Annotated in this window: 74 protein-coding genes, 2 tRNA genes and 2 other annotated features (1 of these 78 running past the window's edge); of the genes, 2 read left to right on the top strand and 74 right to left on the bottom strand. The window is 44.0% G+C overall.

What is annotated here, in order from left to right:
• The 72 genes from HGJ98_RS19845 to HGJ98_RS20200 all read right to left on the bottom strand — a co-directional run.
• Positions 1-341: the start of an acetylornithine transaminase gene (locus HGJ98_RS19845; RefSeq protein ID WP_291353443.1), read on the bottom strand. The gene continues 868 nt to the left of window position 1, outside the view; 341 of the gene's 1,209 nt are visible here — the first part of the coding sequence; the start codon lies at positions 339-341; the stop codon falls past the left edge of the window.
• A 109-nt stretch (positions 342-450) separates the two neighbouring features.
• A complete protein-coding gene (gene argB, locus HGJ98_RS19850; protein WP_291353444.1) occupies positions 451-1,353 on the bottom strand; it encodes an acetylglutamate kinase in 903 nt (300 codons plus the stop codon).
• Positions 1,354-1,466: 113 nt separating this feature from the next.
• Positions 1,467-2,726, bottom strand: coding sequence for a bifunctional glutamate N-acetyltransferase/amino-acid acetyltransferase ArgJ (gene argJ, locus HGJ98_RS19855; RefSeq protein WP_291353445.1), 1,260 nt, complete (start codon positions 2,724-2,726; stop codon positions 1,467-1,469).
• 100 nt (positions 2,727-2,826) lie between these two features.
• A complete protein-coding gene (gene argC / locus HGJ98_RS19860) occupies positions 2,827-3,852 on the bottom strand; it encodes an N-acetyl-gamma-glutamyl-phosphate reductase (protein ID WP_291353446.1) in 1,026 nt (341 codons plus the stop codon).
• Positions 3,853-4,069: 217 nt separating this feature from the next.
• Complete coding sequence (locus HGJ98_RS19865) at positions 4,070-5,239, bottom strand: M20 family metallopeptidase (protein ID WP_291353447.1); 1,170 nt, start codon at positions 5,237-5,239, stop codon at positions 4,070-4,072.
• Positions 5,240-5,385: 146 nt separating this feature from the next.
• Positions 5,386-6,288, bottom strand: coding sequence for an arginase (rocF, locus tag HGJ98_RS19870; protein ID WP_291353448.1), 903 nt, complete (start codon positions 6,286-6,288; stop codon positions 5,386-5,388).
• A gap of 161 nt (positions 6,289-6,449) precedes the next feature.
• Positions 6,450-6,602, bottom strand: coding sequence for a hypothetical protein (locus HGJ98_RS19875; RefSeq protein ID WP_291353449.1), 153 nt, complete (start codon positions 6,600-6,602; stop codon positions 6,450-6,452).
• A 352-nt stretch (positions 6,603-6,954) separates the two neighbouring features.
• The gene (locus HGJ98_RS19880) at positions 6,955-7,395 is read right to left on the bottom strand and encodes an ABC transporter substrate-binding protein (protein WP_291353450.1); all 441 of its coding nucleotides are present in this window, start codon (positions 7,393-7,395) and stop codon (positions 6,955-6,957) included.
• Entirely contained in the window at positions 7,392-7,841 is a 450-nt protein-coding gene (locus tag HGJ98_RS19885) for a DNA-binding response regulator (protein WP_291353451.1), read from the bottom strand. The genes HGJ98_RS19880 and HGJ98_RS19885 overlap by 4 nt, the downstream gene beginning before the upstream one ends.
• Positions 7,842-7,957: 116 nt before the next feature.
• On the bottom strand, positions 7,958-8,677 hold the full coding sequence (locus HGJ98_RS19890; RefSeq protein WP_291353452.1) for an N-acetylmuramoyl-L-alanine amidase: 720 nt from the start codon (positions 8,675-8,677) through the stop codon (positions 7,958-7,960).
• A gap of 142 nt (positions 8,678-8,819) precedes the next feature.
• Positions 8,820-9,215, bottom strand: coding sequence for a 30S ribosomal protein S9 (gene rpsI / locus HGJ98_RS19895; RefSeq protein WP_291353453.1), 396 nt, complete (start codon positions 9,213-9,215; stop codon positions 8,820-8,822).
• Between the two features lie 17 nt (positions 9,216-9,232).
• The gene (gene rplM, locus HGJ98_RS19900; protein WP_291353454.1) at positions 9,233-9,664 is read right to left on the bottom strand and encodes a 50S ribosomal protein L13; all 432 of its coding nucleotides are present in this window, start codon (positions 9,662-9,664) and stop codon (positions 9,233-9,235) included.
• Between the two features lie 195 nt (positions 9,665-9,859).
• Positions 9,860-10,642, bottom strand: coding sequence for a tRNA pseudouridine(38-40) synthase TruA (gene truA, locus HGJ98_RS19905; RefSeq protein WP_291353455.1), 783 nt, complete (start codon positions 10,640-10,642; stop codon positions 9,860-9,862).
• An 86-nt stretch (positions 10,643-10,728) separates the two neighbouring features.
• A complete protein-coding gene (gene rplQ / locus HGJ98_RS19910; RefSeq protein ID WP_291353456.1) occupies positions 10,729-11,067 on the bottom strand; it encodes a 50S ribosomal protein L17 in 339 nt (112 codons plus the stop codon).
• Between the two features lie 26 nt (positions 11,068-11,093).
• The gene (locus HGJ98_RS19915; protein ID WP_291353457.1) at positions 11,094-12,041 is read right to left on the bottom strand and encodes a DNA-directed RNA polymerase subunit alpha; all 948 of its coding nucleotides are present in this window, start codon (positions 12,039-12,041) and stop codon (positions 11,094-11,096) included.
• A 69-nt stretch (positions 12,042-12,110) separates the two neighbouring features.
• Positions 12,111-12,740: a 30S ribosomal protein S4 gene (gene rpsD, locus HGJ98_RS19920; RefSeq protein ID WP_291353458.1), complete on the bottom strand. Its 630-nt coding sequence runs from the start codon at positions 12,738-12,740 to the stop codon at positions 12,111-12,113.
• Between the two features lie 14 nt (positions 12,741-12,754).
• Positions 12,755-13,144, bottom strand: a complete 390-nt coding sequence (gene rpsK, locus HGJ98_RS19925) for a 30S ribosomal protein S11 (protein WP_007778485.1) — start codon at positions 13,142-13,144, stop codon at positions 12,755-12,757.
• Positions 13,145-13,162: 18 nt separating this feature from the next.
• Positions 13,163-13,534: a 30S ribosomal protein S13 gene (rpsM, locus tag HGJ98_RS19930; RefSeq protein ID WP_291353459.1), complete on the bottom strand. Its 372-nt coding sequence runs from the start codon at positions 13,532-13,534 to the stop codon at positions 13,163-13,165.
• Positions 13,535-13,630: 96 nt separating this feature from the next.
• Complete coding sequence (gene rpmJ, locus HGJ98_RS19935) at positions 13,631-13,744, bottom strand: 50S ribosomal protein L36 (RefSeq protein ID WP_007778480.1); 114 nt, start codon at positions 13,742-13,744, stop codon at positions 13,631-13,633.
• A 21-nt stretch (positions 13,745-13,765) separates the two neighbouring features.
• Positions 13,766-13,984, bottom strand: coding sequence for a translation initiation factor IF-1 (gene infA / locus HGJ98_RS19940; protein ID WP_007778476.1), 219 nt, complete (start codon positions 13,982-13,984; stop codon positions 13,766-13,768).
• A 39-nt stretch (positions 13,985-14,023) separates the two neighbouring features.
• Positions 14,024-14,770 (bottom strand): type I methionyl aminopeptidase, encoded by a 747-nt coding sequence (map, locus tag HGJ98_RS19945; protein WP_291353460.1) that lies wholly within the window; start codon positions 14,768-14,770, stop codon positions 14,024-14,026.
• 5 nt (positions 14,771-14,775) lie between these two features.
• Positions 14,776-15,417, bottom strand: coding sequence for an adenylate kinase (locus HGJ98_RS19950; RefSeq protein WP_291353461.1), 642 nt, complete (start codon positions 15,415-15,417; stop codon positions 14,776-14,778).
• A 16-nt stretch (positions 15,418-15,433) separates the two neighbouring features.
• A complete protein-coding gene (secY, locus tag HGJ98_RS19955; protein ID WP_291353462.1) occupies positions 15,434-16,720 on the bottom strand; it encodes a preprotein translocase subunit SecY in 1,287 nt (428 codons plus the stop codon).
• 1 nt (position 16,721) lies between these two features.
• Entirely contained in the window at positions 16,722-17,162 is a 441-nt protein-coding gene (gene rplO, locus HGJ98_RS19960) for a 50S ribosomal protein L15 (RefSeq protein WP_291353463.1), read from the bottom strand.
• A 17-nt stretch (positions 17,163-17,179) separates the two neighbouring features.
• Positions 17,180-17,362, bottom strand: a complete 183-nt coding sequence (gene rpmD, locus HGJ98_RS19965; RefSeq protein ID WP_291353464.1) for a 50S ribosomal protein L30 — start codon at positions 17,360-17,362, stop codon at positions 17,180-17,182.
• Positions 17,363-17,374: 12 nt separating this feature from the next.
• A complete protein-coding gene (rpsE, locus tag HGJ98_RS19970) occupies positions 17,375-17,875 on the bottom strand; it encodes a 30S ribosomal protein S5 (RefSeq protein ID WP_291353465.1) in 501 nt (166 codons plus the stop codon).
• A gap of 26 nt (positions 17,876-17,901) precedes the next feature.
• Positions 17,902-18,270 (bottom strand): 50S ribosomal protein L18, encoded by a 369-nt coding sequence (gene rplR / locus HGJ98_RS19975; protein ID WP_291353466.1) that lies wholly within the window; start codon positions 18,268-18,270, stop codon positions 17,902-17,904.
• Between the two features lie 55 nt (positions 18,271-18,325).
• On the bottom strand, positions 18,326-18,880 hold the full coding sequence (gene rplF / locus HGJ98_RS19980) for a 50S ribosomal protein L6 (RefSeq protein WP_291353467.1): 555 nt from the start codon (positions 18,878-18,880) through the stop codon (positions 18,326-18,328).
• Positions 18,881-18,904: 24 nt separating this feature from the next.
• Positions 18,905-19,303, bottom strand: a complete 399-nt coding sequence (gene rpsH, locus HGJ98_RS19985; RefSeq protein ID WP_291353468.1) for a 30S ribosomal protein S8 — start codon at positions 19,301-19,303, stop codon at positions 18,905-18,907.
• Positions 19,304-19,331: 28 nt separating this feature from the next.
• Positions 19,332-19,517 carry a type Z 30S ribosomal protein S14 gene (locus HGJ98_RS19990; protein ID WP_045574846.1) on the bottom strand — a complete coding sequence of 62 codons (186 nt, stop codon included), beginning with the start codon at positions 19,515-19,517 and terminating at the stop codon, positions 19,332-19,334.
• A 20-nt stretch (positions 19,518-19,537) separates the two neighbouring features.
• On the bottom strand, positions 19,538-20,077 hold the full coding sequence (rplE, locus tag HGJ98_RS19995; RefSeq protein WP_291353469.1) for a 50S ribosomal protein L5: 540 nt from the start codon (positions 20,075-20,077) through the stop codon (positions 19,538-19,540).
• A gap of 27 nt (positions 20,078-20,104) precedes the next feature.
• Positions 20,105-20,452 carry a 50S ribosomal protein L24 gene (gene rplX, locus HGJ98_RS20000; protein WP_291353470.1) on the bottom strand — a complete coding sequence of 116 codons (348 nt, stop codon included), beginning with the start codon at positions 20,450-20,452 and terminating at the stop codon, positions 20,105-20,107.
• A 27-nt stretch (positions 20,453-20,479) separates the two neighbouring features.
• Complete coding sequence (gene rplN / locus HGJ98_RS20005) at positions 20,480-20,845, bottom strand: 50S ribosomal protein L14 (RefSeq protein ID WP_291353471.1); 366 nt, start codon at positions 20,843-20,845, stop codon at positions 20,480-20,482.
• 34 nt (positions 20,846-20,879) lie between these two features.
• Positions 20,880-21,140: a 30S ribosomal protein S17 gene (gene rpsQ / locus HGJ98_RS20010; RefSeq protein WP_291353472.1), complete on the bottom strand. Its 261-nt coding sequence runs from the start codon at positions 21,138-21,140 to the stop codon at positions 20,880-20,882.
• A 23-nt stretch (positions 21,141-21,163) separates the two neighbouring features.
• A complete protein-coding gene (rpmC, locus tag HGJ98_RS20015; RefSeq protein ID WP_007778436.1) occupies positions 21,164-21,367 on the bottom strand; it encodes a 50S ribosomal protein L29 in 204 nt (67 codons plus the stop codon).
• Positions 21,357-21,794, bottom strand: a complete 438-nt coding sequence (gene rplP, locus HGJ98_RS20020; protein WP_291353473.1) for a 50S ribosomal protein L16 — start codon at positions 21,792-21,794, stop codon at positions 21,357-21,359. Before rplP ends, rpmC begins: the two co-directional genes overlap by 11 nt.
• The gene (rpsC, locus tag HGJ98_RS20025; protein ID WP_291353474.1) at positions 21,795-22,457 is read right to left on the bottom strand and encodes a 30S ribosomal protein S3; all 663 of its coding nucleotides are present in this window, start codon (positions 22,455-22,457) and stop codon (positions 21,795-21,797) included.
• Positions 22,458-22,460: 3 nt separating this feature from the next.
• Positions 22,461-22,802 (bottom strand): 50S ribosomal protein L22, encoded by a 342-nt coding sequence (rplV, locus tag HGJ98_RS20030; protein WP_007778428.1) that lies wholly within the window; start codon positions 22,800-22,802, stop codon positions 22,461-22,463.
• A 21-nt stretch (positions 22,803-22,823) separates the two neighbouring features.
• Positions 22,824-23,105: a 30S ribosomal protein S19 gene (gene rpsS, locus HGJ98_RS20035; protein ID WP_291353475.1), complete on the bottom strand. Its 282-nt coding sequence runs from the start codon at positions 23,103-23,105 to the stop codon at positions 22,824-22,826.
• Positions 23,106-23,123: 18 nt separating this feature from the next.
• Positions 23,124-23,951 carry a 50S ribosomal protein L2 gene (rplB, locus tag HGJ98_RS20040; RefSeq protein WP_291353476.1) on the bottom strand — a complete coding sequence of 276 codons (828 nt, stop codon included), beginning with the start codon at positions 23,949-23,951 and terminating at the stop codon, positions 23,124-23,126.
• A gap of 33 nt (positions 23,952-23,984) precedes the next feature.
• Entirely contained in the window at positions 23,985-24,272 is a 288-nt protein-coding gene (locus HGJ98_RS20045) for a 50S ribosomal protein L23 (RefSeq protein WP_291353477.1), read from the bottom strand.
• Entirely contained in the window at positions 24,272-24,895 is a 624-nt protein-coding gene (rplD, locus tag HGJ98_RS20050) for a 50S ribosomal protein L4 (RefSeq protein WP_291353478.1), read from the bottom strand. Before rplD ends, HGJ98_RS20045 begins: the two co-directional genes overlap by 1 nt.
• A 23-nt stretch (positions 24,896-24,918) precedes the next feature.
• Positions 24,919-25,548, bottom strand: coding sequence for a 50S ribosomal protein L3 (gene rplC, locus HGJ98_RS20055; protein WP_291353479.1), 630 nt, complete (start codon positions 25,546-25,548; stop codon positions 24,919-24,921).
• Between the two features lie 180 nt (positions 25,549-25,728).
• Positions 25,729-26,034 (bottom strand): 30S ribosomal protein S10, encoded by a 306-nt coding sequence (gene rpsJ / locus HGJ98_RS20060; protein WP_007778414.1) that lies wholly within the window; start codon positions 26,032-26,034, stop codon positions 25,729-25,731.
• Positions 26,035-26,238: 204 nt separating this feature from the next.
• Complete coding sequence (gene tuf, locus HGJ98_RS20065) at positions 26,239-27,441, bottom strand: elongation factor Tu (protein ID WP_291353480.1); 1,203 nt, start codon at positions 27,439-27,441, stop codon at positions 26,239-26,241.
• A 102-nt stretch (positions 27,442-27,543) separates the two neighbouring features.
• Positions 27,544-29,622 (bottom strand): elongation factor G, encoded by a 2,079-nt coding sequence (gene fusA, locus HGJ98_RS20070; RefSeq protein WP_291353481.1) that lies wholly within the window; start codon positions 29,620-29,622, stop codon positions 27,544-27,546.
• Between the two features lie 39 nt (positions 29,623-29,661).
• Positions 29,662-30,132, bottom strand: a complete 471-nt coding sequence (rpsG, locus tag HGJ98_RS20075; RefSeq protein ID WP_291353482.1) for a 30S ribosomal protein S7 — start codon at positions 30,130-30,132, stop codon at positions 29,662-29,664.
• Positions 30,133-30,177: 45 nt separating this feature from the next.
• Entirely contained in the window at positions 30,178-30,597 is a 420-nt protein-coding gene (rpsL, locus tag HGJ98_RS20080; RefSeq protein WP_291353483.1) for a 30S ribosomal protein S12, read from the bottom strand.
• Between the two features lie 106 nt (positions 30,598-30,703).
• Positions 30,704-30,955 (bottom strand): ribosomal L7Ae/L30e/S12e/Gadd45 family protein, encoded by a 252-nt coding sequence (locus HGJ98_RS20085; protein WP_291353549.1) that lies wholly within the window; start codon positions 30,953-30,955, stop codon positions 30,704-30,706.
• A 50-nt stretch (positions 30,956-31,005) separates the two neighbouring features.
• Entirely contained in the window at positions 31,006-34,455 is a 3,450-nt protein-coding gene (gene rpoC, locus HGJ98_RS20090) for a DNA-directed RNA polymerase subunit beta' (protein WP_291353484.1), read from the bottom strand.
• Positions 34,456-34,480: 25 nt separating this feature from the next.
• A complete protein-coding gene (rpoB, locus tag HGJ98_RS20095; RefSeq protein WP_291353485.1) occupies positions 34,481-37,855 on the bottom strand; it encodes a DNA-directed RNA polymerase subunit beta in 3,375 nt (1,124 codons plus the stop codon).
• 409 nt (positions 37,856-38,264) lie between these two features.
• Positions 38,265-38,642: a 50S ribosomal protein L7/L12 gene (gene rplL, locus HGJ98_RS20100; RefSeq protein ID WP_291353486.1), complete on the bottom strand. Its 378-nt coding sequence runs from the start codon at positions 38,640-38,642 to the stop codon at positions 38,265-38,267.
• A gap of 55 nt (positions 38,643-38,697) precedes the next feature.
• Entirely contained in the window at positions 38,698-39,225 is a 528-nt protein-coding gene (rplJ, locus tag HGJ98_RS20105) for a 50S ribosomal protein L10 (protein WP_291353487.1), read from the bottom strand.
• A gap of 25 nt (positions 39,226-39,250) precedes the next feature.
• Positions 39,251-39,384, bottom strand: a sequence feature (ribosomal protein L10 leader region).
• 44 nt (positions 39,385-39,428) lie between these two features.
• A complete protein-coding gene (gene rplA / locus HGJ98_RS20110; protein ID WP_291353488.1) occupies positions 39,429-40,121 on the bottom strand; it encodes a 50S ribosomal protein L1 in 693 nt (230 codons plus the stop codon).
• Between the two features lie 54 nt (positions 40,122-40,175).
• The gene (gene rplK, locus HGJ98_RS20115) at positions 40,176-40,604 is read right to left on the bottom strand and encodes a 50S ribosomal protein L11 (protein ID WP_291353489.1); all 429 of its coding nucleotides are present in this window, start codon (positions 40,602-40,604) and stop codon (positions 40,176-40,178) included.
• A 34-nt stretch (positions 40,605-40,638) separates the two neighbouring features.
• Positions 40,639-41,166, bottom strand: coding sequence for a transcription termination/antitermination protein NusG (gene nusG / locus HGJ98_RS20120; protein WP_291353490.1), 528 nt, complete (start codon positions 41,164-41,166; stop codon positions 40,639-40,641).
• 44 nt (positions 41,167-41,210) lie between these two features.
• Entirely contained in the window at positions 41,211-41,432 is a 222-nt protein-coding gene (gene secE, locus HGJ98_RS20125; RefSeq protein WP_291353491.1) for a preprotein translocase subunit SecE, read from the bottom strand.
• A gap of 82 nt (positions 41,433-41,514) precedes the next feature.
• Complete coding sequence (rpmG, locus tag HGJ98_RS20130) at positions 41,515-41,664, bottom strand: 50S ribosomal protein L33 (RefSeq protein WP_291353492.1); 150 nt, start codon at positions 41,662-41,664, stop codon at positions 41,515-41,517.
• A gap of 270 nt (positions 41,665-41,934) precedes the next feature.
• A tRNA-Met gene (locus HGJ98_RS20135) sits at positions 41,935-42,009 on the bottom strand.
• 16 nt (positions 42,010-42,025) lie between these two features.
• Positions 42,026-42,101: transfer RNA gene (locus HGJ98_RS20140), tRNA-Thr, on the bottom strand.
• Positions 42,102-42,199: 98 nt separating this feature from the next.
• Entirely contained in the window at positions 42,200-42,850 is a 651-nt protein-coding gene (sigH, locus tag HGJ98_RS20145; RefSeq protein ID WP_291353493.1) for an RNA polymerase sporulation sigma factor SigH, read from the bottom strand.
• A gap of 127 nt (positions 42,851-42,977) precedes the next feature.
• Positions 42,978-43,109 (bottom strand): hypothetical protein, encoded by a 132-nt coding sequence (locus HGJ98_RS20150; protein ID WP_291353494.1) that lies wholly within the window; start codon positions 43,107-43,109, stop codon positions 42,978-42,980.
• 30 nt (positions 43,110-43,139) lie between these two features.
• A complete protein-coding gene (gene rlmB, locus HGJ98_RS20155) occupies positions 43,140-43,901 on the bottom strand; it encodes a 23S rRNA (guanosine(2251)-2'-O)-methyltransferase RlmB (RefSeq protein WP_291353495.1) in 762 nt (253 codons plus the stop codon).
• Between the two features lie 5 nt (positions 43,902-43,906).
• The gene (gene thyX / locus HGJ98_RS20160) at positions 43,907-44,584 is read right to left on the bottom strand and encodes an FAD-dependent thymidylate synthase (RefSeq protein ID WP_291353496.1); all 678 of its coding nucleotides are present in this window, start codon (positions 44,582-44,584) and stop codon (positions 43,907-43,909) included.
• 89 nt (positions 44,585-44,673) lie between these two features.
• A complete protein-coding gene (locus HGJ98_RS20165) occupies positions 44,674-45,069 on the bottom strand; it encodes a ribonuclease III domain-containing protein (protein WP_291353497.1) in 396 nt (131 codons plus the stop codon).
• A 16-nt stretch (positions 45,070-45,085) separates the two neighbouring features.
• The gene (gene cysS, locus HGJ98_RS20170; protein ID WP_291353498.1) at positions 45,086-46,519 is read right to left on the bottom strand and encodes a cysteine--tRNA ligase; all 1,434 of its coding nucleotides are present in this window, start codon (positions 46,517-46,519) and stop codon (positions 45,086-45,088) included.
• A complete protein-coding gene (gene cysE / locus HGJ98_RS20175; RefSeq protein WP_291353499.1) occupies positions 46,416-47,162 on the bottom strand; it encodes a serine O-acetyltransferase in 747 nt (248 codons plus the stop codon). The genes cysS and cysE overlap by 104 nt, the downstream gene beginning before the upstream one ends.
• An 89-nt stretch (positions 47,163-47,251) precedes the next feature.
• Positions 47,252-47,464: a binding site (T-box leader), on the bottom strand.
• Between the two features lie 112 nt (positions 47,465-47,576).
• A complete protein-coding gene (gltX, locus tag HGJ98_RS20180) occupies positions 47,577-49,040 on the bottom strand; it encodes a glutamate--tRNA ligase (RefSeq protein WP_291353500.1) in 1,464 nt (487 codons plus the stop codon).
• Between the two features lie 2 nt (positions 49,041-49,042).
• Positions 49,043-49,591: a 2-C-methyl-D-erythritol 2,4-cyclodiphosphate synthase gene (gene ispF / locus HGJ98_RS20185; protein ID WP_291353501.1), complete on the bottom strand. Its 549-nt coding sequence runs from the start codon at positions 49,589-49,591 to the stop codon at positions 49,043-49,045.
• An 87-nt stretch (positions 49,592-49,678) separates the two neighbouring features.
• Positions 49,679-50,371 carry a 2-C-methyl-D-erythritol 4-phosphate cytidylyltransferase gene (gene ispD / locus HGJ98_RS20190; protein WP_291353502.1) on the bottom strand — a complete coding sequence of 231 codons (693 nt, stop codon included), beginning with the start codon at positions 50,369-50,371 and terminating at the stop codon, positions 49,679-49,681.
• Complete coding sequence (locus tag HGJ98_RS20195; protein ID WP_291353503.1) at positions 50,364-51,542, bottom strand: PIN/TRAM domain-containing protein; 1,179 nt, start codon at positions 51,540-51,542, stop codon at positions 50,364-50,366. The genes ispD and HGJ98_RS20195 overlap by 8 nt, the downstream gene beginning before the upstream one ends.
• 355 nt (positions 51,543-51,897) lie before the next feature.
• Positions 51,898-52,380, bottom strand: a complete 483-nt coding sequence (locus HGJ98_RS20200) for a CarD family transcriptional regulator (protein WP_291353504.1) — start codon at positions 52,378-52,380, stop codon at positions 51,898-51,900.
• Positions 52,381-52,564: 184 nt separating this feature from the next.
• On the opposite strand from HGJ98_RS20200, the gene HGJ98_RS20205 reads away from it, so the two are divergent.
• Together HGJ98_RS20205 and HGJ98_RS20210 are read left to right on the top strand one after the other, a co-directional pair.
• Positions 52,565-52,957: a DUF1573 domain-containing protein gene (locus HGJ98_RS20205; protein ID WP_291353505.1), complete on the top strand. Its 393-nt coding sequence runs from the start codon at positions 52,565-52,567 to the stop codon at positions 52,955-52,957.
• Positions 52,958-53,227: 270 nt separating this feature from the next.
• Positions 53,228-53,437, top strand: coding sequence for a hypothetical protein (locus HGJ98_RS20210; protein WP_291353506.1), 210 nt, complete (start codon positions 53,228-53,230; stop codon positions 53,435-53,437).
• 112 nt (positions 53,438-53,549) lie between these two features.
• On the opposite strand, the gene HGJ98_RS20215 is transcribed toward HGJ98_RS20210, so the two are convergent.
• Both HGJ98_RS20215 and HGJ98_RS20220 read right to left on the bottom strand, forming a co-directional pair.
• Entirely contained in the window at positions 53,550-55,616 is a 2,067-nt protein-coding gene (locus HGJ98_RS20215) for a HAMP domain-containing sensor histidine kinase (RefSeq protein ID WP_291353507.1), read from the bottom strand.
• The gene (locus tag HGJ98_RS20220; protein WP_291353550.1) at positions 55,591-56,277 is read right to left on the bottom strand and encodes a response regulator transcription factor; all 687 of its coding nucleotides are present in this window, start codon (positions 56,275-56,277) and stop codon (positions 55,591-55,593) included. The genes HGJ98_RS20215 and HGJ98_RS20220 overlap by 26 nt, the downstream gene beginning before the upstream one ends.
• Between the last annotated feature and the right edge of the window lie 24 nt (positions 56,278-56,301).

Raw genomic sequence — 56,301 nt, forward strand, 5'->3', positions numbered from 1 at the left:
TCATTAGCCTCTGCTCCGCTATTGCAAAAGAATACTTTATCCGCAAATGAATGCTTCACCAAGCGCTCAGCCAAAGCCACTTGATTTGGTATCCAGTAGATATTTGAAGTGTGCAAAATTTCTTTAGCCTGTTCCTGAATGGCGTTGACAACCGCAGGATGGCTATGTCCCAAAGAATTAACTGCGAGCCCCGTCACGAAATCTAAATATTGTTTTCCGTCCGAATCCCAAACATATGCCCCGTCCCCTTTGACCATTGTCATGGGTAAGCGACCATAAGTATTCATTACCACATCTTTTCCACGTTCAATAATCGCTTCGGTTGTTAAGCCTTCTAACATTCTAATTCATCCTCCTTACTGGATAATTCAGCCTTCGTGGTTCGTTGTTCGATAAACGCCCTCCAACAATTCTATCAATGGCAACTGGATAAGACTTTTAGCAGAATGATCAGTCATCGCTTTTGAACATCGTGCCAATTCCACCATCCGTAAATAGCTCTAATAAAATTGCATGACTGAGTCGACCATCAAGGATATGCACGCTGCCAACTCCCTTGTCTAACGCTGAAACTGCACACTCTACTTTAGGGAGCATTCCACCGCTTAAAACTCCTTGTTCCTTTAGCATCGCCACTTCCCCTCTGGAAATCGTAGAAATGAGAGATTCTGGATCCGTAACATTTTTCAGTATTCCACGTACATCCGTCAAGAGCAACAACTTATCTGCCTTCAACGCCTCAGCAATTTTTCCCGCAGCCGTATCCGCATTGACATTGAATGTCTCTCCTTCGTCTCCGCTGGCCACCGGTGAGATTACCGGAATATATCCCTGCCCCAACAAGGTGTTTAAGATGTCGGGGGTAACACTCTGGATTTCGCCTACCAGCCCTAAATCAACGTCTTCCATCTTTCCTAAACTATTGGGCATCTGCATAGGCTTCTTAACCGCTCTGAGTAGTTTGGCATCCTTTCCTGATAGTCCAACACTCTTACCTCCAAAGCGATTGAGCAGGGAAACCATTTCAGTGTTCAGCTTCCCCAACAAAACCATTTGTGCTATCTCCATGGTTTGAGCATCCGTAACTCTTAACCCTTGCACAAATTGACTTTCTATTCCGACCTTCTTCAGCATAGCATTAATCTCCGGTCCTCCACCGTGAACGAGGACCGGACGAATCCCTACAGAATGTAAAAGAAGGATATCTAACATCACCGATTCTTTGAGAACTGGATCAACCATGGCGTGACCGCCGTACTTAATTACCACAGTTTTTCCGGCAAATTTCTGGATATATGGAAGGGCTTCTACTAAAACCCGCGCTTTACCTAATCCCTGCTCCATGGGGGTCATCTAAACACCTCCAACTTAATTTTATACCTACGTACTTTTAAGAAAAGCCACGTCTACTCCTCGTTCCTTAAATTCAAAAACTTGTCATTCTGTTTCCTTTAGTCGCTTTCATTTTAAGTTCTATAACTCCCATTGATCGTTACGTATTCATGAGTTAGGTCACAGCCCCATGCCGTTGCTTGTTCTTCCCCGTTATGGAGGTTTAAGCGAATGTGAACCTCTTTGTGACCAAGAATTTCTTTGGCCCTGTCTTCCGAAAAGGCGACTCCTTTTCCCGCTTGGGCGACGATTAAATCCCCTAGAAGGACATCAACACTTTCCGGATTGAACTCCGCTCCAGAATATCCTGCCGCTGTCAAAATTCGGCCCCAGTTCGCATCCTCACCGAAAAGCGCAGCTTTCACTAAACTAGAGCCACAAATGCTCCGGGCAATTTTACGAGCATCTTCGATTGTTTTAGCTCCTAAGACTGACACTTCCATTAGCTTACTGGCTCCCTCTCCATCCCGCGCAATATCTTTAGCCAGCTCAATACACATGGACTTAACCATTTTTTCAAAGTTTACTCGGTCTTCCCCGACTGGGGCGATTCCCGAGGATCCATTTGCCAATAGGAGAACCATATCGTTGGTACTAGTGTCTCCATCAATCGTTACCATATTAAAGCTTTCTTCGACTGCCTCACGCAGGATACGTTGCAGATCCTCCGAAGACAGGAAAGCATCTGTGGTAATGAAGCCCAACATGGTACCCATATTAGGGTGAATCATCCCAGATCCTTTAGCAATCGCTCCCAGATGGATCACACCACCTTGAGAACAGGGAAGCTCATATGCATACTCCTTCACCATGGTATCTGTGGTCATAATTGCTAATGCTGCCCGATGTGCTCCTTCATCAGCCATTTCCTTATGTCCACGGATCCCTTTGACCACATCGTTAAGAAGAAGGGAACTCGCTGTACGAATCCCGTTTAAGACTCGATCAAGCGGCATTTCAACCCCAATTACACCTGTTGAAGCCACTAAAACATCCTCAGGCTCTAAACCCAAATACATCCCTACAACTTCCGCCATGGCAAAGGCTGCCTGATCACCGAATTCGCCAACACAAGCGTTGGCATTTCCGCTATTTACGACAATAGCTCGGGCCATACCATTCTTCAAGTGGCGCTGTGTTAAATAAAGCGGGTGGGCTTTGACCAAGTTCCGAGTGTATACTCCCGCAGCTTGCGCTTGCACATCTGAAAAAATTATTGCCACATCGTACTTGTCCTTATATTTAATGCCTGCCTGGACACCAGTTGCATAGAAACCCTTGGGAGCAGCTATACCTCCATCAGTTGGCTTCCAAGCCTTTTCTGTACTATCCACTAATTTACACGCTCCTTCACTTTATCCATTTAAGTCTTCATGAGAACAAATTGCTGATTTGCTAGTCGATCGCGCTATCTTACCCATTGTCTGAGTAGGTTTATGGCCAAAGAGCTGTTCCCTTAAGACCTTGGCTTTCAGGCCATCCCATAGCAAGATTCATATTCTGAACGGCCTGCCCTGCCGCACCTTTCAACAGATTATCAATGGTAGCAACAATAACTGCATTACCTGTTCTTTTATCCAAAGTCAATTGCAAAAAGGCATGGTTGCTTCCACTGGAAAACTTTGTTTGGGGCCAAGTCCCTGGTGGCAAACGATGAATGAATTCTTCGTTTTGATATTGATCTGACCAACAGTTGCGTAGGTCTTCCTCTTCAACCCCATCCGAAACTTTAGCATAAATTGTCACCAGCATCCCTCGTGTCATAGGCACTAAATGTGGTGTAAAGTTTATGGTTAATGGCTGCCCTGCCGCCCGAGATAGTTCTTGTTCTATTTCCGGAGTATGACGATGATTTGCCACACCATAGGCTTTGAAGTTTTCGTTTACCTCTCCGAAGTGCGTATTTAGCGAGACTCCTCGTCCTGCTCCCGACACACCCGATTTGGCATCAATTATTAAATAGCTTGTTTGAAGTAATTGTCTACGAAGCAAGGGGACCAGGGCTAGGAGAGTTGCCGTTGGATAACACCCAGGGTTTGCTATTAAGCACTTTCCTCGTATTTGTTCACGATAAAGCTCAGGTAACCCATATACTGCGTCTTTAAGCAGCTCGGCTGCTGGATGTTTTATCTTGTACCATTCCTCGTATATTTCAGCTGCATTCAACCGAAAATCGGCTCCCAGGTCAACAACCTTCATCTTACGCGCTAAGAAAGCACTTGTTCTTTCCGCCGTTAGGCCATGTGGAAGCGCACAAAAGAGGACATCTACATCCGGTATGTTTTCATCTTGCAAAATCCCCACATTTTGATCCAGCCAATGTGGATAAACCGTATCATAATTTTCCCCGGCTACGCTTGACGATGAGAGATATAACTCCTTCACCTCTTCATGGCGCTGTAATAGCCGTACTAATTCCTGTCCTGCGTATCCTGTAGCTCCAAGAATACCGACCTTCATATCTTAAACCCTTCTCTCTGATATCAATTTCACTTTTAATAATTATACATATACCTGCATAAACATTCAACCGTTAATTAAATACTTTTATACTTTCTGACAGTACAAAAAAAAGAAAGGGTTTCCCCCTTCTACCAATACGCTGCATGGTGCAGTATTTGATTATGACTTATATTTCCACCTAATACAACTAATTATTCTTTAATATAGATTAGATTCATCCTCTGAATTGACGAAACTCTCGCTTGATCTGTTGCAAGAGCCTTTTATCACTTAAAACATCCCACCCTGTTAAAGCGAGGGTTTGCATCGCTAGCAAAACTAAGTTTTCGGCATTAGCTGATAGTGAAACTTGAGCAAATTCTCGTGTATGCGGGATCTCTGTACCCGTTCCTAATGTTAGATAGGGATGAATTGCGGGAACAACTCGACTGACATTTCCCATGTCTACGGACCCCATAGCCGTTTGAGGAGGGGCTATTTGATCGATGCCCATTTCAGCCAGGTTTCTAGTAAAGCATTCTGCTAATGATAAATTTGTATGCATCTCATCATATGAAAATTCAAATTTACGCCAAGTCACCTTTGCAGAAACCATGGAAGCTGCGCCTTCAGCACAGCGTATCACTTGCTCTCTCAATTCATCTAAGTCTGAACGTTTTCGGGCGCGTAGATAAAACCGTGCTACAGCACGTTCCGGGATAACATTCGGTGCAGTCCCTCCTTCCGTTATAATTCCGTTAATCTTCATATCTCGATTAACCTGCTTTTTCAGTGCATTGATCCCAACAAAAAGGTTAATCACCGCATCTAGGGCATTAATCCCAAAATTGGAGGCTGCCACAGCATGGGCAGAACGTCCATGAAACGTAAATTCTATGGCATCTAAGGCTAGGCTTGAAATGACAGAGACATTTTGACTGCCAGGATGAAACATCATCGCTGCATCTACGTTCTTGAAGATCCCTTTCTCAACTAACGTTACTTTTCCTCCACTCGTTTCTTCTGCTGGAGTGCCAATCACTAAAATTTCACCTGCAAGATTCAGACTTTTGCTCAAAATGACTGCTGCGCCAGCACTTGCCGCCCCAATTAAATTGTGTCCGCAGCCATGCCCCATAACAGGCAAAGCATCATATTCTGCTAAGAAGGCGATTGTTGGCCCGGGATGATTACCTTTAAATCTTGCCAAAAAGGCAGTTTTCATTCCCGCTATCCCAAGATCCACACTAAATCCGTGCTTCTTTAAAAAATTGCTTAAACAATTAGAGGCAAAGTATTCCTTATATCCTAACTCAGGGCGCTCCCCAATCTGACGAGCAACTTCCCATACTTCTTTGCGAAGATGCCGTCCCTGATCCCTGAAAAATGCCTTAATCGCATCCATGGGTACCCCATCTCTCTTCTCATGATATTATCTGTAGTTTCTATTAAAGGTTCCCTCTTATTTTACCATAATCCTTTTTGATCGCAATTAATAATCCGAAAATATATTATATTTGAATAGTTTACTTAGATTTGAGAACACCCCTTTTAATAAATTCGTTCTCCAAAAGCTGATGAAATCAAACCTACCGCAAGTTTTGCTGTTTTATTATTGGTATCCAAGATGGGATTAACTTCTACGACATCCATACTTGAAAGTCGTCCAGAATCTGCCAATAGTTCCATTGCTAAATGCGCTTCTCGATATGTAACCCCTCCCGGAACTGGAGTCCCAACACCAGGTGCTTCTTCAGGATCAATCACGTCCAAATCAAAGCTAACATGAATCCCATCAGTCCCCTCGGAAGCAACTTTTATTCCTTGTCTAACTACTTCCATCATTCCCATTTGATCGATATCTCTCATCGTAAATACTGTGATTTTTGATTTGCGCAGCATTTCCTTCTCTTGAGGATCCATTTCACGAGCACCAATAATAACTGTATTTTCTTCTCGAATTTTTTTTATTCCTCCGCCGATCGACGTTAACTCTTGAGCACCAATCCCATTAGCTATGGCTAACGGCATACCATGAATGTTCCCGCTTTCCGTAGTATCAAGGGAATTATAATCTCCATGTGTGTCAAACCAGATTAATCCAAATGATTGTTTACTTAAAGCCAACCCCGCCAAGGTTCCAATACCTAAACTATGGTCTCCTCCAAGAATTAAAGGAATCACTCCATCCTTTATTGCCTCCGCTACTATGAGATGAAGTTGTTCATTGATCATGACAATTTCCTCTAAATACTTTAGCCGTTTGTTCTTGATCTCTCGGGTCTCAGGAACCGGAACTTCTAAATTTCCATAGTCTTCAACCTTCCAACCAATTTGCTTTAATCGCTTATTTAATCCTGCATAACGAATGGCACTTGGTCCCATATCCACTCCACGGCGATCAGCACCCAAATCAATGGGGACCCCAATAATCCTGATAACTTTTTTTTGCATAAGTTATACCTCCTAATTTACTACTCAAAGTAATTTGATACAAATTTTCTTTAAATCAAGAGTGCTCTTAATATTGTCCGATTTCTCCGTACATATTAATGTACCCCTAAAATCAAAAAAGCTTGCAATAATTTGCAAGCGTATATCAAAAAACACATCTACTATCCACAGTCATACGACGCTGCCCATACAATGGGCCGTCTCCCACTCTTCCGTTCCCAAGACCCTAGCCAGGGACGCAGTGTGACGAGCACGGGGTCTTTACGTAAGCAAACTTCCGTTAAACGACCGACCCCAGACACGGTGCAGCGCACACGATCCCCTCCCGCCATCCTGCATGAAGGCTAATCCGTGCGAAGACAGTGTCTGCAAGAAAAGTAATCCGTGCGAAAACAGTGTTTTCGTGGGCTACAGGGACACTTGGCCATCCATGGCCTGCGGACGACGGCACAGGACGTGCCTAGTGCAGGGTGCGCCATGGAGGGCATAGCACACTGCTGGCGCTTTTGGCACGATAGTCTCCAGTGGAGAGTATCGCCGAAGGCGCAGACCCACAGACGGATACTATCGCGCCGAAGGATGTACCCCACTCCCCATAGCCAGGAGCTTAAACGGTTAGTTTGCTCTGCGTCGTAAGCACCGAGGGCTTTGTCACACAAGCCCCCCCTACTTCAACAACCGATGAATCAATTCTTCCTCGGTAAGTCCAAACGATAAACTAAACGTCCCTGCTCTAAACTGTCTTTCTGCTCTCATTTGATGAACGATATTTAAGAAGACATCTTTATCTTTTATAAAGCCTTGGACGAACAATAACTCTGCAATCCGCTCTGCGCTGGTGCCTTTTGGGATAACAAAATCCTGATCAACTGGGCTAGGAATTTTTACCATAGGGGGGGTATTTTGTTTGGGAGTGGACTCGGAAGACTGAACAAGCGGAGGAGAATCCGGTTGTTTTGTATCCTCAGTCATAGGAAGTATTTCTTGCGAGTTAACAATGGATTGAACGTCTGAGATTTCTTCTTGAGGGGAGAAAATCAGAACCATCATTGCACTCAGAATGAGTCCTGAACCCAGTCCGAGCCAATAGGAACGTGTTACTTTCAAGGGGTGTTCCCTCCATCTGACCGCATGCTTAATACCATCCTAATGGCATCTTGGCTTAAGACTAAACGTTGTGCAATTTCCGGTATACATTGCCCATTTGCAGCAAGTTTTAATACTTCTTGGTACTTAGGAGAGAGCTGTGGAGACTTTTCGACCTTAGACTTTTTTTCTCTTTTGTCTTTAGTATTTAACAGATAAAGACTGCGTTTTTGTGGAGGTTGGTCAATTTCACAGGACTCTGACTTTTGGCAGTTGATCTCCTTTAACTCTAATAGTTTGCTGTCTAAATCGCGAACCTGGTCTTCAAGACGAATTGTCTCTCGTTTCAAATACGCAAGCCCTTTCAGGGCGGTCAGGGCTTCTTCATTTGATGGATTCTGCCAACGCCAACCCAAGATTAGAAACCCAACTCCAAGAATGAATAAAAAGATCGACAAAATGTCCACATACGCTTCCTCATTTCTTAGATATCTCAACCTATCTACATTCGAGAAAGCAAAATGTTTTCCCTGCATATACTTACATTATTCCACAAATTTTTTTAATTTACTTCGGTAATAATCTAATTATCGACTTGTTTAGTAAAATAGACACTTAACCCTTTGTAAATGGCAATTGCTAAGGTTTGTTGGTATTCAGGGGTCGTCAATAACTGTTCTTCTTGTTGATTTGAAAGGAAGCCGAGTTCGACAGTTACAGCAGCTTGGTTGGCTTTTTTCAGAACATATATGTCTTGATTGCCCTTTGCTACTCTATTACCCTTCGTCATATTATTAAGTTCTTGCTGAATCGATTGAGCCAATAACTTGCTTTCAGGGGAATCCGAATGATAAAAGGTTTGTGCTCCAGTAAGCCTGGAATCCGGAAAACTATTGGCATGTATGCTTAAATAGACTTCCGCCTGAGTATCCATTGCTAATTGAATCCGCTGCGCTAAATCCTCTCGTTTCCTTCGCAAAAGGCCCTGAGAAGTTCCCAAATCACGGTCATCTTCCCGAACCATAACTGTCTTTGCTCCGCTTTGCTGAATAAGGGCCTGTAAACGTTTAGATACACCCAAGGTAATGTCTTTCTCCAATACCTTGCTTACTCCAACTGCCCCTGGGTCTACCCCTCCATGACCAGCATCGATCAGCACCACACGATTTCCCAAAGTCCAACTCCAAATTTCTTTGTCCTGACCATTAAAACCTGCTGCTAGGGCTACCATTAATATAAGCGTAAGCACAATCCCTATAAGTACCTTGCGTCGTTTCATACTTACAACCCAAATCGGTTTCATACTATCCCTCCCCTAGTCTACTCCGTCTTACATTATGGGAGAGAACTTCAGAATATGCGTTTAGCTTGTCACAAAATTACCCATGACAGGGGCATGACACTAAAAAACCCCCAAACCGAAATGGTTTGAGGGTTCTTGATAATTAACGTTTTGAAAATTGTGGAGCTTTACGAGCTTTCTTCAAGCCGTATTTACGACGTTCCTTCATACGTGGGTCACGTGTCAAGAAACCAGCTCTTTTGAGACTTGGACGAAGACTGATATCTGCTTTTAGTAGTGCGCGAGCAATGCCTAAGCGAATCGCACCAGCTTGGCCGGTGGTGCCTCCCCCATGAGCGAGAGCAATAACGTCATATTTAGCAAGTGTATCAGTAATGGTAAATGGTTGTTGAACAATCATTTCCAAAGTCTTTTTACCAAAGTACTCAGCTAACTCACGTTTGTTAATGATAAACTTTCCTTCACCCGGAATAAGACGAACACGAGCAATTGCATTTTTGCGTCGTCCAGTTCCTGCATATTGTAATTTAGTTGCCATGTTTTACTTCCTCCTTCCTACTGAATTGTCCAAATTTCAGGTTGTTGAGCTTGATGTGGGTGTGAATCTCCCTTATACACTTTTAACTTTGTGTACATTTGGGCGCCCAACTTGTTATGAGGAAGCATTCCCTTCACAGCATGTTCCATAGCTCGTTCTGGCATAGTTTGCATTAACTTTTTGTAAGGAACTTCTTTTAACCCACCAGGAAATCCAGAGTGACGACGATACATCTTATTGTTTAGTTTATTTCCTGTTAATACTATTTTTTCTGCATTGATAATAATAACATGATCCCCTGTATCAACATTAGGGGTGAATGTCGGTTTATGTTTACCTCTCAGGAGACGTGCTGCTTCCGTAGCAATACGACCCAAGGAGACTCCCTCAGCGTCAATAATATACCATTTACGCTCCTGGTCTTGTGCTTTCGCAAAAAACGTGGACATGACTTTCCCTCCAATTTAGAAGTTTTGACTGTTTTTTCTCACTCGCATGGGGCTCAATCATGCTTGCGTATGCCAGGGGCATGGGGCTCAATCATAACCAAGGCATAAAAACTCATGTTTATATTGTATTTAAATTTTGTCTTAATGTCAAGTTCATATTTTTTCTAATTACTAAACAACCTTATAATAATAGTACTATATCAGGTCATTGAAAACCTCAAAGGGGCCTTCATCCGTATAATTGACATGGACAAGTGTTAATCCTTGCGCTTGCGCAATCATACGAGCTTGGGTTCGATCTTGGCTGGCAATGATCTCCGGTATTTGTTGAGGGAAAATTCGACCTTTTCCTACGTCCATAAGCGTGCCAACGATAATACGTACCATGTGGTACAAAAATCCATCTCCTACGCAGGATACTCTAACCAATCGGTTTTCCTCTTCTTTAACTTGACATCTGTAAATAGTACGTTCAAATCGTTTACTATCTCCACCAGCTGCTGCAAAGGTTTTAAAATTATGACAGCCTTCTAAATAGCAAGCCGCTTCCTGCATCTGAGCAACATTTAGCGGAACGGGGACATGTGAAGTATATAAACGCTTAAATATATCCGGAATGGGTTTATTGTCAATTAGATAATCATAGCGTTTCCACTTTGCTGACCATCGGGCGTTAAACTCATGGGGAACACATTTTGCTTCAAGGATTCGTATATCCCTTGGAAGCAGGCTGTTGAAGGCCTTAGGAATTTTCTCTTCGGGAATCCTGGCTGATGTCATGAAATTTACGATTTGCCCTGATGCATGAACACCAGCATCCGTCCGACCAGCCATTGCTAAGGTTACCTCTTCCTCAACTAATTTTGCCCAGACTGTTTCCAAGGTCCCTTGGACCGTGGGGCCAACGCTTTTAATTTGTCTTTGAAACCCGTGATAGTTTGTTCCATCATAGGCTAGTTTCAATCGAATGTTTCGCATAATACGTAAAGCCTCCGCTGCTTAGTAGGAGCCGCAAAGGCCAGGCATGCTTACCATTATAAGCAACCCGGCCTTTAAGTACCGCATTATACGAGTTCGATGATTACCATGGTGGCAGCATCTCCCCGACGTAAGCCGAGTCTCATTATTCGAGTATAGCCGCCTTGACGGTCAGCATATTTCGGCGCGATAGTATCAAACAATTTCTTAACAACATCTTCATCCATAAGATAAGCCATTGTTGCACGACGAGCAGCCAAATCTCCTTGCTTGCCAAGTGATATCATCTTTTCAGCAATAGCATTTAGTTCCTTGGCACGTGCTTCTGTCGTTTCAATACGCTCATGTCTTAACAGGGAAGTGACAATGTTACGCAACATTGCCCCGCGATGCCCAGAATTTTTTCCTAACTTGCGGTAAGCCAATTACATTCCCCTCCTTTTGCACCGAATTAGTCTTCAGCAGGTCGGAACGATAAACCTAAGTCTTTCAGTTTAAATTCCACTTCTTCCAAAGACTTGCGACCAAGGTTACGTACTTTAATCATGTCTTCTTCCGTCTTTTGGGTTAACTCTTCAACTGAGTTAATCCCTGCCCGCTTCAGGCAGTTATAAGAACGAACAGACAGATCTAATTCCTCAATCGTCATTTCGAGGATTTTATCTTTGGCTTCCTCTTCTTTTTCCACTAAAATCTCAACATTATTGAGCTTATCAGTGAGTCCCATGAAAAGGCGCAGATGATCACTTAGGATCTTGGCTGCCGAACTGGTAGCCTCTTCCGGTGAAATACTGCCATTAGACCATGCTTCAAGAGTTAACTTGTCATAGTCCGTGATTTGACCAACCCGGGTATCCTCTACCGTGTAGTTGACCTTGTAAATCGGGGCAAAAATGGAGTCAATAGGGATAACTCCGATGACATGATCTGGCTTTTTATTTTTATCAGCCGAAACGTAGCCACGACCACGTTCCACCGTCATTTCCATAAAAAGTCTGCCATCTTTATCTAATGTAGCAATCTTCAAGTCATTGTTCAAAATCTCAATATCTGGGTCGGTTATAATGTCCCCAGCCGTGACAACCCCTTCACCTTGTGCCTCAATGCGAATCACCCTAGGTTCATCTGTATAGCCTTTCAAGGCGAGGGATTTTAAATTGAGAATAATGTCCGTAACGTCTTCCAAAACACCCGGAATCGTTGAGAACTCGTGTAGTACTCCTTCGATTTTGACTGATGTTACCGCTGATCCCTCGAGTGAGGAAAGGAGAATTCGCCTTAGTGAATTACCTAAAGTGATTCCATATCCTCGCTCAAGAGGTTCAACAATGAATTTTGCATAGGAGTTATCTTCAGAACGCTCGATACACTCGATTCTGGGCTTCTCGATTTCTAACATCGGAATGCACCTTCTTTCTCGAGAACTTGATATACAAACCATCCGACCCAAATGGGTTGAACGTCAACATTAACGGGAGTATTTCTCCACGATGAGGTGTTCTTGGATAGGCAGTTGAATATCTTCGCGAGTAGGTAGTGCAACTACAGTTCCAGCAGCAGTATTAGCATCCAAGCTCAACCAACCGGGAACTGTACGAGAACCCAGGTTTTCGAGGAGTTGTTTCATACGTGGTGAGCTCTTACTGCCTTCTTTAACAGCGATAACTTCACCAACACGAACGGAGTAGGAAGCGATATCGACTTTTTTGCCGTTAACCGTAAAATGTCCGTGATTTACGAGTTGACGAGCTTCTGGGCGCGATGACGCAAAACCCAAGTGGAAGACTACATTATCTAGTCTACGCTCTAAAAGTGAAAGCAAGTTTTCACCAGTTACACCTTTGCGACGAGCCGCCTCATCAAAATAACTACGGAATTGTTTTTCCATTACACCGTATAAGCGACGAGCTTTTTGTTTTTCTCGTAACTGAAGACCGAAGTCCGTAGGCTTCTTAGCTCGGGCTTGACCGTGTTGTCCAGGAGCGTAAGCACGACGGTCAATCGCACATTTCCCGGTATAACAACGCTCTCCTTTAAGGAATAACTTCATTCCTTCACGTCGGCATAAGCGACAGACTGGTCCAGTATATCTAGCCAATGATTACACACCTCCTATACCCTTCTACGTTTCGGTGGCCGACAGCCATTGTGTGGAATCGGTGTCACGTCTTTAATTAAATTAACTTCTAAACCTGCAGCTTGCAGGGCTCGAATAGCAGCTTCTCGTCCAGCTCCAGGTCCTTTTACATAACACTCAACATCTTTTAAGCCATGTTCCATTGCGACTTTAGCACAGGTTTCTGCAGCCATTTGCGCTGCAAAAGGCGTGCTTTTACGTGATCCCTTAAAACCTAGGGAACCTGCACTAGACCAGGAGAGTGCGTTCCCGCTGGTATCCGTAATGGTCACCATGGTATTGTTGAAAGTGGATTTAATATGGGCAATTCCACTCTCAATATTTTTGCGTTCCCGGCGTTTTGTCCGGACAACTTTACGTGCCATCTCGGTTATCCCCCCTTATTACTTTTTACGTTTTGCTCCAACAGTCTTAGCCGGGCCCTTACGGGTTCGGGCATTGGTTTTCGTGCGCTGACCTCGGACTGGAAGTCCACGACGATGTCGCAGGCCACGATAGGAACCAATTTCCATAAGACGCTTGATATTGAGGGAAACTTCGCGACGCAAGTCGCCTTCAATCTTAATCTCTTTATCAATATATTCCCGAAGCTTGCCGACTTCGTCTTCTGACAAGTCACGCACTCGGACGTCCGGGCTTACACCCGTTTTAGCGAGAATTTTATGTGAAGTCGGTAGCCCAATCCCAAAAATATAGGTTAAGGCTATCTCTAAACGTTTCTCGCGCGGTAAGTCAACACCAGCGATACGTGCCATCTAAAATTTACACCTCCAACTATTTCAGTTCTGGAAAACAATATAAAATCGGTGCATTGGAGGATTACTCCAATCAGCCGCGCAACCGAAACTTTTTTAGCCTTGTCTTTGCTTGTGTTTCGGATTTTCACAAATGATCATGACTTTACCATGGCGACGAATAATTTTACATTTTTCACAGATCTTTTTAACAGAAGGCTTTACTTTCACTGTAATCCCTCCCTTTGGTCATTACTTAAATCTGTATGTGATTCTTCCTCTAGACAGATCATAAGGGGAAAGCTCCACAGTGACCCGATCTCCCGGCAGAATCCTAATAAAATTCATACGGATTTTTCCTGAGACATGCGCTAAAACCTTGTGTCCATTCGCTAATTCTACTTGGAACATTGCGTTCGGCAATGGCTCCAAGACTTTACCTTCTACCTCAATAACGTCTTCTTTTGACATGCTTACTACCCCTCCTCTGGCATTCCATACGCCTTGCACCTAACATCGAGTTAGAACTTCTAGGCCATTTTCCGTAATTGCAACCGTGTGTTCGAAATGGGCCGATGGCCGGTTATCTTTCGTAACCACAGTCCAGCGATCCTTTAGCGTCTGCACTTCATACGTACCCATGTTCACCATGGGCTCAATAGCCAAGGCCATACCAACCTCGAGTCGTGGCCCCCGGCCCGGTTTGCCAAAATTAGGGATCTGGGGATCCTCATGCATGGCTTTTCCAATCCCGTGCCCAACATAATCGCGCACTACCGAAAACCCATTTGATTCAACGTGCGTTTGAATCGCATTAGAGACGTCATAAAGACGATTGCCCGCGTTTGCTTGTGCGATACCCAGCAATAGGGACTCTTCAGTCACCCTTAAGAGTTTTTGGAGATCTTCACCAACTTCGCCAATTGGTAAAGTTACAGCCGCGTCCCCAAAGTATCCCTCTATGAGCGCTCCACAATCTATACTGATAATATCCCCAGATTCTAGACTCCTTAAACCGGGTATTCCATGAACTACCTGTTCATTTACAGAGGTACACAGCGTTGCAGGGAATCCATTATATCCTTTAAACGCTGGTATGGCACCCTGTGCACGAATATATTTCTCAGCAATGCGATCTAGTTCAAGGGTCGTAACACCGGGCTTAGCGTGCTCACGGATTAAGGAAAGTGTTTCTGCCACGATTCGCCCCGCATTACGCATCCGAGCCAATTGATTCGCATTTTTCAGCTTTATCATGCTGATTAGGCCAAGGCTTTCAGAATATCCTGAAATACCTGGTCAATTTTTTGGTCACCATTGATTCGCTTTAACAGACCTTTTTCTTCATAGAACGCGATCAAAGGTTCTGTTTGAGAGTTATAGACATTTAGGCGATTCTTAGCTGTTTCAACCGTATCATCAGAACGCTGATATAGTTCTCCTCCACATTGACCACAAACCCCTTCTTGAGCTGGTGGGTTGAAGATCATGTGATAGGAAGATCCGCACTTCCGACAAACGCGTCGTCCAGTAAGTCTAGGAATCAATACCTCTTCGTCAACTTCAATGTTGATAACACCATCGAGTTTCATCCCAAGTCGGTCTAGAATATCGGCTAAAGCACTACCTTGGGCCAGTGTCCGTGGAAATCCATCAAGAAGAAATCCCTCCGCACAATCAGGCAGCGCTAAGCGTTCCTCAACAATCCCAATCGTCACTTCGTCGGGGACTAAGCCTCCAGCATCCATATAGGATTTAGCCTTTAAACCTAAGGCTGTTCCTTCTTTAATAGCTGCTCTAAACATGTCACCCGTTGAAATATGTGGAAATTTGAATTTCTCAACTAGAGGATTTGCCTGTGTCCCTTTACCTGCACCTGGTCCACCCATTAATATTATCTTCATCTTCCTCTTCCTCCTCTTATTTCATAAACCCTTGATAATGCCTCGACATAAGTTGGGATTCAATCTGTTTCATCGTATCAAGCGCAACCCCAACTACAATCAGAAGGGATGTTCCACCAAAATAGATGTTCTTGAGTCCGGTAAGTCCAATAACTAGTGTCGGTAGGACTGCGATCAAAGCTAGAAATAAACCACCTGCGAGAGTAATACGGTTTAATATTTTTGACAAATATTCTGCCGTAGGTCGCCCAGGTCGGAGGCCGGGGATAAATCCCCCATACTTCTTCAAGTTGTCTGCTACATCAGTTGGATTAAATGTAATCGACGTGTAGAAGTACGCAAAAAATATTATGAGCGCACCATAGAGCAGTAGATAAGGGATCGAGGTAAGGCTGCCATTCATGCTAAACCACGTGTTTACAAATCTGGCAAAGCCTGACGTCGGCATCCAGGACGTAATTGCCTGTGGAAAAGCCAGTAACGACATGGCAAAGATAACTGGTATTACCCCTGCTTGGTTTACTTTGAGCGGAATATGACTACTCTGCCCCCCGTATACTCGACGACCGACCACTCTCTTAGCATATTGAACAGTGACACGGCGCTGACCTTCCTGAACATAAATGACCCCCGCGGTGATAAAGGCAACGATAAGAGCCAATCCAATAAGAGAGAGCGCATTGATCTCTCCAACCCTTAACATTCCCCATAAGGATGCGAGTGCTGACGGGACACGGGAAACAATTCCTGCAAAAATGATTAGCGAAATACCATTTCCAATCCCTTTTTCGGTAATTGCCTCTCCGAGCCACATTAGAAAAGCAGTTCCAGCCGTCAAAACTAATGCTATTAGTAGGTAGGTCGGCCACTTCATTGCCGGGTTGGTGATTGTAACTGCACCCCGAATTCCATAGGTGAGTCCGATAGCTTGGATAAATCCAAGTCCTACGGTTGCATAGCGCGTATATTGAGTGATCTTCTTACGCCCATAGTCTCCCTCTTTGGAAAGTCGTTCAAGGGTGGGTATGACAACGGTTAGTAGCTGAAAAATAATGGATGCTGTGATATAGGGAGTTATACTCAACGCAAAAACAGACAGGCTCTTAAAGGAACCACCTGAAATTGTGTCCATGAAATTCATCATGGCTCCCGACCCAAACATTTGATTCAGAATGTCACGATCTAAAAAAGGAGTAGGAATATGTGCTCCGATACGAAAAATCAGGAACATCAACAGAGTATAACCGATTTTTTTCCTGAGATCCGCTACATTCCACGCATTCTTCAGGGAATCGACAGCCATCCTATTCCACCTCTACTTTTCCACCCGCTGCAACTATCTTCTTTGCCGCTGCTGGGCTGACTTTGTCAATTTTGACGGTCAGTGCTTTGGTCAAATCCCCTGTTGCCAGAATCTTTACGCCATCTTTATAGGCTTTGATTAAACCAATTTCGAAGAGGCTTTCGATGGTAACTTCAGCACCGTCCTCGAAACGTTCTAAGTCACGAACATTCAAGGCGACAATTTCTTTCCTTGAAATATTATTAAAGCCGCGCTTTGGAGTTCTACGGAACAGTGGATTTTGTCCACCTTCAAAACCTGGACGTACTCCGCCACCAGCTCTCGAATTTTGCCCTTTGTGTCCCTTACCGGAAGTTTTTCCATGACCGGAACCAATGCCCCGACCCAATCGCTTAGGTGCATGTGTTGATCCTTCAGCAGGCTTTAGTTCATGCAGTTTCATGCTCGCCACACCTCCTTCTATTGAGCTAGTGTTTCTACCGTAACCAAATGCATGCATTTATGAATCATTCCTAAAATTCCAGGACTGTCTTCATGAACTGCACTTGATCCGACTTTTCCTAAGCCAAGCGCTTGTAACACTTTGTGCTGAGATTTTGAATATCCGATCGGGCTCTTTGTCAGTGTCACTTTAATTTTCATGACCGACCCTCCTTAACCTAGAACTTCTGCAACTGTCTTGCCTCGGAGTTTGGCAATCTCTTCTGGACGCTTAAGAGATTTTAAGGCTGCCATCGTCGCATTAACCATATTATGCGCGTTTGCCGAGCCTAATGACTTCGTTAGAATGTCATGAACTCCTGCAACTTCGAGAACCGCACGAACTGCGCCGCCAGCAATAACTCCAGTTCCTTTAGAAGCTGGCTTTAACAGTACTTGCCCTGCACCAAAAATTCCAATAATGGGATGAGTAATTGTGGTACCGTGCATCGGAACACTTACGAGATTCTTCTTTGCATCTTCGATGCCTTTACGAATTGCCTCAGGCACTTCTCCAGCTTTTCCTAGTCCGGCACCAACACGACCATTGCCGTCTCCGACCACAACTAGTGCGCTAAAGCTAAAGCGGCGTCCACCTTTTACAACCTTGGCCACACGGGCAATGTGAACAACCTTTTCAATCATGTCCGATTTATTAGCTTCGAATTTCGCCAATTTGAAATTTCCTCCTTTACCCAAGCTTAGAAGCTGAGTCCAGCTTCTCGCGCTGATTCCGCCAATGCTGAAATTCGGCCGTGATAGACATTTCCTCCACGGTCAAATACTACTTGCGTGATTCCTTTTTCAAGGGCCTTCTTCGCAACCAGTTCGCCTACTTTTTGAGCGCCTGCGGTGTTACCGCCTGACAATTCTGCAGCCTTAAACTCTGGATCGAGTGAAGAAGCAGCTACAAGGGTTACGCCGAGCTCGTCATTGATAACTTGAGCGTAAATATGATTTAAGCTTCGAAACACTGCTAATCGAGGGCGCTTGGCGACTCCGACAACATTCTTGCGAATACTTTTATGCTTTTTCATGCGAATAGCTTTTCGATCGATGCGCTTAATCAAAGGGAACTCACTCCTTTCACAATTGGCAAGAGATTTTGCCCTTGCCTATTTAATCTTACTTCTTGCCGCCTTTTTTACCACCGGTCTTACCAACCTTACGACGGATAACTTCACCTTCGTATTTGATCCCTTTGCCTTTATAAGGTTCAGGCAGTCGTTCTGAACGGACAACAGCAGCAAAGGCACCTACGAGTTCTTTATCCATCCCTTTAATCAAGATCTTGTTAGGTGCTGGAACTTCAATGTCGATTCCTTCAGAAGGAATCAGTTCTACTGGGTGTGACTTTCCTACCGTTAAAACAAGCTTGTTACCTTGCTTGGATGCCCGATATCCAACCCCCACCATATCCAATCCCTTGGTAAACCCGTTCGTAACGCCCTCTACCATATTGGCGATCAACGTGCGGGTCAGTCCATGCAGGGAGCGGCTTAATGGTTGATCATCTGGCCGTGTGACAATGATTTGATTGTCTTCTACGGCAATGTTCATTAATGAATGGAGTTCTCTTGTTAAGGTACCTTTTGGGCCCTTAACTGTGGCAACGTTATTCTCTATTTTGAAGTCCACACCACTGGGTATCCCAATGGGGCGCTTGCCAATTCTGGACATTCACTGCACCTCCGCCTTAGAAAATTACCAAATGTAGGAGATTACTTCTCCTCCAAGACCCTCTTTACGGGCTCTCTTATCTGTCATTATCCCCTTGGATGTTGAAATAACTGCAATACCGAGTCCACCAAGTACTTTCGGCATTTCATCCTTTTTCGCATAAACACGCAATCCCGGACGGCTAATCCGTTTTAGGCCGGTAATAACACGCTCACGGTTTGGACCGTATTTCAAATACATCCGAATTACGCCTTGCTTGTCGTCCGCAATAAATTCTACGTCTTTGATGTAGCCTTCTGCTTTAAGCAGTTCAGCAAGTTCTCTCTTAATACGAGATGCTGGTACCTCAACTTTATCATGGTAAACCATTCCAGCGTTGCGGATACGAGTTAAAAAATCTGCTATCGGATCTGACATTGACACTTCAGTCGTCCCCCTTCCTTACAATGTTTTACCAACTGGCCTTCGTGATCCCAGGAAGTTCCCCTTTGTGAGCCAACTCCCGGAAGCAAATCCGGCAAATTCCGAATTTCCGCATGTAAGCATGGGGACGTCCACAAAGCTTGCATCGGTTATGCGAACGCACTGCGAATTTTTGTCCACGATTTTGACGGACAACCATTGATGTCTTAGCCACGTTCTTGAACCTCCTTTTCTCTAATCACGGTATGGCATTCCGAATCCACGAAGCAACTCACGTGCCTCTTCATCGGTTTTTGCCGTTGTTACAAAGACTACATCCATTCCGCGCAGCTTGTCGATCTTATCGTACTCCATTTCAGGGAAGATCAACTGCTCCTTAATTCCTAAGGTGTAATTTCCGCGTCCGTCAAACGCCTTTGCTGAAATACCTCGGAAGTCACGAACACGAGGCAGTGCCACGTTTAAGAGACGATCCATGAATTCATACATACGTTGACCACGTAAAGTGACTTTACATCCAATGGGCATTCCTTCGCGTAGCTTGAAGGCCGCAATGGATTTCTTAGCTCGTGTGACAATCGGTTTTTGTCCGGAGATTTTCATAAGATCTCCAAGAGCAGAATCAATCGCCTTGGAGTTTTGAACTGCTTCACCGATGCCCATATTGATAACGATTTTATCAATTTTGGGGATTTGCATCACATTTTTATAAGCAAACTTCTGCTGTAAGGCAGGAGCGATTTCGTTTAGATATCTATCATGCAGACGAGCCACTAAGGTCCCTCCTTTCGCAATTAGTGTTTATTCCGGTAGATTCACGCCGCACTTTTTACAGACGCGGAACTTACCGTCTTCCGTTACCTTAAAACTGACACGAGTCACGGATTTACACTCTTGGCAATATAGCATTACGTTTGAGCTAGCCATTGGAGCTTCTTTTTGAACAATGCCGCCTTGAGGCATGCTTTGAGAAGGTTTGGTATGACGCTTTATCATGTTAGCCTTCTCAACCACAACACGACCTTTTTTACGAATCACATCAATAACTTTGCCCTTTTTACCAGCATCTTTACCGCTGATAATCATGACGTAGTCACCTTTTTTTACGTGTATCTTACCTGGTTGTACCTTATGCTTAGTAGCAGCCACTTTCTTCACCTCCACCCATCATGGGTCTTAGATAACTTCCGGTGCTAGGGAAATAATTTTCATATAGTTATCACGCAACTCGCGAGCAACCGGTCCGAAGATACGGGTGCCACGAGGACTTTTGTCGTCTTTAATAAGAACTGCAGCGTTTTCGCTAAACCTTATATAAGATCCGTCTGTACGACGAATTTCCTTCTTCGTCCGCACGACTACAGCCTTAACGACGTCTCCCTTTTTGACAACGCCCCCTGGCGTTGCTTGTTTAACGGAAGCAATTATAATATCGCCAATCGTTGCATATCGACGCATTGAACCGCCCATCACGCGAATACACATCAACTCTTTAGCGCCTGAGTTGTCACCAACTCTAAGCCTAGTTTGTACTTGGATCATTCCATTGACCCCCTTCCGAACTAAATATCAAAGATTAGAGAGCAATTGATCTCTCGGTTATCTCAACTACGCGCCAGCACTTATCCTTACTTAAGAGGCGAGTTTCCATGATCGTCACAGTATCCCCGATGCGGGCATCATTGTTCTCGTCATGAGCCTTATATTTTTTCGTGCGAGTGATCGATTTCTTATAGATCGGATGACTCTCCGTGATTTCAACTGCTACAACGACAGTTTTATCCATCTTATCGCTGACAACTTTGCCATAGCGAACTTTCCGTTGGGCTCTTTCCACGTTAAAATGCCTCCTTTCTCATCTTAGGCACGTTCAATCTTTAGCTCGCGCTCACGAAGAATCGTTTTGCCGCGCGCAATTCCTTTGCGGACTTCACGAATTCGCATTGGGTTATCTAGTTGTCCCGTTGCCAACTGGAAACGCAAATTAAACAGTTCTGTCTTGAACTCGTCGATTTCCTTTAGTACTTCTTCATCCGTTAGATCTCGGAAATCTTTAGTTTTCATTTGCGTCACCTCCTTCTTGATCTGCACGGGTAACGAACTTGCACTTTACCGGGAGCTTATGCATTGCAAGACGCAAGGCCTCACGAGCTTGTTCCTCTGTTACGCCGTTTAATTCAAACATAACTCGACCGGGTTTTACAACTGCAACCCAGTATTCCGGCGAACCTTTACCACTACCCATACGTGTTTCAGCTGGTTTTGCTGTAATAGGCTTATCCGGGAAGATTTTAATCCAAACTTGACCACCACGTTTAATATAACGGGTCATAGCAATACGGGCAGCCTCTATTTGACGGTTTGTAATCCAGCCTGCTTCCATAGCCATTAGGCCGAATTCACCAAAAGTAACTTTATTACCTCGTGTAGCCTTACCTGATATACGGCCACGATGTTGTTTACGATGTTTCACTCTGGCTGGGACTAACATCTAGTTTCCTCCTTCCACCTGAGCGACGGCCTTTTTAGCGGGGAGAACCTCACCTTTATAAATCCAGACCTTGATACCAATTTTTCCGTACGTGGTATTGGCTTCGGCAAATCCGTACTCAATATCTGCACGCAGGGTGTGAAGGGGTACTTTCCCTTCATGATACCATTCGGTTCGGGCAATTTCGGCTCCAGCCAAACGACCGCTGCATTGAATTTTAATACCTTGAGCGCCCTGTCTCATCGTACGGCCAACGGTTTGTTTCATGGCTCGTCGGAAAGATATGCGTTTTTCAAGTTGTAGTGCAATGTTTTCTGAAACCAATTGGGCGTCAAGCTCAGGCTTCTTAATTTCTACGATATTTACAGCTACTTGTTTGCCAGTTATGGCCTCAAGTTGTTTACGCAGGTTTTCGACTTCAGCGCCGCCACGTCCAATAACAATACCCGGTTTCGCAGCATATACAGACACTTTAACTCGACTGGCTGCCCTTTCAATCTCTACTTTAGGACATCCAGCTTGTTTGAGTTTATTTTTAACGAACTCACGAATCTTCAGATCCTCATGAAGAAGTTCCATGTAGTTCTTACCTGCATACCAACGGCTTTCCCAGTCCCGGATGATTCCGACGCGGAGGCCTTTAGGATTAACCTTTTGACCCACAGTTTAGCCCTCCTTCTTCTCGCCTACAACTACAGTAATGTGACTAGTCCGTTTCCGGATTTGGTCAGCACGTCCCATAGCTCGAGGCTTGATGCGTTTTAAAGTCGGTCCTTGATCCACACATATTTCAGTAATATAAAGCTCATCAGCATTCATATCATAGTTATGCCCTGCATTTGCAACTGCAGACTTCAGTACCTTGGTCACATCGTCGGTGGATCCATTAGGTGTAAACTGAAGGATTGCGAAAGCATCACTGACCTTTTTACCACGGATCAAATTAACAACTTGGCGCACCTTACGAGGAGAGATACGTACATATTTTGCCACTGCTTTTGCTTGCATGTGCCTTAACCCCCTCTCGAATTATCGTAAGCCGCTGGATTTTTCGCTGCCAGCATGGCCCTTATAGGTGCGAGTAGGCGAAAACTCTCCAAGTTTATGCCCAACCATATCTTCAGTAACATAAATCGGAACATGTTTTCGTCCATCGTGAACCGCAATGGTGAGTCCGACCATTTGCGGGAAAATTGTTGAGCGTCTGGACCATGTCTTGATGACGCGTTTGTCACCGGATTCGTTCATCGCTTCTACACGTTTGAGTAAACGAGATTCGACGAAAGGTCCTTTTTTAAGAGATCTGCTCATTCATGGGCCTCCTTTCGACTACTTGCTGCGTCGTTTCACAATAAAGCGATTCGACGGATTCTTCTTCTTCCGGGTTTTTGCTCCCAGTGCAGGTTTTCCCCAAGGAGTAACTGGGTTACGACCGATGGAGTTACGGCCTTCACCACCACCATGTGGGTGGTCACAAGGGTTCATTACGGAACCACGGACGGTTGGGCGTACACCCATCCAGCGCGATCTACCAGCTTTACCAATATTAATATTTTCATGATCGAGATTACCAACTTCACCGATGGTTGCGCGGCATTCAATACGAATCATGCGCATTTCACCGGAGGGAAGTCTCAGGGTTGCATAAGATCCTTCCTTAGCCATCAGTTGAGCCGAACCGCCAGCTGAGCGAACCATTTGTGCGCCTTTGCCAGGTTTCATCTCGATGTTGTGTAACAAGGTACCAACCGGAATGTTTTGGAGTGGTAGAGCGTTACCAACCTTAATGTCAGCATCAGGACCAGAAACAACCATTTGATCAACTTGCAATCCGTTCGGTGCTAAGATATAGGTTTTCAGACCATCTTGATAGTACAATAATGCGATATTCGCAGATCGGTTTGGATCGTATTCAATGCTAGCAACACGTGCGGGAATTCCATCCTTATTCCGCTTAAAGTCAATGACACGGTATTTTCGCTTATGTCCGCCGCCTTTATGACGCACACTCAAGCGACCGTCGTTATTGCGACCTGCTTTTTTAGTCAATGACTTGACTAAAGAGCGCTCAGGTTCTGTTCTAGTTAACTCTTCAAAGGTCGAAACTGTCATATTCCGACGACTTGGCGAGGTCGGTTTAAACGTCTTTATTGCCATAGGTCTTCTTTATCCTCCTTTGCTTCAAGCTGCTTATAGGCCCGCGAAGTTTTCAATCTTATCTCCAGCTTTAAGCGTAGCAATCGCTTTTTTGCGGTTCGGTGTCTTGCCAAGATATTTGCCAACCCGTTTCATTTTTCCTCTGACGGATAATGTACGGATCTCCACTACAGAAACCTTAAACATCTTTTCTACCGCAGCTTTGATTTCAATCTTATTCGCAGCAGGATTTACCCAGAAGGTGTATTTATTCTCTTCGACAAGCCCTACTGACTTCTCAGAGATCACTGGGCTCTTGAGGACATCTCGTGCGTCGCGCATTACGCTAACACCTCCTCTGCTTTTGTTACGGCATCTTTGGTCATCACTAGAATATCGTGATGCAACAAATCGTAAACATTCATTCCAGCAACATCCATTGCCTTCACGCCTTCGATATTACGTGCAGAACGAAGCACTGCCTCATCTGCGTTATCCATCACAATCATGGCCTTCTTGTCAATATTAAGAGCTTTGAGAACTTTTACGATCTCCCGGGTTTTTGCCTCACTTAAGCTTAAAGCATCAAGGACAATCAGCTGTTGCTCCATAACTTTCGAAGAGAGTGCCGAGTACAACGCCAAACGGCGGACTTTTTTAGGTAACTTAAAACCATATTTACGTGGTTTTGGTGCGAAGATTACACCGCCGCCTCTCCATAATGGAGAACGGGTGCTACCTGACCGTGCACGACCTGTTCCTTTTTGACGCCATGGTTTGCGTCCACCTCCGCGCACTTCACCGCGCAACAAAGCGGACTGAGTTCCGCGTCTTTCTCCTGCTAATTGCGAGACAACTGCTGAGTGAAGAACGTGGACATTCGGAGTAATCCCAAACACATTTTCACTGAGTTCAATTTCTCCAACAGCTGCGCCTTGCATATTTAATACTTGAACTTTCGGCATTGCTTATTCCTCCTTTCTCTGTGTTACTTCGCCTTGACAGAAGGCTTCAGAATGAGCAATGACTTTTTCGCTCCAGGGACAGCCCCTTTAATCAAGATCAAGTTTTTATCCATATCAACCCGGATAACTTCCAGGTTTTGTACAGTTACACGTTCGCCGCCCATACGTCCTGGCAGAGCGCGACCTTTAAATACTCGAGCCGGGCCTTTCGCGCCAAGGGAACCTGAACGACGATGATACTTGGATCCATGTGCCATCGGTCCACGGTGTGCGTTATGACGCTTGATCATGCCCGCAAACCCTTTCCCCTTCGAAGTACCTACAACATCAACCTTGTCGCCTACTGCAAACAGATCGACGGTTACTTCTTGCCCAATTTCATAGCTTTCGACATCATTAACTCGAAACTCACGAACATAGCGCATCGGCTTAAGTGAAGCCTTTTGGAAATGCCCTTTTCGAGGCTTGTTACTCAAGCCATCACGCAGGATAGAAAAACCGACTTGGATAGCGTTGTAACCATCTGTTGCAATCGTTTTCTTCTGTACCACTGGGCAAGGACCTGCCTCTACGACAGTAACAGGAACCACACGTCCTTCAGTTGTAAAAACCTGAGTCATTCCAACTTTTTTGCCTAAAATTCCTTTTGACACGAATGCCACCTCCTAAACGCTTTGAAGTGCACTAGATTTCTCTAGAGCACGAAAACGTTATTTTATTTATATTGTCGGGATTCACTCGACAGCAACTCCACGCCCCCGGGTGTTTCTCGCAACAAACATAACGATAGTATATCACAAACTAAAGTGATTTGCTAGCCCAATTATAGCTTATTATAACTTAATTTCGATATCGACACCCGCGGGTAAATCCAGACGCATTAGTGCATCCACGGTTTTAGGCGTTGGCTCGAGAATGTCAATAAGCCGCTTATGAGTGCGCATCTCAAATTGCTCCCGCGAATCCTTATTGACATGCGGAGAACGCAGAATTGTATAAATGCTTTTCTCAGTGGGGAGGGGAATTGGTCCACTTACCTGTGCGCCAGTTCTTTTTGCTGTCTCAACAATGCGTTCTGCTGATTGGTCAAGAGTTTTGTGGTCAAATGCTTTAAGTCTAATTCTAATCTTTTGGCTCATAGTTAGTACAACCTCCTCATAATTCCCGTTCTACGGGTTTCGATCGCAAAAATTCCCTAGTGCGAGCGGAGTTACTCGTCTAGCAACCTTTTACGTCATTCCAGAAGTCAGAGGTCAGAGGCCGGATTGGCAACTGAACCTCTGCTACGAATGACGAAAGGAAGACAACGCTTCCTTTCGTCAATACGTCTATCAAAATCAATATTAGCCGCTGATTTTAGCAACGATTCCTGAACCAACGGTACGGCCACCCTCACGGATAGCAAAGCGGAGTCCTTCTTCCATAGCGATTGGAGTGATGAGTTCAACTTCAATCGTTACACGGTCGCCAGGCATAACCATTTCTGTGCCTTCTGGAAGAGTGATTACGCCAGTTACGTCGGTTGTACGGAAGTAAAATTGTGGGCGATAGTTGTGGAAGAATGGTGTATGACGTCCACCCTCTTCTTTAGTAAGAACATAAACCTCACCAGTGAACTTGGTGTGAGGTTTAATAGTTCCAGCTTTAGCCAAAACTTGTCCGCGCTCAATGTCTTTACGCTCAACACCACGAAGAAGTGCGCCAATGTTGTCACCCGCTTGAGCTTGATCAAGAAGCTTCCGGAACATTTCTACTCCAGTTACGACAGTTTTACGCGCAGCTTCGGTCAAACCAACGATTTCAACTTCGTCACCAACCTTAACAATTCCGCGGTCAACACGACCTGTAGCAACGGTACCACGACCAGTAATTGTGAAAACGTCCTCGACAGGCATTAAGAAAGGCTTGTCGGTGTCACGCTCGGGTGTAGGAACATACGAGTCAACAGCGTCCATAAGGTTCCAAATCTTACCGCACCACTCGCATTCGCGGGTTCCACAACCACATTGAAGTGCTTTAAGGCCTGAGCCTGGAACAATTGGAGTATTGTCACCGTCATACTCTTGAGCAGTGAGGAGTTCACGAAGTTCCATTTCGACGAGCTCGATCAATTCTGCGTCGTCAACCATGTCAACTTTATTGAGCCAAACGACAATACTAGGAACACCAACCTGGCGAGCTAAGAGGATGTGCTCACGGGTTTGTGGCATAGGGCCATCTGCAGCGGAAACGCAGAGAATTGCGCCGTCCATTTGAGCAGCACCAGTGATCATGTTTTTAACATAGTCAGCGTGTCCTGGGCAGTCCACGTGCGCATAGTGACGATTATCTGTCTCATACTCAACGTGTGCAGTAGAAATGGTGATTCCACGCTCGCGCTCCTCAGGAGCCTTGTCGATTTGGTCAAACGCGGTAGCTACAGCTCCACCATGTTTAGAAAGAACTACGGTAATTGCTGCTGTTGTGGTGGTTTTACCATGGTCAACGTGACCAATGGTTCCTACGTTAACATGTGGTTTATTACGTTCGAATTTAGCTTTTCCCATTTTTTTCACTCCTTTAATATACTAAAACTATATAATTTCATGGAGGTTACGAAGCAAGGACTTCAGAAGTTCGCGACTCGTGCCTCGTGCCTCGAACCTCGCTTATGACCCTTGTCGCTTGGCAATAATGCCATCAGCAATAGTTTTCGGTACTTCCTCATAATGGTCGAACTGCATTACATAGACTCCACGGCCTTGGGTTGCAGAGCGAAGATCAGTAGCATATCCGAACATCTCGGAAAGTGGTACGAATCCACGTACTACTTGAGAATTGCCCCGTGCTTCCATTCCTTCAATCCGTCCTCGACGTGAGCTTATGTCTCCAATGACATCTCCCATGTATTCCTCAGGAACTGTCACTTCGATTTTCTCAATTGGTTCGATGATTGCCGGATCCGCCTTGAGGGCTCCTGCTTTAAATGCCATCGATCCTGCAATCTTAAAGGCCATTTCCGAAGAGTCAACATCATGGTAAGAGCCATCATAGACAGTAGCACGCATATCGAGAACAGGATATCCAGCTAAGATACCATTTTGCATTGCTTCTTCAATACCGGCACCAATCGGATTGATGTATTCACGTGGGATAACCCCTCCGACAACTTTGTTAACAAATTCGAATCCACTACCCGGCTCAAGCGGCTCCAATTCAACCCAACAGTGTCCGTATTGTCCACGTCCACCGGATTGACGAACAAATTTTCCTTCTGCTTTAACCGAACGTCGAATGGTTTCTTTATAAGCAACTTGCGGACGTCCTACATCGCACTGAACTTTAAACTCACGCTGTAATCGGTCAACGATAATCTCGAGATGCAACTCACCCATTCCTTCGATGATCGTCTGACCTGTTTCCGTATCCGTGTGCATTCTAAAGGTTGGATCTTCCTCAGCCAAACGGCCAAGAGCTCCCCCCATTTTTTCTTGGTCAGCTTTCGTCTTAGGCTCAATCGAGACCGAGATAACAGGTTCAGGGAACACCATTTTCTCGAGAATGATTGGACTCTTCTCGTCACACAGAGTATCCCCTGTGGAGGTATCCTTCAGTCCGACGGCAGCAGCGATATCGCCCGATCGTACCTCTTGAATTTCCTCACGATGGTTAGCGTGCATTTGGAGTATCCGTCCAATGCGCTCGCGTTTACCTTTAGTTGAGTTGAAGACATAAGAACCGGAACCTAACACGCCAGAATAAACACGGAAAAAGGCCAGCTTGCCCACGAATGGGTCAGCCATGATTTTAAAGGCTAAAGCTGAGAAAGGTTCGCTGTCTGAGGCTGTGCGGTGATCTTCTGCCCCAGTATCCGGATGCACTCCATTAATAGGAGGTACATCAAGCGGAGAAGGCATGTACTCAACAACAGCATCTAGTAACGGTTGCACTCCCTTGTTCTTGAAGGCTGAACCACAAATTACTGGAATAAATTTGTTTCCTACAACTCCGCGTCGAATACCGTCGCGGATTTCCTTTTCTGTGAGCTCTTCCCCTTCGAGGTACTTCATCATAAGTTCTTCGCTGGTTTCAGAGACTGCCTCAATCAACTTTTCACGATACTCATTCGCCAATTCGACCAAGTCTTCTGGGATTACATTGTGTTCCGCGGTAGTACCTAAATCATCTGTATAAACAACAGAGTTCATGGTTACCAAGTCCACAATGCCTTTGAAGTTCTCTTCAACACCAATCGGTAATTGGATAGGAACAGGGTTCGCACCTAACCGATCAGAAATCATCGAAACGCCCCGGAAGAAATCAGCGCCTAGTCGGTCCATTTTGTTGATAAAAGCGATACGCGGAACTTTGTATTTGTCCGCTTGACGCCATACTGTCTCAGATTGTGGTTCAACCCCACCAACTGAGCAAAACACCGCTACTGCACCGTCAAGCACACGCAGAGACCGTTCAACTTCCACTGTAAAGTCCACGTGCCCTGGTGTGTCAATTATATTAATCCGATTGTTCCTCCATTGGCATGTTGTCGCCGCAGAAGTAATAGTGATACCACGCTCTTGCTCCTGAACCATCCAATCCATGGTTGCAGCGCCGTCATGAACTTCTCCGATTTTATGCACACGTCCGGTGTAGAAAAGGATACGCTCTGTCGTTGTCGTTTTTCCTGCATCAATGTGAGCCATAATTCCGATATTTCGTGTATTCTCTAGCGAAAATTGTCTTGCCATTGAGAATCCCCCTTTCTGTCAAAATAAGTGTGTCTCAAATTACCATTTGTAATGCGCAAAAGCCTTATTAGCTTCAGCCATTTTGTGCATGTCATCTTTTTTCTTGACAGAACCTCCGGTATTGTTAGAGGCATCAAGTAACTCCCCTGCAATTCTCTCTTGCATTGTCTTTTCGCCGCGCTTACGAGCCATAGCGACAAGCCAGCGAAGAGCTAGCGTCGTACGACGCTCCGCACGTACTTCAATAGGAACTTGATAATTTGCTCCACCAACCCGGCGTGCCTTGACTTCTAGTACCGGCATAACATTTTTAAGCGCAGTACCGAAGACTTCAAGAGGGTCTTTACCGGACTTTTCCTGAATCATATTAAATGCGCCGTAGCAAATAGCTTCTGCCGTTCCCTTTTTACCATCTAACATAATTTGATTGATGAACTTAGTCAACGTTTGATTCTTGTAAATCGGATCTGGCAGAACATCGCGTTTCGCAACATATCCTTTACGTGGCATTTGGCAACCTCCTTTGTATCAATTTTAAGAATCCAAGTGCCCTAGTTAGGCTTTCTTGGGACGTTTTGCACCATATTTCGAACGTCCTTGCGCACGTTTTTGTACAGCGGTTGTATCCAATGCGCCACGAATAACGTGATAACGCACACCAGGAATGTCCTTAACACGACCTCCACGGATAAGAACAACCGAGTGTTCTTGTAAGTTGTGTCCAATTCCTGGGATATAAGTGGTCACCTCAAGTCCATTTGTCAAACGCACACGGGCAACTTTCCGAAGCGCTGAGTTAGGCTTTTTCGGAGTAGTAGTATAAACCCTAGTACAAACTCCTCGTTTTTGAGGGGAACCTCCTGAGGGATATTGCTTACGTTTAAGTGAGTTATAGCCCCACTGTAAAGCCGGAGCTGTAGATTTTTGTTCGATGGTTGCGCGTCCCTTACGAATCAGTTGATTAATTGTTGGCATGTCTCCGCCTCCTTTCTAATGAAATCAATATACAAGGAATTGCTTGCTGCAGCATCTAACAAGCAATTCCAAAACCAGCTCTTTAGTTCGGTCGTCTAACGCAGAGTTAATCATTCAATAGGGCCGCTACTGCAGTGCCTATTTCGATTCCGCACGCTCTCCCTAATTCCTTCATGGTAGGAACTTCAATGCATTCAACATTATGGTTATTACACCATTCAAGAACAGGTCGTCGCACATGTGCCTCGGCATCTTTGGCCATGTAAACTCGCCGAACGTGCCCTTTTTCAAGGGCCCGTTGGGTTTGCTTTAACCCAACTGTTTTTTGTTTGGCGTGTTTGAAGGCTTCATCAAGCATCAAAATGCTTTCCCCCTTAAATCACACTATAGTAGTTTAGCATTTGAGGTCTAGTGTGTCAATAATTCGGTCGGATTTGTTTCCAAAGATTTTACATTTTGATATCTTAACATGCCTGTTCCGGCAGGAATCAACTTTCCGATAATGACATTCTCTTTCAGGCCAAGTAGTGGATCGACTTTCCCTTTTATAGCTGCTTCCGTAAGAACTCGAGTTGTTTCTTGGAAAGATGCTGCCGATAGGAAAGAGTCCGTAGCTAATGAAGCCTTTGTAATCCCTAATAGTACTGGGTGAGCAACAGCAGGTTCTCCGCCCTCAGCAATCGCGCGGGCGTTCTCATCTTGAAAGTCAAATACATCTATGAGACCGCCAGGTAACAGGCTTGTATCTCCTGCATCATCAACTTTCACTTTGCGTAACATCTGTCGCACCATTACCTCAATATGCTTATCGTTAATGTCAACCCCTTGAAGACGATACACGCGTTGGACTTCTCCTAATAGGTAGACTTGAACTCCACGTTGACCCTTAACCTTCAGCATATCATGTGGATTAATACTTCCTTCAGTTAGCTCATCTCCTGCTTCAACCATCTGCCCTTCTTTGACACAGAGGCGTGAACCATAAGGAATTGTATAAACTATGTGTTCTTCAGCTTCGGTAAGGAGATCGACTTCACGACGTCCTTTAATTTCGCTGATTGATACTTTCCCTACTGCTTCAGAGATGATCGCTTGCCCCTTAGGTTTACGTGCTTCAAATAACTCCTCTACCCTTGGAAGACCTTGCGTGATATCGTCACCAGCAACACCACCAGTATGGAACGTACGCATGGTTAGCTGTGTTCCAGGTTCTCCAATGGATTGAGCTGCAATGATTCCTACAGCCTCTCCCATCTCAACTGGTCGACCGGTGGCCAGGTTTCGACCGTAACATCTCTTGCAGACGCCAAAGCGAGATTTGCAGGTTAAAACCGATCGGATTATGGCCGAATCAAAGAGTTTTGCAATTTCAGCAGCCTGTTCTTCCGTCATTTCGGTATCGGGTGTAGCTAGCACTTCCCCCGTCTCGGGGTGTCGTAATTCTTCTAGCACAAACCGACCCACTAGACGATCTACCAAGGGTTCAATAATTTCTGGACCGTCTTTAATATCTTCCACCATAATTCCATTTAAGGTTCCACAATCTTCCTCGCGAACAATCACGTCTTGAGAAACATCGACTAAGCGACGAGTCAGATAACCTGAGTCAGCCGTTCTTAATGCAGTGTCTGCCAGACCTTTACGTGCGCCGTGAGAAGAAATAAAGTACTCTAAAACTGTCAATCCTTCACGGAAATTGGCCTTAATGGGCAATTCGATGGTTCGTCCAGATGGGTCTGCCATGAGTCCGCGCATTCCAGCCAATTGTCTCAGCTGCTGAATGTTTCCGCGGGCTCCTGAAGTTGCCATCATATACACGGGATTGAATACATCTAGAGTATCCATCAAAGCTTGGGTTACGGTTTTGGTTGCCTTAGCCCATGTATCAATAACCAGATTATAGCGCTCTTCATTCGTAATCAAACCACGACGATATTGTTGTTCGGTTTTAGCAACAGAGGCATCTGCACTGGTAAGAATCTCCGTTTTCTCTTTCGGAACTGTAATGTCCGTCAGACCAACCGTCATCCCTGCCCGAGTAGAAAACTTAAATCCTTGACTCTTCAGTCCATCTAACAAGTTAGCCGTTGCTGCATAGCCTGCCTTGCGATAGGTTTTCGCTACGATATCAGCCAGGCCTTTTTTGCCGACAACTTCATTGAAATACCCAATTTCGGATGGAATAACGGAGTTGAAAATTAATCGACCAACCGTCGTTTCCAGAAGCTCACCATTACGCCGAACTTTTATGCTAGCCTGTAAGTGAACTTCTTTGGTATCGTAAGCCAAAACAGCTTCGTCATAATCTTTGAATATTTTTCCTTCTCCAAAAGCACCAGGACGTTCCATGGTCAAGTAATAGGATCCTAAAACCATATCTTGAGTAGGAGTGGCTACTGGTCGTCCGTCTTTGGGGTTGAGGATATTGTGTGCTGATAACATCAGCAATCTTGCTTCCGATTGAGCTTCTGCCGATAATGGAACGTGTACCGCCATTTGGTCACCATCGAAGTCAGCATTATACGCCGTACAAACTAAGGGGTGAATCTGCAGAGCCCGACCTTCAACTAAGATTGGCTCAAAGGCCTGAATTCCTAGGCGATGAAGGGTTGGAGCACGATTAAGGAGTACAGGGTGATCTGTAATAACTTCTTCGAGGACATCCCACACCTCGGGACGTACCCGTTCAACCATACGTTTAGCGCTCTTAATATTGTGTGCATGCCCCTCATTAACAAGCTTTTTCATCACGAAGGGTTTGAAGAGCTCTAAAGCCATTTCCTTAGGAAGACCACACTGATGAAGTTTAAGGTTAGGACCAACTACAATAACTGAACGTCCGGAATAGTCAACACGTTTTCCTAAGAGATTCTGCCGGAAACGGCCTTGCTTTCCTTTTAGCATATCACTTAAAGACTTAAGCGGACGGTTTCCCGGACCTGTCACTGGACGTCCACGCCGACCATTGTCAATTAAGGCGTCAACCGCTTCTTGGAGCATCCGTTTCTCGTTTCTCACAATGATATCCGGAGCACCAAGATCTAAGAGACGTTTTAGGCGGTTGTTCCTATTAATCACCCGTCGATAAAGATCATTGAGATCTGAAGTCGCAAATCGACCACCATCTAACTGAACCATAGGTCTTAGTTCAGGCGGGATCACGGGGACAACGTCCATAATCATCCAATCAGGGTGATTTCCCGAGGATTTAAAGGCTTCCACAACTTCAAGACGACGAATCGCCCGGATTTTGCGTTGTCCAGATACTTCTTTTAGTTCTATTCGCAGCTCCTCATTCAGCTTTTCTAAATCCATTTCTGCGAGCAGCTCTTTTACCGCTTCCGCTCCCATGCTAGCTTGGAATCGATCTCCATATTTGTCACGGTATTCTCTATACTCTGTCTCTGTAAGAAGTTGTTTCTTCATTAGAGATGTATCCCCAGAGTCTGTTACGATGTAAGAAACAAAATATAATACTTTTTCCAAAGCACGAGGAGACATATCCAAAAGCAATCCCATGCGACTGGGAATTCCTTTAAAATACCAAATATGGGATACCGGAGCAGCTAGAACAATGTGTCCCATCCGCTCTCGGCGAACTTTAGAACGGGTCACTTCAACGCCGCAGCGGTCGCAGACAATCCCTTTATAACGAACCCGTTTATATTTTCCGCAGTGACACTCCCAGTCTCGAGTAGGGCCAAAAATCTTTTCACAAAACAGACCTTCACGTTCGGGCTTTAGGGTCCGATAGTTAATAGTTTCTGGTTTCTTTACTTCTCCAAATGACCACTCACGAATCATATCTGGAGAAGCTAAACCAATACGCATACGGTCGAAGTTATTGACGTCTAGCAATCCTTATCGCTCCTTTCGTCCGGGACTATTTGAGATCGCCAAGATCTATATCTTCTTCCTCGAGAACTTCGACATTCAATTCATCGAGCGGATCTTCTTCGTCCACCATGTTGTCCTCCTCATCACCCTTTTCACCTGCTACTCGAGTGGATGGAAGCGGGAGTTCTTCATGTAAATCAATACCAAGTTCCTTTGCTGTTTCCGTTATATCCTCATCGGTATCATGAATCTCGATTTCCCGATCATCTGCCGATAAGACTCTAACGTCAAGTCCCAAACTCTGCATTTCTTTAATCAGAACTTTAAAGGATTCTGGGATTCCCGGTTCAGGAATATTCTCTCCTTTGACGATAGCTTCATAGGTCTTTACTCGTCCAACTACATCGTCCGACTTAACAGTTAAAATTTCCTGAAGTGTATAGGATGCTCCATAGGCTTCCAAGGCCCAGACCTCCATCTCTCCAAAACGCTGCCCACCGAACTGAGCTTTACCACCCAATGGCTGCTGAGTTACGAGAGAGTATGGACCCGTCGAACGGGCGTGAATCTTATCGTCAACTAAATGGTGCAGTTTGAGCACATACATATAGCCAACAGTGATTTTGCTATCAAAGGGATCTCCGGTTCGTCCATCATACAATACGGTCTTCCCATCGCTGGAAAGCCCGGCCTTCTCTAGTGTCTCAAAAATATCATCCTCAGTAGCACCGTCAAAGACTGGAGTTGCAATACGGATCCCCAAAGCCTTAGCCGCCCTGCCCAGGTGAGTTTCAAGAACCTGACCGATGTTCATACGAGATGGAACACCTAATGGATTAAGAACAACTTCGATCGGCGTACCATCTGGCATAAATGGCATATCCTCTTGACGCATAACACGGGAAATAACCCCTTTGTTACCGTGACGCCCTGCTACTTTGTCCCCAACCGATATTTTCCGTTTTTGAGCGATGTAGACACGTACCAGTTGGTTAACACCTGGAGACAATTCATCTCCGTTTTCCCGGGTAAATACCTTAACATCGACGATTTTACCTGCTTCTCCATGAGGTACTCTTAACGACGTATCCCGTACCTCACGAGCTTTTTCTCCGAAGATAGCACGCAACAGGCGTTCTTCTGCAGTAAGTTCAGTCTCTCCCTTTGGAGTTACTTTACCAACTAGGATATCTCCTGGTCGAACTTCAGCCCCGATTCGAATGATCCCACGTTCATCTAGATCTCTCAGGACATCTTCTCCGACATTTGGAATGTCTCGAGTTATTTCTTCTGGTCCGAGTTTCGTATCCCGAGCATCTGATTCATATTCTTCTATATGAATCGATGTATAGTAATCCTCACGAACAAGCTTTTCGCTGATCAAGATCGCATCTTCGTAGTTGTACCCTTCCCATGTCATAAAGGCTACCAGAACATTGCGGCCTAAAGCCAGTTCTCCATGGTCAGTCGATGGGCCATCTGCAATAATTTGACCTGCTTCAACGATCTCACCTTTTTTAACAATAGGGCGTTGATTAATACAAGTTCCTTGGTTAGAACGGGAATATTTAAGAAGTTTATGCTTTTCTGTTATCCCATCGTCTCCAAGGACAATGACCTCATCCGCTGTAGAACGATGGACTACTCCGGCTCGTTTTGTGATGGCACAAACACCAGAGTCTTTAGCGGTCTTGTATTCCATCCCTGTTCCCACATAGGGCGAATCCGTACGCAAGAGGGGTACAGCCTGACGTTGCATGTTTGAGCCCATCAAGGCTCTGTTCGCATCATCATGCTCCAAGAAGGGAATAAGGGCCGTAGCAATGGATACCATCTGCTTAGGAGAGACGTCCATGTAATCAACCTGATTTGGCGACACATGCACAAAATCCGGTCCATGTCGACCATCAATTTTCTCCCCTAGAAACTTGCCGTTCTCATCAAGTGGTGCATTGGCCTGCGCCACGACATATTTCTCTTCTTCATCAGCAGTAAGATAATGAATCTCATCGGTTACTCGACCGTTCTCCTTATCTGCCTTGCGATAAGGGGCTTCAATAAAACCATAGGGATTAATGCGGCCGAAGGTACTTAGGGATCCAATTAAGCCAATATTCGGACCTTCCGGTGTTTCTACCGGACACATCCTTCCATAGTGAGAGTGATGAACGTCACGCACTTCGAATCCCGCACGTTCTCTGCTCAATCCCCCTGGTCCTAAAGCACTTAAGCGTCGCTTATGCGTTAACTCAGCTAGCGGATTCGTTTGATCCATAAACTGAGACAACTGGCTGCTGCCAAAGAATTCTTTAATAGCAGCTACGACAGGTCGGATATTAATCAATACTTGAGGAGTAATTACTTCTACATCTTGTATCGTCATTCTTTCACGCACGACTCGTTCCATACGTGATAATCCAATTCGGAATTGATTCTGCAGAAGTTCTCCTACTGAACGCAACCTACGATTTCCTAAATGGTCAATGTCGTCCTTATGCCCTTCGCCATCCATCAAGGCAAGCATACGCTGTACACTAGCCACGATATCACCGCGGGTTAAATGTCGTACATCCATTGGAATATCAAGGCCTAGCTTCTTATTAAGTTTATATCGGCCAACCTTAGCCAGATCATACCGTTTGGCGTCAAAGAACAGAGCTTCCAATAATGAACGCGCACTGTCAACAGTAGGTGGTTCGCCTGGCCTTAATCGTTTATAGATTTCGACCAGAGCTTCTTCCGTAGACTCTGAGTTATCTCGTTCCAAAGTAGCGCGGATATATTCGTTATCGTTAAACAACTCTAAAATCTGACCGTTGCTGGCATATCCCAGGGCACGGATAAGAACAGTCCCTGGAAGCTTCCGAGTCCGATCAACTCTTACAAAGATATTATCGTTAACATCCGTTTCAAACTCTAGCCAAGCACCACGATTCGGGATAACTGTAGCTCCATAGAGTTTTTTCCCGCTCGGATCAATTTGTTCTGCATAGTAGACTCCTGGTGAACGAACAAGCTGGCTGACGATAACACGTTCGGCACCGTTAATAATGAAGGTACCTTTGTCTGTCATCAACGGGAAATCCCCCATAAAGACTTCCTGTTCTTTCACTTCCCCTGTTTCCTTGTTAATCAGGCGTACTTTTACCCGGAGCGGCGCGGCATATGTAACATCGCGTTCTTTACACTCCTCCACCTGATATTTGGCTTCTCCTAAGCTGTAATCAACGAATTCTAAAACAAGGTTGCCTGTGAAATCTTGAATCGGTGAAATATCGCGAAACATGTCGCGCAACCCTTCATCAAGAAACCAACGATAGGAGTTCTGCTGGATTTCAATTAAATTTGGCATGTCGAGAACTTCACGGATCCTGGAGTAACTCCAACGTTCCCGTGTCCCAACCTTAACAGGATAGAACATTTTACGTTTCACCCCTCAGTGTGGTTTTCTCTCATTGAGGTCTAATAATATATTGACATATACAGCCAAAAGCAAGGCCTTTAAAAGAACCTCGCTTAACTGTTTATGATGTTCCGCTATCATTCCGACAATTTCAAAGATAAATCTCCTTATTATCTTAAAGCTTTTAATTAATTACCATTGCATGGACTGATTAAGTAATAAATTCCATTTACGTATAGTAACATTTATAAAGTATAACAAAACGGAGGCTCTATGTCAAGCAAATATTCGTATTTTTAGTTGGAGGTTTTTACATACTTAAGTTTTTACAATGAAGATTATTATTCATTGTAAGACTAAAAAGTTACACAACCTCAATATAAAGAAGGTACCCTCTGCAAGAGAGTACCTTCCACTTAATAACGTCTTACTTAACTTCGACAGTTGCACCAGCTTCAGTTAATTTAGCTTTTAAAGCTTCAGCTTCGTCTTTGGAAACCTTCTCTTTGACTGGTTTTGGTGCGTTGTCAACGAGATCTTTAGCTTCTTTGAGACCCAGGCCAGTTGCTTCACGAACAACTTTGATAACGCCGATTTTAGAAGCTCCGCAGTTCATAAGAACAACATCAAACTCAGTTTTTTCTTCAGCTGCATCAGCTGCAGGAGCTGCTGCTGCTACGCCTGCTACTGCTACTGGAGCTGCAGCACTTACGCCAAATTCTTCTTCAAAAGCCTTTACGAGTTCTGATAACTCAAGAACGGTTAAGCCTTTAACGGCTTCGAGAATTTCATTAATTTTAGACATTTTTAATTTCCCCCTTAATAATTATAAAAGAATTTTTATTAATATAGACGATTTATTATTGAGCTGCCTTAAGCTTACGCACTTCTTCTAAAGCATATCCCATCTTACGGATCGGTCCTTGAAGAACATTAACCATACCTGAGAGAGGCGCTTGCATGCCGCGCAGAACCATAGCGAGTAGGACTTCGCGCGAAGGAAGATCAGCAAGGGCTTTAACTCCCTCAGCCTCAATAACTCTTCCCTCTAGGACTCCAGCTTTAATCTGGAATTTCTTGAGTTTGTTTGCTTTAGCAAAGTCAAGTAGTATTTTGGCTGGAGCAACAGGATCCGCACTAAAAGCAAGTGCTGTCGGTCCTTTAAGGAAAGGTTCAAGCCCCTCTACCCCTAACTCATCAGCCGCACGACGTACGAGGGTGTTTTTTAAAACCCGATACTCCACTCCAGCTTTGCGCAATTCAGCACGTAATTGAGTTACTTGGGCCACAGTTAAACCGCGGTAGTCAGCTAAAACTACACCAGAAGATTGTTGGAACTTTTCCTTAATCTCCGAGACTATTAGACTTTTTTCTTCGATGTTAGGCATTCTGTGTACCTCCTTCCCATTAGATAAACTTAGCAAAAAACCTCCGCGCTTGCAGAGGTTAAGAATGCCAAATAAATATCTTTCGGCGTAATCTTCCAACCTCGGCAGGACATTAAGCCTTACGGCACCTGCTTTCTACAGCGGACATATTAAATTCCTGATAAGTTTATCCCATTTGCAGAACACTGTCAAGCTTACCCGTGTTAGATCGCTTTAGCGGGATTAATGCGTACGCCAGGTCCCATTGTTGAGGATACCGTGACACTCCGCATGTATTGGCCCTTGGCAGCAGCAGGCTTCGCTTTAAGCAAAGTCTCTCCTAACACACGATAGTTTTCGAATAGTTGCTCTACACTGAATGAGGCTTTACCGATAGGCGCATGAATAATACCAGCCTTATCCGCACGGTACTCAATCTTACCAGCCTTGATTTCTTTAATCGCACGAGTTACATCAGGTGTAACTGTTCCAGTTTTCGGGTTAGGCATAAGTCCTTTAGGTCCAAGAACTCGACCTAATTTACCCACCATTCCCATCATATCTGGTGTTGCAACAACCACTTCAAAGTCAAACCAGCCTTGCTCGATCTTTGCAATCATGTCTTCGGCTCCAACAAAGTCTGCTCCTGCTAACTCTGCTTCTTTGGCCTTCTCACCTTTTGCAAATACCAATACAGATCTAGTTTTGCCTGTCCCATTAGGAAGCACAATTGCGCCACGAATCTGTTGGTCTGCATGACGGGTATCAATGCCCAATTTAAAGGCAACCTCTACAGTCTCGTCAAACTTAGCCTTCGCGTTCGTCTTTACAATTGATAAAGCCTCTGCTGGATCATGGAGTGCAATACGATCAAATGATTTTACCGCCTCTTGATACTTTTTACCTACTTTAGCCATTCCATTAACCTCCTTGTGGTAATGCGGGCTTAGCCCTCCCACAAAATTTAGTTTTTAACCTTCAACAACGTCGATTCCCATGCTCCGCGCAGTTCCTTCAATCATGCGCATTGCTGCCTCGACACTTGCTGCATTTAAGTCCTTCATCTTCATGTCCGCAATTTCGCGCACTTTCGATTTAGGCACAGCTGCTACCTTTTTACGATTTGGTTCTGAAGAACCTGACGTAATATTTGCAGCCTTCTTGAGTAATACCGCTGCTGGCGGGGTTTTGAGAATAAAGGTAAAGGAGCGATCTTCGTAGACAGTAATTTCAACCGGAATGATTAGCCCTGCCTGATCCTTAGTACGCTCATTGTACTCTTTGCAAAAGCCCATAATATTAACCCCGTGCTGACCCAAAGCTGGACCAACCGGAGGTGCCGGTGTTGCCTTTCCCGCATTAATCGCCAGTTTTACCAAACCAATTACTTTTTTTGCCATTATCATTACACCCCCTTGTTAGGATAACCTCGTATTAGTCTAATTTTTGAACCTGTGTGAACTCAAGTTCAACAGGAGTTTCTCTCCCAAACATGGAAACCTCAACCCGCAACTTGCCTTTATCCGCAAGAATCTCTCGTACCACTCCAACAAAGTCTTTGAATGGACCAGCAATAACCTGGACGCTTTGATTGATCTCAAAATCAATTCGCGTTTGGATTTCATCCATCCCCATTTGTTGCAGGATCGTTACAACTTCATCCTCAAGCAACGGAATAGGTTTAGTTCCGGAACCAACGAATCCAGTTACCCCAGGAGTGTTGCGAACAACATACCATGAGTCGTCAGTCATTTCCATTTCCACGAGGACGTAGCCCGGGTACACCTTGCGTTTTGTAATTTTTTGCTTTCCGTTTTTGAACTCAATTTCATCTTCCATGGGAACAAGCACTCGAAAAATTTTCTCTTCCATATTCATGGATTCAACACGTTTTTCAAGATTCATCTTAACCTTGTTCTCATAGCCAGAATAGGTATGAATCACAAACCAATCTTTTGCCATTTCTCAGGGACCTCCTCAGACGCTGCCTTGGAAAACTAATATGTTTAGGGCAGCAGCTTGGTCAAGGCCGCACTTAAACCGCTATCAACAATCCACATTAGGATAGATACAATCGCCACCGCAATAAACACAACTACTGTGTAGGTTAGCAACTGCCTGCGGCTTGGCCAATGAACTTTTTTGAGTTCGCTCAAAACCCCGCGGAAATACTCTGTCGCTTTTTCCTTCTGTCGCTGAGTATTGGCCGGTTTCTTCAACTCGCCCATCACTTCACATCCTTACAGACATCCACATCATTGACTTCGTGACAACGCCTCCTGGCGTACATCCAAACTTGCAAAAAAAAAATTACTTTGTTTCTTTATGCAGAGTATGGCTCTTGCAAAACTTGCAAAACTTTTGAGTTTCCAAACGATCTGGGTTATTTTTCTTATTCTTTATAGTAGCATAGTTACGGTGCTTGCAATCCGTACACGCTAAAATAATGCCAACACGCATTCACGAACACCTCCCGGACAACGGTAGGACGCTGTATTTTTTCCATTACTCAAAATACTTTATCATAAGATAATTTCACTGTCAAGGAAAAACATTATGAAAGAACTCAGCTTACGCCGTAGACGCCAAGTTAAGATCCTTCAGACGTTCCTCCTTCAGGATGACACAGTGCTTAAGTCGCTTTCATAGCAATGACATGAGTGAAAGAGGACCCTAAGGTCATACCTTCTGATACGTCAAAAAAGACAGCGTCGCTGTCTATGTCTAACTTGGTTGCGGGGGCCGGATTTGAACCGACGACCTTCGGGTTATGAGCCCGACGAGCTACCGCTGCTCCACCCCGCGATGTTACCTGTTAAAATGGAGCCGACGATGGGACTCGAACCCGCAACCTGCTGATTACAAATCAGCTGCTCTGCCAATTGAGCTACGTCGGCGTCTATTAAGTGCCACACTCATTACCTCAGGGCACTTACGTAGTTTACCACTTCCTCTTTAGAAATGCAAGTCTTTTCTCAGAAAGATCTATGTAAAATCATTCATCCCGCCGCTCAAGGTATCGTTCCAGCTTCCGTTTAACTCTCTGCAATGCGTTATCTATTGATTTTACATGCCTTCTCAAGTCTACAGCTATCTCCTGATAGGATTTGCCTTCCAGGTACGACATAAGAACTTTCCATTCTAAGGAACTGAGAATCTCCCCCATTTTTTCCTCGATGTCATCAAATTCTTCCCGACTAATGATTAGCTCTTCGGGATCTGTAATTCGAGTTCCTGAGATAACATCAAGAAGTGTTCTGTCAGAATCCTCATCATAAATAGGCTTATTTAAAGAAACATACGAGTTTAGCGGAATATGTTTCTGCCTTGTAGCGGTTTTAATTGCAGTAATTATCTGACGTGTAATACATAATTCAGCAAACGCTCTAAAGGAGGAGAGTTTGTCTCCACGAAAATCTCTAATTGCCTTATAGAGTCCAATCATGCCCTCTTGGATAATATCTTCGCGATCAGCGCCAATAAGAAAGTAAGAACGTGCTTTAGCTCGAACAAAGTTTTTATATTTATTAATTAAATACTCTAGTGCTGCAGCGTCGCCTTCCTTGGCAAGCTCAACCACCTCTTCATCCACGATAACGTCGATGATTTCGCACTCCTGTAGTTCTGGTTGGGCTTGAAGAGTCAAGTTGATCCCCCCTACTATGTCGTTCCGAAGAAGACGCAATCTCGGCTAGCCCTCGTCCACGAGAACATCCTCATTATACTCGACCCTAAAGAAAAGCGTCAAGGCGAAGTTTTGGTTGTTCTGTCGGTTACGGGAGGCAATTGCGATGTTTGAGACCCGTGGCCCAAGGTCTGAGGTCTGCTTCTGAGGCACGAGGTACGATGTTGATGTCCGAAATCATAAGAACCAAAGCTCCTAGAATTTGCATATCAGCAAGCATTAAATGCCTCACCTCGATTTTCACAACTTGTTAATCGTGCTTCGTGCCTCGTGCCTCGCACATCGCTCTTTGTCTGAAAGCTTCATAAAGCATGACTGACCCTGCCACACTTGCGTTTAGGGAAGTTACCTTCCCCTTCATCGGTAGACTTACAATTTCATCACAGTTTTCTCTAAGCAGGCGGCTTATGCCCCTCCCTTCACTACCAATTACGATAACTCGAGAACCAGTGAGATCTGCCTCGAAGGCCCCTTTTCCCCCTGCTTCAGCCCCCGATACCCAACACCCCTTACTCTTTAATTCTTTCAAAGTTTGTACCAAATTGCTAACCCGAGCCACTAAAACATGTTCAACTGCACCAGCAGATGTTTTGGCTACTGTTCCCGTCAGAGATACACTTCGGCGCTTGGGAATAATCACCCCATGGGCTCCAACAGCGTCAACCGTCCTTAACAAGGCGCCCAGATTATGAGGGTCTTCGATCTCATCAAGCATCAAGATAAAAGGGTCTTCTTGCCGTTCCTCAGCCAGGGCTAGGATTTCCTCTATGCTGGCATATTCCCTTGCTGCAACATAAGCAAGCATTCCTTGATGGCGTTCACGATTTGTTAGACGGTCAAGGGTCTGACGATCTACAAATTGATAAGGTATGTTTCGTTCACGCAACAACGAGATAACTCCTTGATTACGACCACCCGGCCCTTCCGTGATAAGGAGAACTTTATTAATGGGCTTTCCGCTTTTAAGAAGCTCTAATACGGGGTTTTTTCCGTAAACTATTTCATCGTTCAATTAGTTCACTTCTTTCCTTCGAGGGTTTTCAATCGACCGCAGCTATAGGTACCTTGATGACAGACTCCCTGGGTTATACAGGTTGGGCCCGCTTCGCTAAATAGGTTAGGAGCCACACCACGTACTAATTTCAGCATCTTCTCCGCTAGAGAGCGAATTTCCCATTGGGCTCTAATACAAGTACGATGTTCAAAAAAATTCAAAAGTGATCGAGCATTAAAGGTTGCCATTACAGAGGTTGTACAGGCATTTGGCAAAACATAGCGAGCATCCTCGGCAGGCACACAATTTAAGAGTTCCCGATAATCTTTTTGCAAACGAGCCATAACAGTCTCAAACTGCTCCAACGCCTCAAGATTTCGTTGAACACTCGGAGGAACGACGAATTCGAATCCCTTCTCTTCAACATAACGTTGAGAACGCTGAGAGTAGCTTGCAATTCGATGACGTACAAGCTGATGGGATAAAGCTCTAGAGACACCATCTATCGCAAACTGAAAGCTTACATGTTCAAAAGGGGAAAGATGGCCCATCTCCCGAAGCTTTCGGACAAAGCTCGCCACCGTTTTATCATCTAATCGCTCACATAAATCCGATACGGAGTCGGATGAATAGCACAAACGCGCAGCAGCAGCAACTACTTTTTCTGGATCTGGCGTGTGCTGAATAAGATCTACTCTCACTCTAAAGCCCCCCTCTCTCCGTTACTATTAGCATAATTTTATCCAATCAATGCGACTCCCACTCGATAAATGAGAGCGGTTCCCTCGCACTACTTTGATGATTCATCTTCATGATAAATCAGTTCATCCACTTTATTGAATGCCCACCCCATGCGTTCACTCTCACCCTTCAATTGCCAATAGCCTACTAGGCTCTCAAAGGCTGTCGCATGACGGTAGGTCACAACATCCACGTTCTTAGGATGTCCACCCTTGGCATTCCGCCCCCTCATAACAATCTGCAGTTCAACCTCATTAAGATCAGGTAAAAGCGTCTGCAAAACTCGGGCCTGGGTACCAGCACGAACATAGCTAATTGCCTGCTTGTGAAGTTCTTTAACCTTCTCATGTCCCAGCTCAAGCAAGTGGGTCCGAACCCAAAGTTCATAGACTGCATCTCCCAAATACGCTAGGGTTAAGGCATTCATTTCCTGCCAATTTCGCATAAGGTCACCTTTCAAACTACTTCTTAATTTGCCATCTTGCACCTTGAGGAGTATCCTCAATGACAATCCCTTTTTCTTTGAGCACATCCCGAATAAAATCTGCCATTTCCCAGTCCTTTTTCTGCCGAGATTTAGAACGGATCTGCATTACAGCATCCATAACTTCAGTTAGTATTTCATCGTTTTCGACCTGAATTTGGGCCGGATGAAGCAAGTCAAACCCTAAGACATCTCCCAGTTCTAATAACGTCTTTTGGGCCTCTGCAAGCCCATGTGACGGTACAGGATCCTCCTGGACATTCGCATTCATCGTTTTAGCTAATTCAAAGAGGGCTGCATAGGCGAGGGCGGAATTAAAATCATCATCCATAGCTTTTTCAAAGGCTTTACGCGCTTCTTTTGCAGCTTTTAATAACTCCTCATGGCTCCCCTCTTTCTTTGAAGATCCTTCTCGCTTCATGGCCTCCTGAGCCAAACGAACACTGGTTTGTAAGCGTTCCAAGCCCTTTTGAGCCATAATTAGGTTTTGATCATTAAAATCTAAAGGACTGCGGTAATGTGTCCCTAGTAAATAAAAGCGAATTACTTCTCCCGGAGAATTGACCAGCAATTCGCGGATTGTGAAAAAATTGCCCAAGGACTTGGACATCTTTTCTTGATTGATGGTCAAAAACGCATTGTGCATCCAATAACGAGCGAAGGTGTTCCCTTTTAGGTATCCTTCGGTTTGAGCAATCTCATTTTCATGATGAGGAAAGGCGAGGTCTTCTCCTCCACCATGAATATCAAATCCCGCCCCCAAATATTTCAGTGACATAGCAGTACACTCAATATGCCAACCCGGACGCCCTTCACCCCAGGGACTTTCCCAAGCAGGTTCTCCGGGTTTTGCCTTTTTCCAAAGGGCAAAATCCATAGGATGGCGTTTGCGTTCATCCACTTCAACCCTGGCCCCGGCCTTCATATCTTCAAGTGTTCTGCCCGATAGTTTCCCATAGTTAGGAAACTGGTCTACAGCGAAGTAAACATCCCCGTCAACTGCATAACCTAGTCCTGTATCAATAAGGCCTTGAATAATCTTAATCATTTCAGGAATATGCTCTGTAGCCTTTGGGTGAATGGTTGCCGGTAACAGGTTTAGAGCTTTGGCATCTTTAAAGTATTCCTCGATATATTTCTGCCCTAAAGCCAAAGGGTCCATCCCTTCGACGTGTCCTCGTTGAATGATTTTGTCATCCACATCAGTAAAGTTCTGAACGTAACGGACATCATACCCCTTATAGGTAAAATATCTACGAATCATATCGAACACTACAAACATTCGTGCATTCCCCGCATGGAAATAGTTATACGTCGTCGGACCGCATACGTACATCGCAACTTTCCCGTTCTCTCGTGGCTGAAATTCCTCTTTTTGACGTGTCATGGTGTTGTATAATTTCAAAGACATTGTATCGACTCTCCTCTTCCTTTAATCGTTCTTCCAAATATTCTACACGCTGCATTAAGCATTTCAGCATCTCGTTCACTGGATCCGGAAGATCATCGTGTCTTAAATCAGGATCTTTAATCGGTACCCCATGATGGAGGACAATCCTCCCCGGTACCCCTACTACCGTCGTATCACTAGGCACCGGCTTATTAACAACCGATCCTGCTCCAATTTTTACATTATCTCCAACTTTAAAGGAACCTAGTACTCTTGCTCCTGCCCCAATCACGACATTGTTTCCAATGGTCGGATGCCTTTTGCCTTTTTCTTTGCCCGTACCACCTAAGGTAACCCCTTGATACAAAGTAACATTGTCACCAACTTCTGTCGTTTCACCAATGACCACACCCGTTCCATGGTCAATAAAGAGACCTTGCCCAATCTTCGCACCTGGATGTATCTCAATCCCTGTCAGAAAGCGGGAAAGCTGAGAGATCATACGAGGTAAGAGGACCAGATTATGACAGTACAACCAATGAGCCATTCGGTGGAAAAGCACTGCATGAAACCCCGGGTAACAAAATATGACTTCCCAAATACTTTTTGCTGCAGGATCTCGTTCGAAAATAACCTGAATATCGCGCTTCATCTGTCCGAACATCTTTAGCCTCACCCTTTCTGACGTAGGGATTCATGAATTGTCCCTACCCTGAAAAAATTATTGGACAACACAAAAAGCGGAACCCCTCGTCCAGAGACGAAAGTTCCGCGGTCCCACTCTGTTTGAACGGACATGCCGCTCCAGCTTAAGACTTTTAACGCAGTCAAACGGATTGAAATACTTTAAAATTCTTCCAATCAGCTCCGAGACGCACTTCCAAAAACTCCTTGCAAATGGCTTCCACTACCCCATTTTCGCTAGTCGCAATTCCTCTTTGTACTCTTTCTCATCATCGCCTTAGATCTTCATTAAGTTTAATAATCTAAAACACTAAAAGCAATTTTATTCTATTATAGGTTAGTCGCCAATCCCTGTCAATCACTACGTCCAACTGACTAACTCCAACTCTAACTACTAACCTAAATAACGCACCTTTGTTACCCGGATCCGCTCTAAAACATTCTCAAGCCCTAACAAGGGGATAATATCATAGAGCTCCGGTCCATGCATCTGCCCAGTCAAAGCCACTCGAACCGGCATGTAAACAAATTTGCCTCCGAGCTTAAGCTCCTTTGTCATTTGCTTTAAAAGGACTTTCACAGTTTCTCCAGAAAGCTGTTCTGAACTCTGTACTTTTTCCATAAACAATTCCAGCACTCTCGGTACCTGCTCTCCCTTGAGTACCTCTAATGCTTCCCCTTCAGGCTCCAACGGAACATTTCCATGAAAATAGTGGATATAGTCCTTCACTTCAGCCATATAGGATATTTTCTCTGAAATAGCTTTAATAAAGCCAATCAACCATTGCTGTTGCTTGTCCGACCGCTTCTCATCTGGACGAATACCCAATTCTTCTAAATGAGGTAAAGCGAGTTCTACTAATCGTTCTGGAGAGGATTTTTTAATGTAATGAGTGTTAATATAGTCCAATTTATATCGATCAAACACCGCCGGACTCTTTGATACCCGATCTAAAGAAAATGCCTCTGCCAATTCATCCAGGGTATAAAACTCTTCTTCCCCTGATGGTGACCATCCAAGCAGGGCAATAAAATTAACTATTGCTTCCGGGAGATATCCCTTCTTCTGATAGTCTATAACCGCAGTATCCCCATCACGCTTGCTCATCTTTCCTCCTTCTGTATTAAGAATAAGAGAAATATGTGCAAACTCAGGTACAGGTGTTCCTAACGCTTGATATATCAGAACTTGACGTGGGGTATTAGAAAGATGTTCCTCTCCTCTAATTACATGGGTCATTGACATGGTAATATCATCCACAACGACAGCAAAATTATAGGTAGGAATTCCATCCGATTTAACGATAACGTAATCTCCGATCCCATCACTTTCAAAAACAACATCCCCGCGAACTTGATCCGAAATGTGAATTGCTTGCCCTTCGGGCACACGGAAGCGCACCACAGGCTTTCGACCATCAAGCTCCAACGCCGCTCGTTGCTCTGGAGTTAACTGCCGACACTTCCCCATATAACGTGGAGTTTCCCCTTTGGCGAGCAAAGTTTCTCGTTCATGCTCTAACTCTTCTTCAGAGCAGTAACAATAGTAAGCGTGCCCACTAGTAATAAGCCTCTCGGTGTACTCCTTATAAAGCTCTAGGCGATCTGTTTGGCGATAAGGACCATTCTCTCCGCCAACCTCGATCCCTTCATCCCATTGAATATTCAACCACCGAAGGGCTTCTAAAATATTATGTTCGGATTCTCTACTAGAACGTTCTAAGTCAGTATCTTCACTACGGACAATAAATGTTCCCTTGTTTTTGCGAGCCCATAAATAATTAAATAAAGCCGATCTTGCCCCTCCTATGTGAAGCGGACCTGTTGGGCTGGGTGCAAATCGAACACGAATCTTCATCATTAATCCTCCAACCTCTTTAAGCTAACAATTGCTTGAGCACCAATTCCTTCTTCTCTTCCTACAAATCCAAGTCGTTCCGTGGTTGTTGCTTTTACAGAGACACACGCTTCCTCAACATTCAATACTTGTGAAAGGTTAAAGCGCATTTTAGATATGTACGGGGCAAGTTTTGGGCGCTCCGCCATAATTATACTATCTAAATTTCCTACGCGATACCCCTGTGATTTAACGAGTCCCATGACGTGACCCAATAAGGTTAGACTTGAAATACCACGATAGCGTGAATCATGATCGGGAAAGTGTCCTCCGATATCTCCCAAAGATAAAGCACCTAAAAGGGCATCCATAATCGCATGAGTTAGTACATCGGCATCCGAGTGCCCCAGCAAACCACGTTCATGCGGAATTTCAACCCCACCAAGAATCAATGATCGTTTCTCAACCAATGCGTGTACATCATAACCGATTCCTACTTTAATATTCAACCCCCCATTCTCGAAATTCGATGTTCGTGGTTCGAAGTTCGACGACCCACGATCAGCTGTCATTGCAATGAAAGCAGCTCAAGCACTGTGTCATCCTGAAGGAGGGGCGACTGGAGGATCTAGATCCTTCGCATCGCTTAGGATGACTATCTACGTCTCGCGCGTCGCTAGTATTCGTTCAGCTAACCACAAGTCCTCTGGCGTGGTCACCTTAATATTCTCCTGCATACCCTCTACCATCTGTACAGGATGCCCCATCCATTCTAACAAGGATGCATCATCTGTGCCATAGTATCCTGCGGAAGCTGCTCGATCATGTGCGTCTTCTAATATCCCACGGTCAAAGATTTGTGGGGTTTGAACAGCACGTAAAAGTTCACGCGGGAGAGTTTCGAGCACGTTTCCTGCTATGTCAATCTTCTTAATGGTGTCTTTAACTGCAACTCCCATAATTGCAGCAGGGTATTCTTGGGTTTCATCTATAAATTTATGAAATGCCTGTAATGTTAAAAGGGGCCTCGCCCCATCATGCACCACTATCCGTTGAATAGTGGTACTTAGAGCTCGAACCCCTGCACGAACGGAATCTTGACGAAAAACGCCACCTTTGCAGATTGCAACAATTTTATTAAACCTCTGGCTATGAACAAGTTCCTCTATAACGGAGAGATCACCTTCTGCCCCCACAATAACAATTTCAGAAACAGCATTAGATTCTTCGAAGAGTCCTACCGTATGGGCTAAAATCGGTCGTCCCATTAAAGTAAGAAATTGTTTGTTATAGCCGGCCCCCATCCGTTTGCCTTGACCAGCTGCAGGAATGACGATCCCGATATTAGCCAATCGCATTCACCTCATCCGTCGAACGAAGGCCCATCGTCTTTTTTTCTAGGGAAGTTTTGGGTTTGGCAAAAATCATGCGCCCGGCAGCCGTTTGAAGAACACTAGTCACTAAAACGAGAACATTTTGTCCCATATACCTCCGTCCCATATCCACAACAATCATGGTTCCATCATCAAGATAGGCGACACCTTGACCAGGCTCTTTTCCCTCTTTCATAACTTGAACCAGCATCTCTTCTCCAGGCAAAACAATGGGTTTTAGGGCATTGGCCAGTTCGTTAATATTTAAAACCTTAACTCCTTGAAGTTCAGCTACTTTATTAAGATTGTAGTCATTCGTCAATAAAGGAGCTCCTAAAACTTGCCCTAACCGTACCAATTTGCTGTCGACTTCATTGATATCCTCAAAATCCTGTTCATGTATATGAACTTTAATGATCGTTTCCTTGGAAATTTGATTAAGAATATCAAGTCCTCTGCGCCCACGATTTCGTTTGAGTAAGTCTGAAGAATCGGCGATATGTCTAAGCTCCTCCAAAACGAAACTCGGAATAAGTAATACTCCTTCTAAAAATCCAGTTTTAACTATATCCGCGATTCTGCCATCGATAATTACACTGGTATCTAGAATTTTATAACTTACTGACTCACGTGAACGGCTAATTTTAACTTCCTTGCTGTCTTTTTGTTTATCAGTTTTTTCCGACTTGTCTCCTCGGTCACGGAATTTCGGAAAGAAGTTAAGGAAGCCCAAGACATCCTCTTTCCGTTTCATTCCAATTGTCAAACCCAGGTAACCTACAAAAAGACTTATTAAGACCGCCAAAAGTGGACCAAAGAATTTAATACTAATAAACGAGTTACTAAATAAACTTGCAATAATAAGTCCAATAATCCCACCGATGGCCCCACCCATAAGATCATTTGTAGGAACCTTGGTTAAGCGCGAATCCATCCAACGCATTAAAGAAATAAAAGAGCGGATACTAGACGGAGCAACTAAAAACCCTATGATACCAAATAAAATACTCATTATGGCGTAAGTCCAAACAGGCGATCCATTCCATCCAAACGTTTGAAAGAAATCCAGGCTTATAAGTATATGGTTGAGATAAAAACCTACCGCACCAAATAATAGAGTGATGATACCGCGTATTAAATTGCGAATCATCTTTTCACCTCCTTTTAACATATTTTGACTAAAAGTCTTTCCAATTATACTTTGTATTTCATTAATTTTCAACCAAAGGTAATTTAATCCTATTTGCTCTTCAGTTAAACTAATTGAAGCAGTAATCCAACCTCGAATGTCTAGGCCAATTCGTGGGCTTTCTCATGGTCTGCGAGCACTGCCGGCGCCTGCAACTGCAAGAAGTTGACACTTGCGAAGACAGTGTCTGCAAGAAAAGCTAATACGTGCGAAGACAGTGTCTTCGTGTGTGTGTGGTGGGCGCCAGCCTAGTCTAATAAAGAGCATTTTATGATAATAGCGAATGTACCATTGGTTGGTCCTTAAGTCGCTAATCTCAGGCCAAAATCAAAGCAGATGAAAGCCATTGTCTGACTGCTTCTTCTTCAGACCCTTCAGTCAAAACAAGTTCACTAATCAAAATCTGGCAGGCATTTTCATACATCTTCTTCTCCCCCGTCGAAAGGCCTTTTTCATTATCTCTCTGGGCGAGACTCCGAACAACATTTGCAACCTCAAAGATATTTCCACTCTTGATTTTTTCTAAGTTGGCACGATAGCGCCGATTCCAGGCCAAGGTAGCTGCCGTATCTTTAGTTCTCAGTACCTCCAAAACATCTTTGACCATGGAAGGAGAAATAACTTGTCTCAAGCCAAGGTTCTCCACATTGTTCAAGGGAATAAACAATTTCATATTCCCTACTGGTAAATGCATTACATAGTATTGGCTTTTTTCCCCAAGAACTTCTCGTTCTTCGATCGACTCAATAATTCCGGCACCGTGCATCGGATAGACAACTTTGTCACCAACCTTAAACATTCGGCCACCCCCTTATCTATATATTATAGCAAGGAACATAGCCGGGGTCAAAATTTTAAAATTATATCACACATGTCTTTAGCCTGTCAATTTCCCTTTTTCAGCCTTAAATCTGTTGAAAATTGACAACAGCCTAGCCTCCTCGTTATAATAGAGATGGCAGAAAGGAGTGAGGATAGCACACATGGAGCAACTCACTGACCAATTCCAAGGCACGGTAAAATCTCTGTTAATCCGACATCAAAGCATTCTGGATATCTTGTCCAAAGGGCAAGAAACTTCAGCTCGTGTTAACCGAGCCGTCGTCAAATCTGTGACTAGTTGTGGTTGCCACGCAGTGAATGCGCGTAAGAAACCGATTCCACCAGATTCAAGTGTTGCCGATTTGAGAGAGCTCTTGGACAGCCAACTTGAAGGATATGTTTGCGATAACTGCCGGGATATTATAGAGGCAGAATTAGGCAAGCAGCTCTTTTATATAGCAGCTCTGTCCAACGCTTTAGACATCTCCCTAAGCGATGTCCTCTACCAAGAACTCAAAAAACTACAGACGTTAACAATTTTCAATTTAACCTAACCAGACCCATAATATTTTAGTTTTAATGATTTAGCTCCTGCCTTGCAGGAGCTTTTATAGTTTACTCTTCAAGTCTCTGACCAAAAATGTTAAAACACAACATATATAACACTTAGCCTGATTATTAGAGCGTTTATTGTTATATTACTTTAAATTTGTGATCATTTTATGGCGTTTGTATGAAGATACTAATATTGGTTCACCTTCCTTTGACTTATCCCGCATATTTCTAACCATGATTGGTGTAACTAAAGGTGAGGTGGACTAAACATGGGTGGAAAATTAAAGATTGAAATCACGGGGGAAAAAAACGTTCTGGAAATCTTTGAAACGGAGCCTGGGAAAATTGCTTTTGTTATGTATCCCGATGATCCGCAGGATGATACTTGGTTAGAGGTTATTGTAGATACCTCCGAATTTTCAAGTTTATTTAAACGATTAATTGACGAAGATAAACAAGTAGTAACTAAGGAACTATAGAGAGGTTCCTTAGTTACTACCTTGTTAATCTCTAATTTACTATAGGCTTATCCAATTCAGTAAAGTCTCCCACTTCACTAAGCGAAAGAGATGCCTCCTGCCTGCCCTAACTTCACTTAGGCAAGTGAATTATTGCCTTAAATAAATCGCCGTCTATTTCTACATCAAAACTTCCTTTCTGAATTTCAACTAGACTTTTGGCAATAGATAGTCCTAGTCCACTACCCTGGCTGCTTCTGGATTCATCTCCCCTTTTAAATCGCTCCATTAATTCTTCAGAAGAAATATTCAACTCATAGGCAGAGATATTTTTAATAATTAGCATTACCCCAGTTCCTGAATCAATAATATCAATATATACCCTTGACCCTTCCAACGCGTATTTAAATATATTAGATAACAAATTTTCAATAGCTCTCCACAATAATTTACCATCTGCTTTGATAAATACTTTATCTTTAAGTCGGTTAATCCTGAATTCTAACTTTCGATCTTGAACTTTATCGTCCAGTTCCCCTAATCCCTGAGTTATTAGAGACTCAATGTCTATCTCTTCAAAGTTTACTGGGATATTTCCGCTAGAGGCCTTAGACGCCTCAAATAGGTCCTCAGTTAAGGTTTTTAAGCGTTGTGACTTTTGGTCAAGTATTTCTAGGTATTCTTTTGCCTTCGCCAGATCCGTTTCACTCTTTAATAAATCGACATAGGTGATAATAGACGTTAAAGGAGTTCTAATATCATGGGATACATTGGTAATTAATTCAGTCTTCAGCCGTTCACTTCTAATCTCATTATCAACGGCTTTATATAACCCATCAGTGATACTGTTTATATCCCCAGCAAGTTGGGCAAACTCTCCGCCTCCAGACACATTTATAGTATAGTGGATATCTCCTTCTTTTACCCGCTTTACCCCTTCTTTTATAGCGCTGAATTCCTTAACCTTTCTAAGAGCAATCCAGGCTGCTATTCCTAGAGTTATTGGAAACATAAAGAAGGTTATGGCTACTAATACTGGATACCCTATTACGATTAAAACAACCTTTATTCCAACACTCCCACTATCGTAAATCTCTTTAATGAATTTGAAAATTTTATAGAAAATGGCATAGAATAAAGTGTGTTTTAAAAACGTCTTATTTTTCAGATGTTTAACGAAGGAAAGAAGGAATATTAAGCCCAAAGAGGCGATGAACAAAGTCACCGGGTACATAAGGTTATAGATTGGGACATGATTTATTTGACTTATAGCTGCGATCCAAATGGCTATCAGGGTAAAGCAAATCACAATCTTAAAATCATTATAGATTCTATCGACAACGTTTAATGGAGTCTCTTGACTCTCCCCATTCTTTCTACCAATGACTACAAGCAGATAAATAAACGCTAAAGCCAACCCCAAAGAAAAACCTGTTATTTGATATAGACCCTTAGTGACTAATACTTTATTTTCTTTCCACTCTCCGATTCTGGAATTTAAGAATTCTTCATTAAAGGCAATATACATCTTGTCTTGGTGTCCTAATTGATTGGTATTTGAGGTAATCCAGTAATAATGAGGATTTTCCTGTATTTCTTGCGGAAAGACCTTGTATTCCGGTCCATCGAATACCATGTAGGATGGAAACGATTGGAAGTGATCTTTGGTTTTATTAGTACTATTCGTGAATACAGTTTCACTATCAACTGCATAGTAAATAAGACCTTGATATTTTTCTAATTCCCGTAAAACTGAATTATAGGCTTGAAGTTCTTCGGTTATTAACCGATCTTTTAACTCTGTAAGTTCAGCAGCATAAACTTCTTTGAAGAGTACATAATTTTCTTCATGTGTTAAATTCGGATTATAACTTCTTGAATTGTTTTGAAAATCCCAAAACAAATTTTCTTCCCTTTGTCTGATTTCTATCTCCTTGAGAGAACCACCCTTCAAAATATGTTCCTCACTCTTATAGTTTTCTGTTATATTTCTTAAGCTTGTGAGGATATTACTGCTGTCACTCACGTAATCAGTACCGAGAAAATAGCTCTCTTCAAAGGCAATACCAAAATCAGCATTCTTTATTATAATAATGTTTACAAATATCATTAGGGCACTCGTAAAACAGACGATTGCAACTATAAAGGCAATCAGCTTTATTACTACTAAGTGGCTATATTTTTTCCACTTTATATCCAATTCCCCACACCACCTTCAAATATTTCGGATCCTTTGGATTAATTTCAATCCTCTCTCTTATTTTTCTGATATGGACAGCCACGGTATTTTCCGCACTAAAGGCCGTTTCTTTCCATACTTTTTCATATAGTTCGTCGATAGAAAAAACTCTTCCCGCATTTGCAGTCAACAATTTTAAAATCTTATATTGGACAGGAGTGAGCTTGACTTCGTCACCATCAACCGTTACCATCTTTCTCTCATCATCAATAACAAGTCCGCCTGTTTTATAGACATTACTTTTGTTTTCCAAGCTCCCTAGTGTGGTATATCTTCTTAACTGAGACCTTACCCTTGCAATCAATTCTAAAGGGTTAAAGGGCTTCGTAATATAATCGTCCGCTCCCATATTTAAACCCATTATTTTGTCAGTATCCTCAGTTTTCGCAGATAGCATAATAACCGGTATATTCCTTTCTTCTCTTAACTTCATCGTTGCCCTTAGTCCATCCATTCTAGGCATCATAATGTCCATAATAACCAGATGTATTTCGTTTTCCTCAACGACTTCCAAGGCTTCTAAACCATTGGAAGCTTTAAATACTTTATAGCCTTCGTTCGTTAAATAGATTTTTATGGCATCTAATATCTCTTTATCATCATCGCAAACTAGTATATTAATGATCTATCACCCCAACGTATTGAT

The sequence above is a fragment of the Desulfosporosinus sp. genome (genome assembly GCF_014237355.1).
Lineage (GTDB): Bacteria > Bacillota > Desulfitobacteriia > Desulfitobacteriales > Desulfitobacteriaceae > Desulfosporosinus.

What these genes read in the sequence shown, in the direction of transcription:
- argB (WP_291353444.1), bottom strand. Translation starts at nt 1,353, where the DNA reads ATGACCCCCATGGAGCAGGGATTAGGTAAAGCGCGGGTTTTAGTAGAA.
- argC (WP_291353446.1), bottom strand. Translation starts at nt 3,852, where the DNA reads ATGAAGGTCGGTATTCTTGGAGCTACAGGATACGCAGGACAGGAATTA.
- HGJ98_RS19865 (WP_291353447.1), bottom strand. Translation starts at nt 5,239, where the DNA reads ATGGATGCGATTAAGGCATTTTTCAGGGATCAGGGACGGCATCTTCGC.
- rocF (WP_291353448.1), bottom strand. Translation starts at nt 6,288, where the DNA reads ATGCAAAAAAAAGTTATCAGGATTATTGGGGTCCCCATTGATTTGGGT.
- HGJ98_RS19890 (WP_291353452.1), bottom strand. Translation starts at nt 8,677, where the DNA reads ATGAAACCGATTTGGGTTGTAAGTATGAAACGACGCAAGGTACTTATA.
- rpsI (WP_291353453.1), bottom strand. Translation starts at nt 9,215, where the DNA reads ATGGCAACTAAATTACAATATGCAGGAACTGGACGACGCAAAAATGCA.
- rplM (WP_291353454.1), bottom strand. Translation starts at nt 9,664, where the DNA reads ATGTCCACGTTTTTTGCGAAAGCACAAGACCAGGAGCGTAAATGGTAT.
- truA (WP_291353455.1), bottom strand. Translation starts at nt 10,642, where the DNA reads ATGCGAAACATTCGATTGAAACTAGCCTATGATGGAACAAACTATCAC.
- HGJ98_RS19915 (WP_291353457.1), bottom strand. Translation starts at nt 12,041, where the DNA reads ATGTTAGAAATCGAGAAGCCCAGAATCGAGTGTATCGAGCGTTCTGAA.
- rpsK (WP_007778485.1), bottom strand. Translation starts at nt 13,144, where the DNA reads ATGGCACGTAAAGTTGTCCGGACAAAACGCCGGGAACGCAAAAATATT.
- rpsM (WP_291353459.1), bottom strand. Translation starts at nt 13,534, where the DNA reads ATGGCACGTATCGCTGGTGTTGACTTACCGCGCGAGAAACGTTTAGAG.
- infA (WP_007778476.1), bottom strand. Translation starts at nt 13,984, where the DNA reads ATGTCAAAAGAAGACGTTATTGAGGTAGAAGGTAAAGTCTTGGAGCCA.
- map (WP_291353460.1), bottom strand. Translation starts at nt 14,770, where the DNA reads ATGATAAAGCTGAAAAATGCGAATCAATTGGCTCGGATGCGTAATGCG.
- HGJ98_RS19950 (WP_291353461.1), bottom strand. Translation starts at nt 15,417, where the DNA reads ATGAAGATAATATTAATGGGTGGACCAGGTGCAGGTAAAGGGACACAG.
- secY (WP_291353462.1), bottom strand. Translation starts at nt 16,720, where the DNA reads ATGGCTGTCGATTCCCTGAAGAATGCGTGGAATGTAGCGGATCTCAGG.
- rplO (WP_291353463.1), bottom strand. Translation starts at nt 17,162, where the DNA reads ATGAAACTGCATGAACTAAAGCCTGCTGAAGGATCAACACATGCACCT.
- rpmD (WP_291353464.1), bottom strand. Translation starts at nt 17,362, where the DNA reads ATGAAAATTAAAGTGACACTGACAAAGAGCCCGATCGGATATTCAAAA.
- rplF (WP_291353467.1), bottom strand. Translation starts at nt 18,880, where the DNA reads ATGTCCAGAATTGGCAAGCGCCCCATTGGGATACCCAGTGGTGTGGAC.
- rplN (WP_291353471.1), bottom strand. Translation starts at nt 20,845, where the DNA reads ATGATCCAAGTACAAACTAGGCTTAGAGTTGGTGACAACTCAGGCGCT.
- rpmC (WP_007778436.1), bottom strand. Translation starts at nt 21,367, where the DNA reads ATGAAAACTAAAGATTTCCGAGATCTAACGGATGAAGAAGTACTAAAG.
- rplP (WP_291353473.1), bottom strand. Translation starts at nt 21,794, where the DNA reads ATGTTAGTCCCAGCCAGAGTGAAACATCGTAAACAACATCGTGGCCGT.
- rplV (WP_007778428.1), bottom strand. Translation starts at nt 22,802, where the DNA reads ATGCAAGCAAAAGCAGTGGCAAAATATGTACGTATCTCTCCTCGTAAG.
- rpsS (WP_291353475.1), bottom strand. Translation starts at nt 23,105, where the DNA reads ATGAGCAGATCTCTTAAAAAAGGACCTTTCGTCGAATCTCGTTTACTC.
- rplB (WP_291353476.1), bottom strand. Translation starts at nt 23,951, where the DNA reads ATGGCAATAAAGACGTTTAAACCGACCTCGCCAAGTCGTCGGAATATG.
- HGJ98_RS20045 (WP_291353477.1), bottom strand. Translation starts at nt 24,272, where the DNA reads ATGCGCGACGCACGAGATGTCCTCAAGAGCCCAGTGATCTCTGAGAAG.
- rplD (WP_291353478.1), bottom strand. Translation starts at nt 24,895, where the DNA reads ATGCCGAAAGTTCAAGTATTAAATATGCAAGGCGCAGCTGTTGGAGAA.
- rpsJ (WP_007778414.1), bottom strand. Translation starts at nt 26,034, where the DNA reads ATGAGCCAAAAGATTAGAATTAGACTTAAAGCATTTGACCACAAAACT.
- tuf (WP_291353480.1), bottom strand. Translation starts at nt 27,441, where the DNA reads ATGGGAAAAGCTAAATTCGAACGTAATAAACCACATGTTAACGTAGGA.
- fusA (WP_291353481.1), bottom strand. Translation starts at nt 29,622, where the DNA reads ATGGCAAGACAATTTTCGCTAGAGAATACACGAAATATCGGAATTATG.
- rpsG (WP_291353482.1), bottom strand. Translation starts at nt 30,132, where the DNA reads ATGCCACGTAAAGGATATGTTGCGAAACGCGATGTTCTGCCAGATCCG.
- rpsL (WP_291353483.1), bottom strand. Translation starts at nt 30,597, where the DNA reads ATGCCAACAATTAATCAACTGATTCGTAAGGGACGCGCAACCATCGAA.
- HGJ98_RS20085 (WP_291353549.1), bottom strand. Translation starts at nt 30,955, where the DNA reads ATGCTTGATGAAGCCTTCAAACACGCCAAACAAAAAACAGTTGGGTTA.
- rpoB (WP_291353485.1), bottom strand. Translation starts at nt 37,855, where the DNA reads ATGTTCTATCCTGTTAAGGTTGGGACACGGGAACGTTGGAGTTACTCC.
- rplL (WP_291353486.1), bottom strand. Translation starts at nt 38,642, where the DNA reads ATGTCTAAAATTAATGAAATTCTCGAAGCCGTTAAAGGCTTAACCGTT.
- rplJ (WP_291353487.1), bottom strand. Translation starts at nt 39,225, where the DNA reads ATGCCTAACATCGAAGAAAAAAGTCTAATAGTCTCGGAGATTAAGGAA.
- rplA (WP_291353488.1), bottom strand. Translation starts at nt 40,121, where the DNA reads ATGGCTAAAGTAGGTAAAAAGTATCAAGAGGCGGTAAAATCATTTGAT.
- rplK (WP_291353489.1), bottom strand. Translation starts at nt 40,604, where the DNA reads ATGGCAAAAAAAGTAATTGGTTTGGTAAAACTGGCGATTAATGCGGGA.
- nusG (WP_291353490.1), bottom strand. Translation starts at nt 41,166, where the DNA reads ATGGCAAAAGATTGGTTTGTGATTCATACCTATTCTGGCTATGAGAAC.
- secE (WP_291353491.1), bottom strand. Translation starts at nt 41,432, where the DNA reads ATGGGCGAGTTGAAGAAACCGGCCAATACTCAGCGACAGAAGGAAAAA.
- rpmG (WP_291353492.1), bottom strand. Translation starts at nt 41,664, where the DNA reads ATGCGTGTTGGCATTATTTTAGCGTGTACGGATTGCAAGCACCGTAAC.
- HGJ98_RS20150 (WP_291353494.1), bottom strand. Translation starts at nt 43,109, where the DNA reads ATGCTTGCTGATATGCAAATTCTAGGAGCTTTGGTTCTTATGATTTCG.
- HGJ98_RS20165 (WP_291353497.1), bottom strand. Translation starts at nt 45,069, where the DNA reads ATGCGAAATTGGCAGGAAATGAATGCCTTAACCCTAGCGTATTTGGGA.
- cysS (WP_291353498.1), bottom strand. Translation starts at nt 46,519, where the DNA reads ATGTCTTTGAAATTATACAACACCATGACACGTCAAAAAGAGGAATTT.
- cysE (WP_291353499.1), bottom strand. Translation starts at nt 47,162, where the DNA reads ATGTTCGGACAGATGAAGCGCGATATTCAGGTTATTTTCGAACGAGAT.
- gltX (WP_291353500.1), bottom strand. Translation starts at nt 49,040, where the DNA reads ATGAAGATTCGTGTTCGATTTGCACCCAGCCCAACAGGTCCGCTTCAC.
- ispF (WP_291353501.1), bottom strand. Translation starts at nt 49,591, where the DNA reads ATGACAGCTGATCGTGGGTCGTCGAACTTCGAACCACGAACATCGAAT.
- HGJ98_RS20195 (WP_291353503.1), bottom strand. Translation starts at nt 51,542, where the DNA reads ATGATTCGCAATTTAATACGCGGTATCATCACTCTATTATTTGGTGCG.
- HGJ98_RS20200 (WP_291353504.1), bottom strand. Translation starts at nt 52,380, where the DNA reads ATGTTTAAGGTTGGTGACAAAGTTGTCTATCCGATGCACGGTGCCGGA.
- HGJ98_RS20205 (WP_291353505.1), top strand. Translation starts at nt 52,565, where the DNA reads ATGGAGCAACTCACTGACCAATTCCAAGGCACGGTAAAATCTCTGTTA.
- HGJ98_RS20210 (WP_291353506.1), top strand. Translation starts at nt 53,228, where the DNA reads ATGGGTGGAAAATTAAAGATTGAAATCACGGGGGAAAAAAACGTTCTG.